This is a genomic window from Bhargavaea ullalensis, from assembly GCF_042432615.1.
GTDB classification, from domain to species: Bacteria; Bacillota; Bacilli; order Bacillales_A; family Planococcaceae; genus Bhargavaea; species Bhargavaea ullalensis.
On the sequence record NZ_JBHLWY010000037.1, the window covers coordinates 1 to 56,533 of the forward strand.

The 56,533-nt window shown below is 56.9% G+C and carries 61 protein-coding genes and 1 riboswitch (1 of these 62 cut by a window edge); of the genes, 58 read left to right on the top strand and 3 right to left on the bottom strand.

Annotated features, from left to right (window positions below):
- Nucleotides 1-190 precede the first annotated feature (190 nt).
- The 9 genes from ACFFIY_RS08500 to ACFFIY_RS08540 all read left to right on the top strand — a co-directional run bounded on the left by ACFFIY_RS08500 (nt 191) and on the right by ACFFIY_RS08540 (nt 9,841).
- A complete protein-coding gene (locus ACFFIY_RS08500; RefSeq protein WP_354195949.1) occupies nt 191-922 on the top strand; it encodes a pseudouridine synthase in 732 nt (243 codons plus the stop codon).
- A 118-nt stretch (nt 923-1,040) separates the two neighbouring features.
- Nucleotides 1,041-1,586 carry a thiol-disulfide oxidoreductase ResA gene (gene resA / locus ACFFIY_RS08505; RefSeq protein WP_354195951.1) on the top strand — a complete coding sequence of 182 codons (546 nt, stop codon included), beginning with the start codon at nt 1,041-1,043 and terminating at the stop codon, nt 1,584-1,586.
- A gap of 15 nt (nt 1,587-1,601) precedes the next feature.
- Nucleotides 1,602-3,260, top strand: a complete 1,659-nt coding sequence (gene resB, locus ACFFIY_RS08510) for a cytochrome c biogenesis protein ResB (RefSeq protein WP_354195953.1) — start codon at nt 1,602-1,604, stop codon at nt 3,258-3,260.
- Nucleotides 3,257-4,441, top strand: coding sequence for a c-type cytochrome biogenesis protein CcsB (gene ccsB, locus ACFFIY_RS08515; RefSeq protein ID WP_354195955.1), 1,185 nt, complete (start codon nt 3,257-3,259; stop codon nt 4,439-4,441). The genes resB and ccsB overlap by 4 nt, the downstream gene beginning before the upstream one ends.
- A 130-nt stretch (nt 4,442-4,571) precedes the next feature.
- On the top strand, nt 4,572-5,285 hold the full coding sequence (locus ACFFIY_RS08520; protein ID WP_354195957.1) for a response regulator transcription factor: 714 nt from the start codon (nt 4,572-4,574) through the stop codon (nt 5,283-5,285).
- On the top strand, nt 5,278-7,053 hold the full coding sequence (locus ACFFIY_RS08525; RefSeq protein WP_354195959.1) for an ATP-binding protein: 1,776 nt from the start codon (nt 5,278-5,280) through the stop codon (nt 7,051-7,053). The genes ACFFIY_RS08520 and ACFFIY_RS08525 overlap by 8 nt, the downstream gene beginning before the upstream one ends.
- A gap of 50 nt (nt 7,054-7,103) precedes the next feature.
- The gene (locus ACFFIY_RS08530; RefSeq protein ID WP_354195961.1) at nt 7,104-7,643 is read left to right on the top strand and encodes an RNA polymerase sigma factor SigX; all 540 of its coding nucleotides are present in this window, start codon (nt 7,104-7,106) and stop codon (nt 7,641-7,643) included.
- A complete protein-coding gene (locus ACFFIY_RS08535) occupies nt 7,633-8,841 on the top strand; it encodes a hypothetical protein (RefSeq protein ID WP_354195963.1) in 1,209 nt (402 codons plus the stop codon). The genes ACFFIY_RS08530 and ACFFIY_RS08535 overlap by 11 nt, the downstream gene beginning before the upstream one ends.
- A 143-nt stretch (nt 8,842-8,984) precedes the next feature.
- A riboswitch (FMN riboswitch) is annotated at nt 8,985-9,116 on the top strand.
- 143 nt (nt 9,117-9,259) lie between these two features.
- Entirely contained in the window at nt 9,260-9,841 is a 582-nt protein-coding gene (locus ACFFIY_RS08540) for an ECF transporter S component (RefSeq protein ID WP_354195965.1), read from the top strand.
- A gap of 365 nt (nt 9,842-10,206) precedes the next feature.
- On the opposite strand, the gene ACFFIY_RS08545 is transcribed toward ACFFIY_RS08540, so the two are convergent.
- Complete coding sequence (locus ACFFIY_RS08545; protein ID WP_354195967.1) at nt 10,207-10,455, bottom strand: ferredoxin; 249 nt, start codon at nt 10,453-10,455, stop codon at nt 10,207-10,209.
- Nucleotides 10,456-10,557: 102 nt separating this feature from the next.
- Between ACFFIY_RS08545 and ACFFIY_RS08550 the strand changes: the two genes are divergently transcribed.
- From ACFFIY_RS08550 to ACFFIY_RS08575, 6 genes are all read left to right on the top strand, one after another.
- A complete protein-coding gene (locus ACFFIY_RS08550) occupies nt 10,558-11,601 on the top strand; it encodes a YpbB family protein (RefSeq protein ID WP_354195969.1) in 1,044 nt (347 codons plus the stop codon).
- On the top strand, nt 11,588-13,069 hold the full coding sequence (locus ACFFIY_RS08555) for a RecQ family ATP-dependent DNA helicase (protein WP_354195971.1): 1,482 nt from the start codon (nt 11,588-11,590) through the stop codon (nt 13,067-13,069). The genes ACFFIY_RS08550 and ACFFIY_RS08555 overlap by 14 nt, the downstream gene beginning before the upstream one ends.
- A gap of 67 nt (nt 13,070-13,136) precedes the next feature.
- On the top strand, nt 13,137-13,973 hold the full coding sequence (locus tag ACFFIY_RS08560; RefSeq protein ID WP_354195973.1) for a LysM peptidoglycan-binding domain-containing protein: 837 nt from the start codon (nt 13,137-13,139) through the stop codon (nt 13,971-13,973).
- 83 nt (nt 13,974-14,056) lie between these two features.
- Nucleotides 14,057-14,686 carry a CBS domain-containing protein gene (locus ACFFIY_RS08565; protein WP_354195975.1) on the top strand — a complete coding sequence of 210 codons (630 nt, stop codon included), beginning with the start codon at nt 14,057-14,059 and terminating at the stop codon, nt 14,684-14,686.
- A 146-nt stretch (nt 14,687-14,832) separates the two neighbouring features.
- The gene (locus ACFFIY_RS08570) at nt 14,833-15,618 is read left to right on the top strand and encodes a metallophosphoesterase (RefSeq protein WP_354195977.1); all 786 of its coding nucleotides are present in this window, start codon (nt 14,833-14,835) and stop codon (nt 15,616-15,618) included.
- 9 nt (nt 15,619-15,627) lie between these two features.
- The gene (locus ACFFIY_RS08575; RefSeq protein ID WP_354196161.1) at nt 15,628-16,617 is read left to right on the top strand and encodes a YpdA family putative bacillithiol disulfide reductase; all 990 of its coding nucleotides are present in this window, start codon (nt 15,628-15,630) and stop codon (nt 16,615-16,617) included.
- A gap of 28 nt (nt 16,618-16,645) precedes the next feature.
- Here ACFFIY_RS08575 and ACFFIY_RS08580 read toward each other — a convergent pair whose 3' ends face one another.
- Entirely contained in the window at nt 16,646-17,620 is a 975-nt protein-coding gene (locus ACFFIY_RS08580; RefSeq protein ID WP_354195979.1) for an asparaginase, read from the bottom strand.
- 71 nt (nt 17,621-17,691) lie between these two features.
- Between ACFFIY_RS08580 and prsW the strand changes: the two genes are divergently transcribed.
- From prsW to ACFFIY_RS08740, 32 genes are all read left to right on the top strand, one after another.
- Nucleotides 17,692-18,375 carry a glutamic-type intramembrane protease PrsW gene (gene prsW / locus ACFFIY_RS08585; protein WP_354195981.1) on the top strand — a complete coding sequence of 228 codons (684 nt, stop codon included), beginning with the start codon at nt 17,692-17,694 and terminating at the stop codon, nt 18,373-18,375.
- Between the two features lie 137 nt (nt 18,376-18,512).
- Nucleotides 18,513-19,247, top strand: a complete 735-nt coding sequence (sleB, locus tag ACFFIY_RS08590; protein WP_354195983.1) for a spore cortex-lytic enzyme — start codon at nt 18,513-18,515, stop codon at nt 19,245-19,247.
- 9 nt (nt 19,248-19,256) lie between these two features.
- On the top strand, nt 19,257-20,546 hold the full coding sequence (locus tag ACFFIY_RS08595; protein WP_354195985.1) for a PepSY1/2 domain-containing protein: 1,290 nt from the start codon (nt 19,257-19,259) through the stop codon (nt 20,544-20,546).
- A 143-nt stretch (nt 20,547-20,689) separates the two neighbouring features.
- Nucleotides 20,690-21,364, top strand: a complete 675-nt coding sequence (gene cmk, locus ACFFIY_RS08600) for a (d)CMP kinase (RefSeq protein WP_354195987.1) — start codon at nt 20,690-20,692, stop codon at nt 21,362-21,364.
- The gene (locus ACFFIY_RS08605) at nt 21,364-21,963 is read left to right on the top strand and encodes a lysophospholipid acyltransferase family protein (RefSeq protein ID WP_354195989.1); all 600 of its coding nucleotides are present in this window, start codon (nt 21,364-21,366) and stop codon (nt 21,961-21,963) included. Before cmk ends, ACFFIY_RS08605 begins: the two co-directional genes overlap by 1 nt.
- 66 nt (nt 21,964-22,029) lie before the next feature.
- Nucleotides 22,030-23,211 carry a 30S ribosomal protein S1 gene (gene rpsA / locus ACFFIY_RS08610; protein WP_354195991.1) on the top strand — a complete coding sequence of 394 codons (1,182 nt, stop codon included), beginning with the start codon at nt 22,030-22,032 and terminating at the stop codon, nt 23,209-23,211.
- Between the two features lie 169 nt (nt 23,212-23,380).
- Nucleotides 23,381-24,691 (top strand): ribosome biogenesis GTPase Der, encoded by a 1,311-nt coding sequence (der, locus tag ACFFIY_RS08615; RefSeq protein WP_354195993.1) that lies wholly within the window; start codon nt 23,381-23,383, stop codon nt 24,689-24,691.
- Nucleotides 24,692-24,713: 22 nt separating this feature from the next.
- Entirely contained in the window at nt 24,714-25,736 is a 1,023-nt protein-coding gene (locus ACFFIY_RS08620) for an NAD(P)H-dependent glycerol-3-phosphate dehydrogenase (protein WP_354195995.1), read from the top strand.
- Between the two features lie 30 nt (nt 25,737-25,766).
- Entirely contained in the window at nt 25,767-25,970 is a 204-nt protein-coding gene (locus tag ACFFIY_RS08625) for a DUF2768 domain-containing protein (protein ID WP_354195997.1), read from the top strand.
- Nucleotides 25,967-26,683 (top strand): YphF family lipoprotein, encoded by a 717-nt coding sequence (locus ACFFIY_RS08630; RefSeq protein WP_354195998.1) that lies wholly within the window; start codon nt 25,967-25,969, stop codon nt 26,681-26,683. Before ACFFIY_RS08625 ends, ACFFIY_RS08630 begins: the two co-directional genes overlap by 4 nt.
- A gap of 113 nt (nt 26,684-26,796) precedes the next feature.
- Nucleotides 26,797-28,275: a stage IV sporulation protein A gene (gene spoIVA, locus ACFFIY_RS08635; protein ID WP_354196000.1), complete on the top strand. Its 1,479-nt coding sequence runs from the start codon at nt 26,797-26,799 to the stop codon at nt 28,273-28,275.
- Between the two features lie 309 nt (nt 28,276-28,584).
- Complete coding sequence (hbs, locus tag ACFFIY_RS08640; RefSeq protein WP_354196002.1) at nt 28,585-28,857, top strand: non-specific DNA-binding protein Hbs; 273 nt, start codon at nt 28,585-28,587, stop codon at nt 28,855-28,857.
- 197 nt (nt 28,858-29,054) lie between these two features.
- Nucleotides 29,055-29,624, top strand: a complete 570-nt coding sequence (gene folE / locus ACFFIY_RS08645; RefSeq protein WP_354196004.1) for a GTP cyclohydrolase I FolE — start codon at nt 29,055-29,057, stop codon at nt 29,622-29,624.
- Nucleotides 29,625-29,697: 73 nt separating this feature from the next.
- Nucleotides 29,698-29,919 carry a trp RNA-binding attenuation protein MtrB gene (gene mtrB / locus ACFFIY_RS08650; protein ID WP_354196006.1) on the top strand — a complete coding sequence of 74 codons (222 nt, stop codon included), beginning with the start codon at nt 29,698-29,700 and terminating at the stop codon, nt 29,917-29,919.
- Nucleotides 29,920-29,984: 65 nt separating this feature from the next.
- Nucleotides 29,985-30,776, top strand: a complete 792-nt coding sequence (locus tag ACFFIY_RS08655) for a heptaprenyl diphosphate synthase component 1 (protein WP_354196008.1) — start codon at nt 29,985-29,987, stop codon at nt 30,774-30,776.
- Nucleotides 30,777-30,781: 5 nt separating this feature from the next.
- Entirely contained in the window at nt 30,782-31,486 is a 705-nt protein-coding gene (locus tag ACFFIY_RS08660; protein ID WP_354196010.1) for a demethylmenaquinone methyltransferase, read from the top strand.
- Nucleotides 31,487-31,504: 18 nt separating this feature from the next.
- Nucleotides 31,505-32,479, top strand: coding sequence for a polyprenyl synthetase family protein (locus ACFFIY_RS08665; RefSeq protein ID WP_354196012.1), 975 nt, complete (start codon nt 31,505-31,507; stop codon nt 32,477-32,479).
- A gap of 102 nt (nt 32,480-32,581) precedes the next feature.
- Complete coding sequence (gene ndk / locus ACFFIY_RS08670) at nt 32,582-33,028, top strand: nucleoside-diphosphate kinase (RefSeq protein WP_354196014.1); 447 nt, start codon at nt 32,582-32,584, stop codon at nt 33,026-33,028.
- A 236-nt stretch (nt 33,029-33,264) separates the two neighbouring features.
- Nucleotides 33,265-34,446, top strand: a complete 1,182-nt coding sequence (gene aroC / locus ACFFIY_RS08675) for a chorismate synthase (RefSeq protein ID WP_354196016.1) — start codon at nt 33,265-33,267, stop codon at nt 34,444-34,446.
- A gap of 2 nt (nt 34,447-34,448) precedes the next feature.
- Nucleotides 34,449-35,540 carry a 3-dehydroquinate synthase gene (aroB, locus tag ACFFIY_RS08680; RefSeq protein WP_354196018.1) on the top strand — a complete coding sequence of 364 codons (1,092 nt, stop codon included), beginning with the start codon at nt 34,449-34,451 and terminating at the stop codon, nt 35,538-35,540.
- Nucleotides 35,540-35,929 carry a chorismate mutase gene (aroH, locus tag ACFFIY_RS08685; protein WP_354196163.1) on the top strand — a complete coding sequence of 130 codons (390 nt, stop codon included), beginning with the start codon at nt 35,540-35,542 and terminating at the stop codon, nt 35,927-35,929. The genes aroB and aroH overlap by 1 nt, the downstream gene beginning before the upstream one ends.
- On the top strand, nt 35,926-37,026 hold the full coding sequence (gene hisC / locus ACFFIY_RS08690; RefSeq protein ID WP_354196020.1) for a histidinol-phosphate transaminase: 1,101 nt from the start codon (nt 35,926-35,928) through the stop codon (nt 37,024-37,026). Before aroH ends, hisC begins: the two co-directional genes overlap by 4 nt.
- Nucleotides 37,027-37,059: 33 nt before the next feature.
- Nucleotides 37,060-38,163, top strand: a complete 1,104-nt coding sequence (locus tag ACFFIY_RS08695) for a prephenate dehydrogenase (protein WP_354196022.1) — start codon at nt 37,060-37,062, stop codon at nt 38,161-38,163.
- 21 nt (nt 38,164-38,184) lie between these two features.
- Nucleotides 38,185-39,474, top strand: a complete 1,290-nt coding sequence (gene aroA / locus ACFFIY_RS08700; RefSeq protein ID WP_354196024.1) for a 3-phosphoshikimate 1-carboxyvinyltransferase — start codon at nt 38,185-38,187, stop codon at nt 39,472-39,474.
- Between the two features lie 141 nt (nt 39,475-39,615).
- A complete protein-coding gene (locus tag ACFFIY_RS08705) occupies nt 39,616-40,869 on the top strand; it encodes a tetratricopeptide repeat protein (protein ID WP_354196026.1) in 1,254 nt (417 codons plus the stop codon).
- Nucleotides 40,870-40,882: 13 nt separating this feature from the next.
- Complete coding sequence (locus tag ACFFIY_RS08710; protein WP_354196028.1) at nt 40,883-41,437, top strand: ReoY family proteolytic degradation factor; 555 nt, start codon at nt 40,883-40,885, stop codon at nt 41,435-41,437.
- Between the two features lie 214 nt (nt 41,438-41,651).
- On the top strand, nt 41,652-42,113 hold the full coding sequence (locus ACFFIY_RS08715; RefSeq protein ID WP_354196030.1) for a YpiF family protein: 462 nt from the start codon (nt 41,652-41,654) through the stop codon (nt 42,111-42,113).
- 178 nt (nt 42,114-42,291) lie between these two features.
- Complete coding sequence (locus ACFFIY_RS08720; RefSeq protein WP_354196031.1) at nt 42,292-42,795, top strand: QcrA and Rieske domain-containing protein; 504 nt, start codon at nt 42,292-42,294, stop codon at nt 42,793-42,795.
- A 22-nt stretch (nt 42,796-42,817) separates the two neighbouring features.
- A complete protein-coding gene (qcrB, locus tag ACFFIY_RS08725; protein ID WP_354196032.1) occupies nt 42,818-43,492 on the top strand; it encodes a menaquinol-cytochrome c reductase cytochrome b subunit in 675 nt (224 codons plus the stop codon).
- Between the two features lie 40 nt (nt 43,493-43,532).
- Nucleotides 43,533-44,321 (top strand): menaquinol-cytochrome c reductase cytochrome b/c subunit, encoded by a 789-nt coding sequence (locus tag ACFFIY_RS08730; RefSeq protein ID WP_354196033.1) that lies wholly within the window; start codon nt 43,533-43,535, stop codon nt 44,319-44,321.
- A 48-nt stretch (nt 44,322-44,369) separates the two neighbouring features.
- Complete coding sequence (gene lhaT / locus ACFFIY_RS08735; RefSeq protein ID WP_354196034.1) at nt 44,370-44,984, top strand: lipoprotein heptaprenylglyceryl N-acetyltransferase LhaT; 615 nt, start codon at nt 44,370-44,372, stop codon at nt 44,982-44,984.
- A gap of 33 nt (nt 44,985-45,017) precedes the next feature.
- A complete protein-coding gene (locus ACFFIY_RS08740) occupies nt 45,018-45,686 on the top strand; it encodes a zinc metallopeptidase (protein ID WP_354196036.1) in 669 nt (222 codons plus the stop codon).
- Nucleotides 45,687-45,735: 49 nt separating this feature from the next.
- Here the strand turns inward: ACFFIY_RS08740 and ACFFIY_RS08745 are convergent, their stop codons facing one another.
- Entirely contained in the window at nt 45,736-46,605 is an 870-nt protein-coding gene (locus tag ACFFIY_RS08745) for a YitT family protein (protein WP_354196038.1), read from the bottom strand.
- A 358-nt stretch (nt 46,606-46,963) separates the two neighbouring features.
- On the opposite strand from ACFFIY_RS08745, the gene ACFFIY_RS08750 reads away from it, so the two are divergent.
- From ACFFIY_RS08750 to ACFFIY_RS08800, 11 genes are all read left to right on the top strand, one after another.
- On the top strand, nt 46,964-47,299 hold the full coding sequence (locus ACFFIY_RS08750; RefSeq protein ID WP_354196165.1) for a nucleotide pyrophosphohydrolase: 336 nt from the start codon (nt 46,964-46,966) through the stop codon (nt 47,297-47,299).
- Nucleotides 47,300-47,301: 2 nt separating this feature from the next.
- Complete coding sequence (gene dapB / locus ACFFIY_RS08755; RefSeq protein ID WP_354196040.1) at nt 47,302-48,063, top strand: 4-hydroxy-tetrahydrodipicolinate reductase; 762 nt, start codon at nt 47,302-47,304, stop codon at nt 48,061-48,063.
- A gap of 14 nt (nt 48,064-48,077) precedes the next feature.
- On the top strand, nt 48,078-48,494 hold the full coding sequence (gene mgsA, locus ACFFIY_RS08760) for a methylglyoxal synthase (RefSeq protein WP_354196042.1): 417 nt from the start codon (nt 48,078-48,080) through the stop codon (nt 48,492-48,494).
- Complete coding sequence (gene bshA / locus ACFFIY_RS08765) at nt 48,491-49,630, top strand: N-acetyl-alpha-D-glucosaminyl L-malate synthase BshA (protein WP_354196044.1); 1,140 nt, start codon at nt 48,491-48,493, stop codon at nt 49,628-49,630. The genes mgsA and bshA overlap by 4 nt, the downstream gene beginning before the upstream one ends.
- The gene (locus tag ACFFIY_RS08770) at nt 49,627-50,817 is read left to right on the top strand and encodes a CCA tRNA nucleotidyltransferase (protein ID WP_354196046.1); all 1,191 of its coding nucleotides are present in this window, start codon (nt 49,627-49,629) and stop codon (nt 50,815-50,817) included. Before bshA ends, ACFFIY_RS08770 begins: the two co-directional genes overlap by 4 nt.
- The gene (locus tag ACFFIY_RS08775) at nt 50,795-51,784 is read left to right on the top strand and encodes a biotin--[acetyl-CoA-carboxylase] ligase (protein WP_354196048.1); all 990 of its coding nucleotides are present in this window, start codon (nt 50,795-50,797) and stop codon (nt 51,782-51,784) included. Before ACFFIY_RS08770 ends, ACFFIY_RS08775 begins: the two co-directional genes overlap by 23 nt.
- Nucleotides 51,785-51,877: 93 nt before the next feature.
- A complete protein-coding gene (locus ACFFIY_RS08780; RefSeq protein ID WP_354196050.1) occupies nt 51,878-52,027 on the top strand; it encodes a hypothetical protein in 150 nt (49 codons plus the stop codon).
- On the top strand, nt 52,011-52,859 hold the full coding sequence (panB, locus tag ACFFIY_RS08785) for a 3-methyl-2-oxobutanoate hydroxymethyltransferase (protein ID WP_354196052.1): 849 nt from the start codon (nt 52,011-52,013) through the stop codon (nt 52,857-52,859). The genes ACFFIY_RS08780 and panB overlap by 17 nt, the downstream gene beginning before the upstream one ends.
- A complete protein-coding gene (panC, locus tag ACFFIY_RS08790; RefSeq protein WP_354196054.1) occupies nt 52,846-53,712 on the top strand; it encodes a pantoate--beta-alanine ligase in 867 nt (288 codons plus the stop codon). Before panB ends, panC begins: the two co-directional genes overlap by 14 nt.
- A complete protein-coding gene (gene panD / locus ACFFIY_RS08795; RefSeq protein WP_354196056.1) occupies nt 53,700-54,083 on the top strand; it encodes an aspartate 1-decarboxylase in 384 nt (127 codons plus the stop codon). Before panC ends, panD begins: the two co-directional genes overlap by 13 nt.
- 194 nt (nt 54,084-54,277) lie before the next feature.
- Nucleotides 54,278-56,533, top strand: partial view of an ATP-dependent DNA helicase DinG, 3'-5' exoribonuclease type gene (locus ACFFIY_RS08800; RefSeq protein WP_376837234.1) — the 5' portion only. 519 nt of this gene lie beyond the right edge of the window; the window shows 2,256 of its 2,775 coding nt (coding positions 1-2,256); the start codon lies at nt 54,278-54,280; the stop codon falls past the right edge of the window.

The window sequence follows — 56,533 nt, forward strand, 5'->3', positions numbered from 1 at the left end:
CCTCCCCCAGGGGTTTTATGGGCAAGAACATGCGAAATATCCATTAAAATGACAAAACGACCCCAAAAGATTTCTTTTGGGTCCGTTTTGTCTACAGTCTGTGACCGCATGAAAATGCGGTCTTCTTTTCATTTGCCATCAACTGTGCAATAATTTTGGGCAGTAAACAGCGACTTGATGAGGTGACGAAATGGATAGACTACAGAAAGTGATCGCGGCCGCAGGTTTGGCCTCCCGGCGAAAAGCCGAGGAAATGATCAAGGACGGGAAAGTGACCGTAAACGGAAAAACCGTGACGGAACTCGGAACGAAGGTGTCTCCGTCCGATGCGATCGAAGTGGAAGGCGTCCGGATCGAGCGCGAAGAGAAGGTTTATTATTTGCTGTACAAGCCCAGAAGCGTTCTGTCTGCAGTGACAGACGATAAGGGCAGGAAGACGGTAACGGACCTGTTCCCGGAAGTGGAGGAGAGGCTCTACCCGGTCGGACGGCTTGACTACGACACGACGGGCGTGCTCCTGCTGACAAACGACGGGGAATTCGCTTATCAAATGACGCATCCGAAATTCAACATTGAAAAAACCTATGTTGCCCGCACGAAGGGAATCCCGTCAAAAGAGCAGCTGAAGAAGCTGGAGCGCGGCGTCGTCCTCGAAGACGGCAAAACGGCCCCGGCTCGTGCGAAGATCCTGAGCGTCGACAAAAAGATGAACAGGGCGATTGTTTCCCTGACGATCCATGAAGGGAAAAATCGCCAGGTGAAGCGGATGTTTGAAGCGATCGGCTGCCCCGTACAGAAACTGAAGCGGGAATCATTCGGCTTCCTCGGACTGCATGGAATGAATGCGGGAGACCGCAGGGAACTGACGGCCCATGAGGTCAAGCAGCTCCGCGTTCTTGCGGAAACAGGGAAGATCGGCTGACAGAGCCGGCGAGAGTTCATAAACTCTTCATATGTAACGGATTTGGCTTGTCACCGCTTTGTTATAATTATTTTGGATGGTCGCGTGACAAGAGAACTGGAAGGTAGGTGACCTGCGGATGTCCCAGGAACGAGATCACAAGCGCAAAAAGAGGATGTTCGTGCGCACTGCCATTCTCGTGGTGCTCGCAGCCGCAATTATATACACCATTATCACCAATGTAACAGCGACCGGTGACATTGTGGAAGTGGGGGACACGGCCCCCGACTTTGTGTTGACCGACATGGACGGGAATGCCCATAAGCTTTCCGACTACCGGGGAGAAGGCGTGTTCCTGAACTTCTGGGGTACGTGGTGCGGTCCGTGCAAGCGGGAGATGCCGTACATGGAGGAAATGTACAAGGAATTTGAACAGAAAGGCGTCCATGTGCTCGCCGTGAATATCGCGGAGTCCGACTTCAAGGTGAAATCGTTTGCCGACACATACGGACTGACTTTCCCGATCGTCATCGACAAGACGAACAGTGTCCGGGATGCCTATAACATCCGGCCGCTTCCGACGACATTCCTCGTCGGCCCGGACGGAAAGGTCAAGAAGATCATCAAGCAGGAGATGACCGGGGATCAGATCAGAGAGCACATGGAAAGCATCATGCCAAGCTAAGGAGTCCTGGTATTTATGAGTTCGATCAAATGTGAATGCGGCCATGTGAATCCCGAAGGAACGGATATATGCCAGAACTGCGGGAGGCCGCTCTCAGCAGAAGAAAAAGAAAAACGGCTCGCGGACATGCGCTATGATGGTGCGGCCATCCGGTCCATGACACACAAGCGGTCCATTGTCGATAAGGTCTGGAACTTCTTCTCCAGTGTCAAGATCGGCGTCAGCATCATCATCGCCATCCTGGTCGCCGCCGCCATCGGAACCTTCCTGCCGCAGGTGTTTTACGTGCCGGCGGCAAACGAAGCGCAGGCGGCACAGTATTACGAAGAACATTACGGCACGTTCGGCAAGATCTACAATGCGCTTGGCCTGAGTGACCTGTACGGGTCCTGGTGGTTCATGGCGCTCGTCGGGCTGCTCGGCATTTCGCTCGTCGTCGTCAGCCTGGACCGGGGCATTCCGCTTTACAAGTCATTGAAAAACCAGCGGACTGCCCGCCATCCGAGCTTCATGAAGCGGCAGCGCCTGTTCGGCGAAGGGAAAGTCGCGGATCCCGATGCCGTCATGGCAAAAGCGAAAGAGAAGCTGAAGGAAGAGCGCTATCGCATCAAGGAAGAAGACGGAGCCATCCTGGCAGAAAAGGGGCGCTGGTCCCGCTGGGGCCCTTACGTCAACCACGCCGGCCTCATTATCTTCCTGCTCGGCGTCATGCTGCGTGCACTTCCGGGCTTCTACGTCGATGAGTCGATGTGGATCCGGGAAGGCGAAACGCTGGCGGTCAAGGGGGCACCGGGCCTATTCATCGAGAACAAGGGCTTTTCCTACGAAGTGTACAGCAAAGACAATGCGAAAGAGGTATTCGGAGAAGCGATCGACCGTGTCGGCACCGTCGCTTCCAAATACCAGACGGATGTCGCCCTTTACAAACAGCCGGAAAACGCACTGCCCGGCTCGACGGAAAAGGAATACGTGAAAGATTACTCGATCGTCGTGAACAAGCCGCTCAAGTATGAAGGCTACAGCATTTTCCAGATGGACTTCAAACTCGATGAGTTGAAGTCAATGACGTTTGCGCTCGAAAACAAGGAAACCGAAAAACCGGTCGGTGAATTGACGATCGACCTGGCCAATCCCGAAAAGGAATATGACCTCGGCAACGGCTCGAAAGTCCGCATCCTGGATTATTATCCGGATTTCAGCGGCTTTGAGGACGGCGAGCCGCAGTCGGCCACACCGATTCCGAACAATCCGGCGTTCCTGTTCAAGATGTTCACTCCGGAAAAGCCGGAAGGCGAAACCAGCTTTGTCGCCATCCGGCAGACGCTCGAGCCGCTCGGCGAAAACGAGTACAGGATGGCGTTCCAGAATGCGGACACCCGTAACGTATCCGGTCTGACAATCAGAAAAGACAAGACAATCCCGATCATTTCTCTCGGCGGATTGATCTTCCTGCTGGGTGTTGCCCAAAGTTCCTACTTCAACCATCGCCGGTTCTGGATCCGCAGAACGGAGGACGGCAAGCTGCTCGTCGCCGGACACACAAACAAAAACTGGGTCGCCCTCAAGCGGGAGCTCGATAAAGCAGCCGAATACGCCGGTCTGCCGAAGTACAGCGACCAGCGGGACCCTGAAGAAGCAATCGATGCAAACACGGAAGGAGATTCCAAAGCATGACACTCGTATCACTCAGCGGCTATCTCCTGTTCATTGCCTTCATCGCCTATCTCGTCGGCACGCTGTTGTTCGGCGGTGCGGTGAAAGGATCGAAGAATGAGGCGTCCGCTTCCAACAAACGATGGGGCAAAGCCGGCATTACGGTGACCATCATCGGCTTCATTGCCCATCTCGGCTACTTCATCACCCGGTGGATGGCTTCCGGCCATGCTCCGGTCAGCAACATGTTCGAATTCACGACCGCCTTCGGAATGATGCTCGTCGGTGCGTCGATTCTGTTCTATTTTCTTTACAAATCGTCGGCAATCGGCCTGTTCGCCCTGCCGATTGCGGTCATCATCCTCGGCTATGCAGCGATGTTCCCAAAAGACATCCAGCCGCTCATCCCGGCTCTGCAGAGCTACTGGCTGACAATTCACGTGATCACCGCTGCCATCGGTGAGTCAATCCTCGCCATCAGTGCCGTGGCTGGTTTAATCTATCTGTTGAAAAATGTGGATTTGACCAAACGGTCGAAGGGTCGTACTTGGCTTGAAGTAGTCATGTATACGCTCATCCTCGTCGTCGGCTTCATCGTCGTATCGGCCGGATTTGGTGCTTCGGGATATGAAGCGAAGTTTACTTATGTGGACAAAAACGACAAACCGGCCGAAATAGTCTACCACAATCCGCCGCTCTTCGGGATGAACCAATACGAACTGCAGACGGAAGGCGCCATGGAACCGTTGGCCGAAATGCCGCCGATCATCAACGCCAAGACGCTCACAACATTCGTCTGGTCAATCATCACCGGAACGATCATTTACCTCCTGATCCGGCTCATCACTCGAAAGCGCGTTGCGGCACTGCTTCAGCCGCTTGCGAAAAAAGCCAATCTGCAGCTCATGGACGAGATCGGGTACCGTTCTGTCCTGATCGGATTCCCGGTCTTCTCGCTCGGTGCCCTCGTATTTGCGATGATCTGGGCGCATGAGGCGTGGTCGCGCTTCTGGGGCTGGGACCCGAAGGAAGTATGGGCGCTCATCACTTGGCTGTTCTATGCCGCCTATCTCCACCTCCGGCTTTCAAGGGGCTGGGAGGGCCGGAAATCGGCATGGCTTGCGGTCATCGGATTTGCGATCATCATGTTTAACCTGGTCGCGGTCAACCTCGTCATTGCAGGTCTCCACTCGTACGCGTGATCATGTTAGTTGAAAAGGGGATGTCCGCTGTGCCTACGAGCCCGGCGGCCGTCCCCTTTTCTTTCATTTTGCAGGATTGGACGGTACAATAAAGTCAGAGAAGTGTAGGACGTGAAAGGGGAAATGGTCTGTGAGTGAACAAGTATCCATCCTCGTCGTCGACGACGAAGAACGCATCCGACGCCTGTTGAAGATGTACCTGGAGCGGGAAGGCTATGAAGTTGAAGAGGCGGTCGACGGTGACGAGGCGCTTGAGAAGGCCCTCGCAGGTGATTTTGACTGCATCCTGCTGGACATCATGATGCCGGGCAAAGATGGAGTGGAAGTATGCACACTGCTTCGCGAGGAAAAGATGACGCCGGTCATCATGCTCACGGCGAAGGGAGAAGAAGCCAACCGCGTCCAAGGCTTTGAGGCGGGCGCGGATGATTATATCGTCAAGCCGTTCAGTCCGCGGGAAGTCGTTCTCCGGGTAAAGGCGATCCTCCGCAGGTCAGCCGCCTATGCGTCGGTCGATCCGGGCGCGCCGAAGGACCTGGTCGTTTTCCCGCATCTGATGATTGACCATGACGCCCACCGTGTAACGGCAGAAGGCAAGGAAGTGAACTTGACGCCGAAGGAATATGAATTGCTTTATTTTCTTGCAAAGACCCCCGACAAGGTATTTGACCGGGAGCAGCTGCTGAAGGAAGTCTGGCATTATGAATTCTTCGGAGATTTGCGGACGGTCGACACGCATGTGAAGCGGCTCCGTGAAAAGCTTACACGGGTTTCCCCGAAGGCGGCGAAGATGATCGTCACCGTATGGGGCGTCGGCTACAAGTTCGAGGCAGGAAATGAATAGGATATGGAACAGTGTCGTCGGGAAGCTATGGGCAACCATATTGCTTCTCGTTTCATTTGTTCTGTTTATCGTCACGGTTCTGCTGCTGGAGTTTCTCGGTAATTTCCAGGGGATCCAGGCTGAAAACGCGTTGCGGCAACAAGCCGTGACAATTTCAAAAATCATTGATCAGCACGATACGCCGGCCATGTCCCGGCTGGTCATCGACGACATGCTCGATGAGGATACGAATGCACTCATCATCGACGGGGACGGTCAGGTCATCGAGAACTTCCATGAAGGAAAAAACCGGAAAGAGATCCGAAATATCCTCATGTCCGACAAAGACCTGGATAAAGTGTTCAGCATCGACGAACCGGTCATGAAAGAAATGAACCTGCCGTCCAAGACGGAAGCGGATAAACTCGAACCTTACTCCATCCTGGCCGCCCCGCTTCACTCGGCCGGCGAACTCAACGGTGCGGTGTTTGTCTATCAGAGCCTGGAGGCGGTCCACAACACTATCAAGCAGACCACCTATATCGTTCTGCTGTCGGCGTTCATCGCCTTTATTTTGACGACCGTGTTCGCCTTTTTCTTATCGTCCAGGATCACATCTCCGCTCAGAAAGCTGAAGCAGGCGGCACTGAACCTGGCGGAAGGCAGATATGACAAACAGGTTCCTGCGATGCAGCATGATGAAATCGGAGACCTCGCCGCGGCTTTCAACAAGATGGGGCGGCAGGTGAAACATAACCTGGAAGTCATCAGCCAGGAGAAAGAACAGCTTCAAAACATCCTCACCTCGATGACGGATGCAGTCATCACGTTCAATCAGGATATGTCGATCCTTTTGACGAACCCGCCCGCCGAGCATCTTCTCCAGAAGTGGCAGTTCAGCCACGGGGGGAACGGCGCGGTACCGGAGGAAGTGGGGCTCATGCTCAAGCATGCGATTTCATTTTCCCAGGAAGTGGAGGAGGAATTCTCGCTGGACGGGCAGTTCTTTGACATCACGATCAGCCCGCTGTACAGCGGCAGCAAAATCCGCGGGGCGGTGGCCGTCTTTCGCGACATGACCGAGCAACACCGGCTCGAGAAGCTGAGGACGGATTTCCTCGCGAACATCTCCCATGAATTGCGGACGCCGATTTCCATGCTTGTCGGCTATTCGGAGGCGCTTAGCGATGGGATCGTCGACACCGAGGAAGAGCGGGAAGAGATGATGAAGATCATCCGCGATGAAGCGATGCGGATGGGCCGCCTGGTCAACGACACGCTCGACCTCACACGTCTGGAGTCCGGACACATGCGTCTGTATAAGGAATGGGTGGAACTTCGCCCGATGATCGGACGGATTGCTTCCAAATTCCAGCAGAAAGCGAAGGATGCGGATGTCGCGCTCGTGCTGGATGCCGACATTCCGGAGGAACTCCGGGTGTTTCTGGATGAAGACCGGATTGAGCAAGTGCTCACCAATCTCATCGACAACGCTCTCCGGCACACACCGGCAGGCGGCCGAGTCAAGATCCGAGTCATGAATACCGGCGGCTGGGTGGAGTTTTCCGTAGCGGACACCGGTTCAGGAATTCCCGAAGAGGATCTCCAATACGTATTCGAACGCTTTTACAAGGCCGATAAGGCGAGGACAAGAGGCAAGGGCGGCACCGGCCTTGGCCTAGCCATCGCAAAAAATATCGTGGAATCACACGGAGGCATGATTTCGGCCGCAAGCCGGGTCGGCGAAGGAACGAATATGTCATTCAGGATCCCGGTCGGGGAAGAGTGAAACCTTTCGCTCGCCCGAACGACCAATCCCATTGAACGGGGGAGAAAAAGTTGGAGGACTCCGTATTTCACCGGATCTATGATGAATACCATCAGGACGTCTTCCGGTTCCTGATCTATATGACGAAAGACCGGGCGCTGTCGGAAGACCTGGTGCATGAGGTGTATGTGAGAGTCCTGAAATCCTACGGGAGCTTCGAGGGAAAAAGCAGCGAAAAGACATGGCTGTTTTCCATCGCCCGGAATGTGGCCATTGACCATTTTAGGAAGTCGTCGGTCCGCCGCCGCCGGATCGACGATTCTTACGATTGGGACACCCGGCAGCCGGAGTCAGCCGAACCGACGCCGGAAGAAAAGGCGGTCCGAGAGGATGAACTTGGCCGGGTGCTCGGCATGCTTGAGCATTGTACGGACGATCAACGGCTGGTGGTCATCGCCCGTTTTTTGCAGGAGTTGTCGGTTGCGGAAACGGCGGAAGTCCTCGGATGGACGCAAGCCAAGGTGAAGACCACACAGCACCGTGCGCTGAAGGCACTGCGCAGTCTGATGGCCGTTCCGGGAGAGAAGGAGGCAGAGGAAAATGGACGATGAGAGAGTTGAGGATAAGGAACTCGCCGAATGGCTCAGGTCCGTTCCAAAGCCCGAAGACGGGAGAAACCGGGAAGACGTGCTGGCGCGGCTGAAAAAAGATCCGAGGCTCAACAAGAAAAAAAGATTGGCGGGTAAATGGATCCCCGCAGGTGTCGCAGCGGCTGCGCTGCTCACATTTGGAGCGCTGTTCGCGTCCATGACCGGAGGATGGAACCATGCAAAGAATGATTCCGCAAAAGAAGACACCGCCGTCATGACCCGCGAGAGTACGGATGACGCCGCACCGGCCGATTTCAGCAGGGCAATGGATGCGGAAAATGGAGAAGATTCTCAGTCCCAGGACGCCGCTGAAACGGCGCAAATGTTCAGTGGAGCCGTTTATCCGCAAGATGCCGAAGGATACACGCCATTCACCATCGGTCTTTCCGACCAGGCTGCCGCAATTCCGGTGACGCTGCTGATTCCTGATGAGAAGGTGAAGGAAGACTTTGGCGGAGCCGTGCCCGGCAAGGTGGACCTGTATAACCGATACTCGGAAGAAATCGGCGAGCAGTCGCTCGGATTTGACGATTACCATCCGTACAAAGGGACAGTATCGCAGAAAGGCGGTGATCTCGTCATCAATCTTGCCCCTGGTCATCCTTACGACGGATCCGGCGGTGCAGTCAAATTGTTGCAGTCATCGCTGATCGAGACCTTTTCGGGGTTTGACCGCATCCTGCTGGAAGACGAAGAGGGGAACCCTGCAGACTTCGATCAGGTGGGGAAAACGGAACCGATCTTTCCGGAATCCCGAAAGGATGTGCCTTTCTACGCATTTGAGAAGACAGACGGGACGACCGTCCTTGCACCGGACCTGGAACAGGAGGCGGAAGATCCTGCGGAAGCAATGTTCCTCATGAAGAGCCGCTCAAACGACCTCTATTCGCCGGTCATTCCCGAAGACTCAGATTTTACGGTCGAACTGCCGGAACGCGGTGATACCCTCACAGTACGTTTCGATCGGCCGTTTGACTTCGCGACGATGAGTCCGGCGGAGGCGGCCCGGATGATCGACGGCATGGCGCTGACGGCGGCTGGTTCCGGACTGCGGATCCGGTTCGTCAATGCTGCGAACGCACCTGCCGGATATGACCTGTCCGGTCCGCTTCCGCTTCCGCTCGGTCCGAACGGTGTCACAGCGAATCTGCGCCCGTGAAGGACGCTGCCGGAAACCTTCCGGCAATGTTTTCTGACGGCTAATCCGGATGAATAACTGTTGAACGGACAGCCACCGGGCTGGAGTGTTTACATTCCGCCAAATTTCACGTATGATAAAGAGGAATAAAAACTAAAGATCTGATTCATCTTCGGGGCCGGGTGAAATTCCCGACCGGCGGTGATGGGGCAACGACCCCTAAGCCCGCGAGCCGCAAGGCAGGATTTGGTGAGATTCCAAAGCCGACAGTACAGTCTGGATGGGAGAAGGTGAAGGCACGGCTGTTTCCGCTTGCTGCGGTGACGCCTGTTTGGACTTGCCTTTCTCCCCTGAGCACTTTTGCTCGGGGGTTTTATATTGGCATGGCCGGCAGCCGTCCTTCCTTCGTTGGAGTGAATCGACTGAAGGAGAGAAAACCATGAAGAAGAACCGCCTGCGATCCATGATCGCCATTGCCATGCTCAGCAGTATCTCGTTTGTCCTCATGCTATTCAATTTCCCGCTGCCGCCGTTTCCGGCCTTCTTGAAGGTCGACTTCAGTGAAGTGCCCGCAATCATTGCGGCGATCACGATGGGGCCGGTGGCCGGAATCCTTGTGGAACTGTTCAAAAATATCCTCGACTGGCTCTTTGCCGGCAGTCCGACCGGCGTCCCGGTCGGCCACATGGCCAACTTCACGACCGGTGTCCTGTTCATCATGCCGGTCTGGTGGGTGTATCACCGCCTGTCCAACACGAAGGGCATGACGACCGGCCTCATCATCGGTACTCTGTCGATGGCAGTCGGCATGAGCCTGCTCAACTACGTCCTGTTCCTCCCGCTTTACACGAAGTTCATGAACTTCCCGGTCTTGTCCGGCGGGGAACTGTACTCCATGGTCGTCCTCGGCATTCTGCCGTTCAATATCCTGAAAGGAATCATCCTGGCCGCGATCGTCCTGCTCTTGTTCCGCAGCATGCAGACCTGGATCACCAAGCAGCGAGCCGCCCATCAGGCCTGATTCCGGAAAAAGCCGTCCGGCCGCAACCAACCCAAGTGTGCCGGGCCCAACTTGATAAAATGCAAAAGGAGCCGACACCGCCGTTACGGGGTGTCGGCTCCTTTCGTCTCTGCAGACGGTTCCGCAATCTTGTCCAAGAACGGAAAGGCAGGGCTATCCGCCAAGTGCCGGAATTCGCCGCAATACGTCAAAAAGCAAGGACCGGCGGGCGTCTTCTGCGGGAAGCCGGCCGGGACTCCGCACGGCTGCAGGCCGGAGGAGGCTTGGTCGCTGGCCCGCGGAAAGCAGCCAGAGTCCTTGCTTTTTGCATTTTCCGTGGAGGGAATTATCTTTTGAGACCGCCCGCCTTGGATGGAAAAGAGCGTTTATTCGTATTTGAGCGGATCCCCGTCGAACGGGCTGTCGGCCATCTTGATGGAATCGGTCGGGCAGCCGTCGCAGGCATCTTCCATGTCGTCCAGCAGCTCTTCTGGAACTTCGGCAGTCCCCGTGTTATCATCAAGGATAACAAAAGACAGGCCTTCGTCGTCATAATCATATATGTCAGGGGCAGCGGCTCCGCAGGCCCCGCATGCAATGCATGTGTCCTGATCAACTATCGTGAACTTCGGCATGTGTTTCTCTCCTTCTTTCTCTTCAATCCGAACATTCCTTCCTCATTCTAATGCTGTTTTGGACGCTTATCAACTAGTAGACTTGTGAACCGGGGGTGCGGGATGAGCTTTCAAGATATATTGCTTGCCATCATCAGCCGTCTGGACGGGGAGCGGTACAAGCACGCCGCCTTCCATCTCATGAAAGGGAAGCGGTCCGGCCAGACGCTGCAGGATACAGAATACTACAGGCTGCATCCGTTTTTCGGGATGTTGCCTTCTTTGGGCAACGACGATTTTGACGAGGCGTATGGCCGGCTGTCTGAAGAAGGCCTGATCATCGAATCCGCAGAAGGCATCGTGTCCCTGACGGATGCCGGCAGGAACAAGGCCCGGACGCTTCCCGCAACCCGGCTCAACGGCTGGGTGTACCGCGGCAGGGAACGCATATTTTTCTCGCGGCTCTCGCTCGCCGTTCAAACGGTGTCCAACCTGGCTGCCGGCAGGCGGGGCTTCTTGCCGGTGACGAACGATCCTGCAATCCAGGGGGATGTCCGGCGCCTGCTGTTGGCTTTCCGCGGAACCGGTTCGGCGGAAACGTTCCGGAGAGAAATTGTCGTCAGCCTGGAGGAAAGCGGCATGGAGCCGGGCCGGCTGTCAAGGCTTGCGGCAAGGCTGAGCGGTGCCGGGATCTCCGGCATGACCTGGGATCAGCTTTCGGAAGCCACCGGACTAAAGCCGATCGACCTGAAGACAGAACTGGTGGAGACTCTCCATATCTGGCTCTCCGTGATCGAGGGAGGCCGCTATGCATGGCTGTCCGCACTCGCGGAAGGAATCAGGCCGGACAGCTTGCTCACCGGATCCGCACGCAAGACCGAGGAGTTGTACCGGAGCGGTCTGCCGATGGGGGCGATTGCGGTGCAGCGTGGCTTGAAGATGAGCACGATCGAGGATCATTTCATCGAGATTGCGATCAATGATCCGGAATTTCCCCTTGATCATTTCGTATCCGATGCTGATGCGGAAGCGGTGGAGAGGGAGATAAACCGTCTTAAAACGAGAAAGCTGAGCGTGCTCAAGGAGAAGTTCCAGAACCTTTCCTATTTCCAGCTAAGACTGGTCATGGCACGCGCCGGAAAGGGGGAGCCGCATGGGGCCGTCTGAACAAACAGCCGTGCCGGCCGAATTGACGGAACTGCTAAAGCAAGTGACCGGCTTTGACGCTTTCCGGCCGGGCCAGGAAGAAGTCATCCGCTCTGTCCTGGCAGGCCGGGACACGATCGCCGTGCTGCCGACGGGGGCCGGCAAGTCGCTGTGCTATCAGCTGCCGGTCCATTTGACGGGCGGCACGGTGCTGATCGTTTCTCCGCTCCTGTCGCTCATGGAAGATCAGGTTGCCCGCATGAAAAGCGAGGGGGAAAAAAGCGTCGCGGCGCTGAACTCATTCCTGACGCCGCCTGAAAAGTCGGCCGTCCTTCGGAATCTTGGCGGCTACCGGTTCATTTTCACTTCGCCCGAGATGCTCATGCAGCGGCATGTCTCGGACCGGCTGAATGAGCTGGACATCGCCTACATCGTGGCGGATGAGGCGCACTGTATTTCGCAGTGGGGATTTGACTTCCGCCCGGACTACCTCCGGCTCCGCCAGTGGCTGGAAGGACTCCGCCGCCGCCCTCCCGTCCTTGCACTGACCGCGACGGCTTCGGAGGAGGCAATCCGGGATATCGAAGCTTACTTGTTGATGGACCGCCCGGTGAAGTTCATTTATCCGCCCGACCGGCCGAATATCGCCCTCCAGATCGTCCCGCTTGCGGGCAGGGAAGAGAAAACGGAATGGATCCTTCAGGAAATCCCGGTTACAACCGGCCCCGGCATCCTTTATGTGCAATCTAGAAAGCGGGCCGAAGAGCTTGCCGAAAGGCTGCGCGGCTGCCGCGTGGCCGCAGCCGCCTTCCATGCCGGGATGGAAAAGGAAGACCGGATGCTTGTCCAGCAGCAGTTCCTCAACGGGGAGCTGGAGTGGATCTGTGCGACGAATGCTTTTGGAATGGGCATCGACAAACCGGACGTCCGGCACGTGATCCATGATCAGCTCCCTTCTTCGGCAGCCCAGTACATCCAGGAGATCGGAAGGGCGGGCCGGGACGGCGGGCAATCGCTGGCAACGCTCCTGTATTCAGGGCAGGATGCGGAAACGGCGATGTTCATCGCACTCGACGAACTTCCCGACCCGGCCGTTGTCCGATTTCTTGCAGACTGTATCGCTTCGGGAGAAAATGCCCGGACCGCAGGCGAGCGGGCAGGCCTGTCCGAAACGGCAGTCCGTGTGGCCTCTTACTGGATCGGGGAGGAAGGTGCGGACGGAGCCGCGGCCAGGATGGAGGCGCTCGCCGCAGGCAAGCGCCGTGGTATTTCCGAAATGGTCCGTTTTGCAGAAGGAGAAGGATGCATCCGGGAACGGCTCCTTTCCCTGTTTGGAGCGACGCCCGCTCAGCAGACCGGGCAGTGCTGTTCCGGTTGCGGGCTCAGGATGGAGGAATTCCGGAACGGCCGGACGCCGGGCGGGGAAGCCCCTGCTTTGAGCGGCTGGAAAGAGCGGATCGGCCGTCTGTTCAACCTTTCGACTCTTTAATGGCGTTTACTTTTCCGACATCATTCGGCATAATATGAGTACGACCTTTTGATGGAGGGAGACGGCCATGGCGAACGACGATTACAGGCAGAAGTTTGAAGAGCACCGTCAGGAAATCACGGTCGGTGATAACAACGGGCAGCCGGACAAGCCGTTGACGCGTGCGGAGTTGCACGGCAAAAAATCGCCGTCTTCCGCTAAACGCAAAAGACCCGAGGATAAAAAGAAAAAACAGAAGAAAAGCCGAGGCGGCTGGCTGATCAACACGCTGTTGATCCTGTTCATGCTGATCCCGATTTCTCTGTTCGTCTATGTATATTATTTCTACGATCCGATCGACAGCGGAAACGCGGCTTCGATCGAGAACGGGCTGGAAGTGGACTCTTCGGTCTCCGGGGATGAACTGGAACCGCCGGAAGACGGAGAAACGGCTGCTGTTGCCGACCAGAAAGCCGAAGAAGAGCGAAAAAAAGCCGAACAGCAAAAGCTGGAAGAGCAAAAGCGCCAGGAAGAGCAGCAAAAGCTGGAGGAACAAAAACGCCTGGAGGAACAGCAGAAGCTGGAGGAACAGAAACGCCTGGAGGAACAGAAACGCCAGGAAGAGCAAAAGCGCCAGGAAGAGCAGCGGCTCGCCGAACAGAAAAAGCAGGAAGAACAGCGGCGTTTGGAGGAGCAGCGCAAGATTGAAGCCCAGAAAAAGGCCGAAGAGCAAAAGAAACAGCAAGAACAGCAGAACGAACAGCCTGCACAGGGAAGCCGCACGCATACCGTGAAGCCGGGCGAAACACTGTACCGGATTTCAGTTAATCTTTACGGTTCCGGTGACGGAGTCGACAAGATCAAGCGGGCAAACGGCCTCACTTCCAATGAAATCTCTGTCGGGCAGACGCTGATCATCCCGTAATTTCGGTTTTGATGAAGGAAATGGCGTCCTCTGCATCGAATCTCTGAAACAGGCAGGAAAAATTCAGGGAACGGGGTGCAGCCATGTTTGTCAGAAGCGTAATGATACCGAAAGAGAAATGCGTGACCGTACAGGTCGGAGAACCGCTGTCGAAAGTGCTGGAATTGCTCCGCCGGGAAGATATCGACGCGCTGCCGGTTCTGGAAGGCACGAAGTACCGCGGGATCATCAACCAGTATTTAACGTACGAAGCCTATTTCCATTCAGGCAAGGACAAGCAGTCCTATCTGGAAGAGACACCGCTTTCCGATATCGTCATCCGAAAAGACATCACACTTTCTCTTGAGGACGTGTTCGAGAAGTCCTTTCTTGAAATCAGCGACTTCCCGATCATTGCCGTCACGGAGGGTGAGGAATTCCTCGGCATCATCACTCGCCCGGATATCGTCAAACAGGTGAAAAGCGCATTCGGAATGGAACGGCGCGGCGTGAGGATCACCTTCACTTCTGTGGAAACCGAAGGCCAGATCGCGCGGCTCGGCGAATTGCTGAGAAAGTTCCACGAATCGGTCATCTCGCTCGTCACCTTCGATGAGACGGATAAACTGCTCCGCAGAATCGTACTGAAGATCGACAAAAGCGACAATCTGGATAAATTCCGTGAAAACCTCGAGAAATCAGGATTCCGTGTCCTGCATATCCATGAGGACTGAAAGGCGGAAAAGGCAGGGGCCAACAACCTTTGCCTTTTTTTGCTGCAAAGAATACGATAAGATGAACCGCCTATGAAAACGGGTATAGGAATTTGCGGCACATACCGGCGATGCGGCCGGCCTGAAACAGCCAGAGACAAGGAGAAGTGATTCAAACGTACAGGGAACTCTTATTGGGTGCGGCTGCTGCGTCTGCGGCGCTGCTCGGCTATATGGCGGCAAGCGCCAAACATGCTACCATCCGGCGTCATGACGCCGTCGTCAGCGGAAGCGGGGACGGCGAGGGGCCGGCATTATTTTTCATTTCGGATATCCACCGACGACGCGTGACCGATTCGCTCATCCGCGGGGCGGGCGGTCCGTTTGACGCAGTCATCATCGGCGGCGACCTCGCGGAAGGCGGTGTGCCGGCCGGCAGGATCCGGGACAATGTGAAGAAACTGGCCGGGCTGGGTCCGGTTTATTACGTCTGGGGCAACAATGACCGCGAAGCCGGCGAAGAGGTGATCCGCGACAGCATCCTTGCGGCCGGGGGAAAGATTTTGGACAATGAATCGGTCAGACTGGCAGGAAAGGGCCAGCGATGGATGCTCGTCGGCACGGACGACACTTCTTCGTACAACGTGGACATTGCGAAGGCGTTTGACGGCATCCGGGCAGACGATGCCGTTATTTTCGTCAGCCACTCTCCAACCGTTTTCGACATGCTCGGGGACGGATACGATCCCGCCGTCCGGATCGCCGGGCACACACACGGCGGGCAGATCCGGCTCGGCCGGTTCGGGATGCTTGAAAAAGGATCATTTCAATCCGATAATGGAAAAGTGAAGCTTGTGAGCAACGGATACGGAACGTCTCTTCTGCCATTGCGCCTCGGTGCGCCGGCGGAAGTACATGTAATCCGGCTCCGGGCAGAAAAGGAACGGAATTAGGTGAAGAACATGATAAAGGAACAAGCAATAGTCATCGGCGGAGGCCCATGCGGAATTGCGGCTGCCATTGCGCTGCAGGATGCGGGCGTCCGTCCGCTGATCATTGAAAAGGGAAATATCGTCAATGCCATTTACAATTATCCGACCCACCAGACGTTTTTCAGTTCCAGCGATAAGCTGTCTGTCGGCGATGTGCCGTTCATCACGGAACATTTGAAGCCGAGGCGGAACGAAGCCCTCGTCTATTACCGGGAAGTCGTGAAACGCAAAGCGCTCCGTGTCAACCGGTTCGAAAAAGTGCTCGCCGTCACGAAGGAAGACGGTCTTTTCCGGATTGCGACCGACAAGGGAGAGTACGTGACGCCGGTCACGGTGGTCGCCACCGGCTATTATGACCATCCGAACTTCATGGGGATCCCCGGAGAAGATCTCCCGAAAGTCGGTCATTATTTCAAGGAAGCCCATCCTTATTTCGGGATGGACGTGCTCGTCGTCGGCGGAAAAAACTCCGCGGTGGATGCTGCCATCGAACTGCACAAAGCGGGAGCGCGCGTGACCGTCGCTTACCGGGGCAGCGAGTATTCCAAGAGCGTGAAGCCCTGGGTGCTGCCCGAGTTCGATGCACTCGTGAGAAACGGGGAAGTTGACATGCACTTCAACACCCGGCTCATCGAAGTGACCGATGCAGAGGCGGTGCTGGAAAGTCCGGACGGCCGTTATTCGATCCCGAATGATTTTGTCTTGGCAATGACCGGCTATCATCCGGACCATTCGTTCCTGAAAGCGATGGGAATCGGCATTGACGAGGAGTCCGGACGGCCGCTGTTCGATCCGGAGACGATGGAAACCGCGGTTCCGGGCCTGTTCATTGCAGGGGTCATCGCGGCCGGCAACAACGCAAATGAAATATTCATAGAGAACGGCCGCTTTCACGGGGGCCTCATCGCCAGAAAAGCTGCAGATTATATCGGATACAAAAAAACGGATATCCGGCCATGATGCCGGGCATCCGTTTTTTTCGTGAGTATCAGTGTCCGCTGAACGACGCGGTGACTTCATCCATGCAAAGACCCGCAGACAGGGCGATGAGCAGCTGAATCCTCGCTTTTTGCCCGCTCAGGCCGTGAGCAAATATGACCCCTTCGTCATAGAGCATCCGTCCTCCGCCTTCATAGCCGTACACCGGCTGGGCAATCCCGTTGAAACAGCGTGACACGAGCACGACCGGTATGTTTTCGCCGAGCAGTTTCCGGATGCCGGGCATGACCGACGGCGGCACGTTGCCCTGGCCGAGCCCTTCCAGTACAACACCGGCGTACCCGGCGGCGGCCGCGTGGATGAGGAATTCGGAATCCATCCCGGCATACACTTTCAAAAGAGCGACCGGCCCGCCGAGCTCGGAAATCTCAAAATGGGTGCGCGACAGCGGAGCGTGGTGGAAATGAACATGGCTTTTCGTCACGAGCCCGATCGGCCCATACTGGGGGCTCTGGAAAGTCGAAACGTTGGAAGTATGGGTTTTCGTCACGTTCTGTGCCGTATGGATCTCGTCATTGAGAACGACGAGGACCCCCTTGCCTCGAGAATCCTCGTCCGATGCGACCCGGACCGCCGACAGGACGTTGTGAAGGCCGTCGGAGCCGACTTCATCCGCGCTTCTCATCGCACCCGTCAGCACGACGGGGATCCGGCCGTCCAGCGTCAGATCAAGGAAGAACGCCGTTTCTTCAAGTGTATCCGTGCCGTGTGTGATGACGACCCCGTCGATCTCCTGTTCGGCCGCGGTTTTGTCGATGATCCGCTTCAGTTCGAGCATATGCCCGGGTGTAATATGCGGGGAAGGCAGGTTGAAGGCTTCGATTTCAATAATGTCATCGAGCACATTCAGACTGGCGATTTCGCCCATGAGCGGATTGTTCAGTGCGGGGGAAACCGAGCCCGACTCGTCGGTCGTCATCGAGATCGTCCCGCCCGTATGGATGAGCAATAAGGTTTTCTTCATCAATCTATCCCTCCAGGTGCGGCGGCCCCGTGTTATACTGGCTGTGATGCCTGTTGAAAGGGGGGCGCTCCATGTTCATGCTGCTGACGGTGGCGATCGCCCCCGGGCTGGCGTTGTTCAGTTACTTTTATTTGCGGAAACAGATTCAGAAAGAGCCTTCCAAGAGTCTCTTTCATTCGTATATCTACGGCATGTTGCTGACATTCCCGATCCTCTTCATCCAGTACGTGTTCAAGGAGGAAGAGGTATTCCATTCCGAGTTTTTCCGGGAGACGATTTTCACAAGCGGACTTGAGGAGTTTTTCAAGTGGCTCGTGCTCTTCATCGTCGTCTACCGGCATGTCGGATTCCAGGATCCCTATGACGGGATCCTGTACGGGGCCTCCGTGTCGCTCGGATTTGCCACCGTCGAGAACATCCTCTATCTTCTCACATTCGGCGTGGATCAGGCACTCCTGAGGGCACTCCTGCCCGTTTCCAGCCATGCACTGTTCGGCGTCGTGATGGGCTATTATCTCGGCCAGGCGAAATTCGTGCCGGAAGCCTCCACCAGGCCGATGCTCCTCCTGTCTCTCCTCAGTTCTTTCGGACTTCATGTGATCTATAATGCCATCCTCCAGGCCGGCGGAGACTATAATCTTTACCTGCTGGTCCCCTTCATGCTGTTCCTTTGGTGGTTTGCCCTGACGAAAGTGAAGCGGGCACATCTTCTGACGATCGATAAATATATCGAAGACCGGCGGGCAGCCCGCTAAAATCCGGCATCCGCCGGATTTTTTTGTTCATATTCGGGCAGATTGAGGACAACCTACCGGAGAAAGGAGGAAGTGCCTTGATTTTCAACCGGTCAAATCGGAAGACAAAATTATTTTTAGCCATGCTTCTCACTTTCATGCTCGTGATCCCACCCGGGGGGAAGCAGGCGTTCACCGACCAGGACATCTCACGCGGCGCATTCGGCGACAATGTCATCGAACTGCAGGCGAGGCTGCAGTGGATCGGGCAGTACAAAGGGAAGATCGACGGAAAGTTCGGCTACGGCACATACTGGGCGCTCCGGAACTTCCAGCAAGCATACGGACTCCCGATAGACGGGGTGGCAGGCGGGGCGACCAAGTCCAAACTGACATCAGTATCAAAATATCATAAACAATTTGTGATGGACAACATCGCGGCCGGCAATGCATTCACCCATTACGGCGGAACGCCGCTGGAAGCGCAAGTGAAGAAGGGCGGGGGAGGCGGCGGCCAAACCAACCTCCCAGCCGGATACAGCGACCGTGACATTCAACTGCTCGCGAACGCGGTATACGGGGAGGCCCGAGGCGAACCGTATGAGGGTCAGGTGGCCGTCGCCGCCGTCATCCTGAACCGGGTCGAACATGCGGATTTCCCGAACACGGTCAGCGGTGTCATCTTCCAGCCACTTGCCTTCACGGCGGTTGCCGACGGGCAGATCTGGCTGACGCCCAACGAGCGTGCGAAAGAAGCGGTGGTCGATGCGATCAACGGCTGGGATCCAACGGAAAATGCCATCTACTACTTCAACCCGGTTACCGCGACGAGCAAATGGATCTGGTCACGTCCACAGATCAAGAAAATCGGCAAACACATCTTCTGCATGTGAGGGATCAACATGAAAAAACTGCTATTCCTGTTCTGCTATGCGACGGTTGCGCTCTCGGTATTTGCCTGGAGCACGTCCGCGAAAAACGAGCAGTTGACGCTGCTGCTCAACGGCCAGTACACCGACAAGCTGTCCGAGGCGTCCGAACAGCTGACCGAACTGGAAAGCGAGGTCCGCAAAGTCCTGCTGTACCGGGACACGTCCTCCGCCTCCGAGCCGCTCGGTAACGTGTGGAGACTGTCATCCGAAATGAGGAACAACCTGTCCTCTCTGCCGCTCGATCATCAGTTCTCCTCTGAATGGATGAACTACCTCACCCGTCTGGGCGATTACGCGGATCTGGCGTCCCGCGGAGCGATCCCCCAGGAAAAATGGGAAAAAGCGCTCGGCAATGCCGCTGCCAACCTTGGGGAGTTCACGGATGAATGGTCGGTCGCCACAAAGGATATGTTCATCGGCGGCACGGGACCGGATGAATGGTTCGCCCGCATGCAAGGAGACGTTCCCGACAAACGCTGGGCCGATCTGGGACATGCGGTGAAAACCTACGCTGAAAGTGACTTTCCGCTGACCTCGAGCGAGCACGATGAACAGAAGAAAAAGGATCTCAAACATATTCCGGAAAAACCGGTCAGCCGGGAAGCCGTGATCCGGGAATTCAAGGACCTGTTCCCTGACTACGCAAATGCTTCTGTTCATGTGAGCGAAAGTGCCAAGGATGCCCCGTATCCGTTTTATCATATCCGTTTCCAGGACGGGGTCCGGATCGGTTATGCCGACTTCACGGAAAAGGGCGGCCATCTGCTTTCCCTGCTCGTGGAACGCCCGGCCGGCGAGGGGACGATGTCCGAAGCGCAGATCCGGGAGCGGGCGGGCCGGTTCTTGGAGGATGCCGGCTACGCAGATGTCGTGTTTGAGGAATCGAGGGAGAACACGAATTTCTGGCACCTTTCTTTCGTCCGGGTCGATCCCGGGACCGGGGCCAAAGTATTTGCTGACGGCATCCAGGTGAAGGCAGCCAAAGACAACGGAGAAATCCTCGGGGTGAACTCCATGGAATATATCCAAAAGGAAAACGTCAAGCCCCAGCCGGTCAAGCCGTTCGATCCGGCGGAATTCTTCACGGAAGGAACGAAAGTCCACTCGACCGAGCTGGCCTATACGGCAAACCGGGAACTTGTCCAGCGCCTTTGCCATCTCATCATCGCCACGAAAGAAGTCGGGGGCAAACGGGACACTTACCGGCTGATGATTGACACGGAAACGGGCGAGGTTCTGAAAAACGAAATTCTGCACTGATGTCGCCGTCGCGTGCGACGGAAAAAACGGGGCGTCCGCACGGGACCGCCCCGTTTTTTCCTTTCATCCGGCCGGCTTCCGAAGCGCCCTTTCCCTTTTTGTTGTGGTACAATGAGGTCGAATTGACTATAGGAGAGTTGAAGATGGACAAGAAGATTCGGATTGCGATTGACGGACCTGCCGCCGCAGGGAAAAGCACCATTGCAAAGCTTGTTGCCGGCAGGCTTGGGTATACATATATCGACACCGGCGCGATGTACCGGGCGTTGACTCATAAAGCGATCGGGGCGGGCGTAGATTTGGAGGAGGCCGGGGAAGTGGAAGCATTGCTGCCCGGCACGCAGATTATTCTTGAGCCGGGAGCAGAAGGCCAGACCGTCCTTCTCGACGGCGAGGACGTCACCGGCGTGATCCGGACTTCTGCCGTCACGAACGGAGTGTCCGCCGTTTCCGCCCATGCCGGCGTCCGAGCCTACATGGTCGCCGAGCAGCGGCGGATGGCACGGGAAGGGGGCGTGGTGATGGACGGCCGCGATATCGGGACGGCAGTTCTTCCGGATGCGGAACTAAAGGTGTTCATGACGGCGACCGTCGAGGAGCGGGCACGGCGCCGGCATCTTGAGAATCTGGCCAGGGGATTTGACTCGGATCTCGGGGAACTTGCCCGGGAGATCGCGATACGAGACAAAAAGGACAGTGAGCGGCCGGTGTCGCCGCTCGTGCGTGCCCGGGATGCGGTCCTGCTGGATACGACCGACATGACGATCGAAGACGCGGCGGATGCAATCATCCGGCTGGCAGGGGAGAAGGTGGACTGATGGACTTTTACCATTTCGCCAAATCCGTCGTGTGGGGTCTGCTGAAGCCGCTTTACAGGCTGGACGTGAAAGGGACCGAACACTTCCCGGAAACGGGCGGCGTTTTGCTGTGCACGAACCATATCAGCCTGCTTGACCCGCCGACCGTCGGCATTACGGCGCCGCGGCCGGTCAACTTCATGGCAAAGGCGGAGCTGTTTGAAGCGCCAGTCCTTAAAAGTCTGCTTCCCGGGCTGCATGTGTTTCCCGTGAAGCGGGGCCTGAGCGACCGGACCGCGGTGAGGACGGCGCTCGGATTTCTGAAGGAGGGACAGGTCGTCGGAATGTTTCCCGAAGGCACGAGAAGCAAGGACGGAACCCTCGGCAAACCGATGTCCGGTGCCGGGTTCTTTGCGCTCAAGGGAGGCGACGCGGTCGTCGTGCCGTGTGCGGTCATCGGCGAGTACAAGCCCTTCCGCAAATTGAAGGTGCGGTACGGCAAGCCGATTGACATGGCGCCTTACCGGGAGCGACGGGCCTCTGCCGATGAGGTGGCGGAAGTGATCATGGAACACATCGCCAAACTCATCGAAGAAGAAAATCGGCCCAAAAAAGCATAATTTTTTGTTTTTATAGACGGTTTCGCATAAAATGGACTCAGGAACCTTTATGGAGGAGGACTAGGCATGAGTGAAGAGATGAACAATATGGAGCAAAATATGGAAAATCAAGAAATCCTTGAATTCAAACAGGGAGACCGCATCAAAGGCACGGTCGACAAAATTGAAGATAAATCCGTTACGGTGACAATCCCGGGGGCGCCGTTCGATGGAGTCATCCCGATCAGCGAATTGTCGAGCCTCCATATCGAAAAGGCATCCGATGCAGTCCAGGTCGGCGACGAACTGGAGCTCATCATCATCAAAGTGGAAAACGACAATGAAAACTTTGTTCTTTCAAAGCGCAAAGTGGATGCGGAGTCTGCGTGGGACGACCTGAAAGAGAAGTTCGAATCCGGCGAAACGATCACCGCCGAAGTCAAGGACGTCGTCAAGGGCGGACTTGTCGTGGATCTTGGTGTGCGCGGCTTCGTTCCGGCTTCCCTCGTGGAAGACCACTACGTCGAGTCGTTCGATGACTACAAAGGACGCGAAATGACATTCAAGATTGTCGAGATGGACAAGGAGAAGAACCGCCTCATCCTTTCCCACCGCGCCGTCATCGAGGAAGAAAAAGAAGCGATGAAAGGTGAAGTGCTGGACCGCATCCAGGAAGGCGACGTCATTGAAGGAACGGTCCAGCGGATTGCTTCCTTCGGCGCGTTCGTCGACATCGGCGGCGTCGACGGGCTCGTCCACATCTCCCAGGTGGCGCACGGCCATGTCGACCAGGTGAGCGATGTCCTGAAGGAAGGCGACAAAGTGAACGTCAAGGTCCTTTCCGTCGATCGCGACAACGAGCGCATCTCCCTCTCGATCAAGGACACCCTGCCGGGCCCTTGGGAAGACATCGAGGAAAAGGCGCCGAAAGGCTCCGTCCACACCGGCACGGTGAAGCGCATCGTCTCCTACGGTGCATTCGTCGAAGTGTTCCCGGGTGTTGAAGGGCTCGTCCACATTTCACAGATGGCCCACCACCACATCGGCACGCCACACGAAGTGATCGAAGAAGGACAGGAAGTCCAGGTGAAGGTGCTCGACGTCAACAAGGCGGACAAGCGGCTTTCCCTCTCGATCAAGGAAATGCTGCCACGCGAGGACGGCGGCCGCCGCGAAGTCCGGCGTGACGAGTATGAGATGCCTGAGGAGAACACGGGCTTCTCGATCAGCGATGTAATCGGAGACAAGCTCAAAGGCTTCTCCGAGTGACAAAAAAGTGAACATGAGGACGGTGATGGCGGAGAACGTGCGCCATCACCGTTTTGTTGTGTATAATGACAGAAGATGAAACGGAATCATTCATGGAAGACCGGCGGTTCAACTCCAAGGGAAAGAGCCGCCGGCTGAAGATCAACTTGATTCCTGAAGGGTGGTACCAATGACCAAACCGACAGTAGCGATCGTCGGCCGGCCGAACGTCGGCAAGTCGACGATTTTCAACCGCATCGTCGGCGAACGGATTTCGATCGTCGAGGATATCCCCGGCGTCACGAGGGACCGGATTTACAGTTCTGCAGACTGGCTGAACCACGAATTCAACCTGATTGACACCGGTGGGATCGATATCGGGGACGAGCCGTTCCTCGAACAGATCCGCCAGCAGGCGGAGATCGCCATCGATGAGGCGGACGTCATCATTTTCCTGACGAACGGGCGGGAAGGCGTGACGGCCGCAGATGAGCAGGTCGCCAAAATCTTGTACAAAACGAAAAAACCGGTTGTCCTGGCAGTGAACAAAATCGACAACCCGGACATGAAGGACATGATCTATGACTTTTATTCCCTCGGATTCGGCGAACCATTCCCGATCTCGGGTTCCCACGGACTGGGACTGGGCGACCTGCTTGACGAGGCGGCCCGGAACTTCCCGGACCCGCATGAAGAGCAGGTGGAAGACGATGTCATCCGGTTCTCGCTCATCGGGCGGCCGAATGTCGGGAAATCATCGCTCGTGAACGTGTTCCTCGGGGAAGAGCGGGTCATCGTCAGCGACGTGGCCGGAACGACACGCGATGCGATCGACAGCGACTTCGTTCATGACGGCCAAAAGTACAAAGTGATCGACACGGCCGGCATGAGGAAAAAAGGGAAAGTCTACGAGTCTACGGAAAAGTACTCTGTTCTCCGTGCACTGCGTGCGATCGAGCGCTCCGATGTCGTCCTCGTCGTGCTGAACGGGGAAGAAGGCATCCGGGAGCAGGACAAGCGGATTGCGGGCTATGCGCATGAAGCAGGCAAGGGCGTCATCATCATCGTCAACAAATGGGATGCCGTTGAAAAAGACGAAAAGACGATGAACCGGATGACCGAAAAGATCCGCGACAACTTCCAGTTCCTTGACTACGCACCGATCGTATTCGTCTCGGCAAAAACGCGGCAGCGGGTCTTCCAGATCCTTGACACCGTAAACATGGTGAGCGAAAACCATGCGCTCCGCATCCAGTCGAGCATCCTGAACGAAGTGATCGAAGATGCGGTAGCCATGAACCCGGCTCCGTCCGACAAGGGACGCAAGCTTCGCATCTATTATATGACGCAGGTTCAGGTGAAGCCGCCGACTTTCGTCGTCTTCGTCAACGACCCGGAAATTATGCACTTCTCCTACGAGCGCTTCCTCCAGAACAAATTGCGGGAGTCATTCGGATTTGAGGGGACGCCGATCCGGCTCCTCACCCGGAAGCGAAGCTGATCATTGAAAGGATTTGAATGAAATGACCAAGGTGACGGTGCTCGGGGCCGGCAGCTGGGGAACGGCCCTGGCGTCGGTCCTTGCCGACAACGGCCATGATTGCACAATCTGGGCCCGGCGACCCGAACAGGCGGAAGAAATCATGGTCCGGCATACGAATGAACGCTATTTGCCGGGCGCCCCGCTTCCGGAGAACCTGAAGGGGGAAAGTGACCTGAAACGCGCGACGGAAGGCTCGGCAGTCATCATCGTCGCCGTGCCGACCGCCGGGATCCGGGAGATTTCCCGCAGCTTGAATGGCGTGCTGGAAGGGCCGGTGCTGTTTGCGCATGTGTCCAAAGGCATCGAGCCGGATTCCCTCAAGCGCATCAGTGAAATGATGGAAGAAGAAATCGACGAACAGTTCCGTACCGGGATCGTCGTCCTTTCCGGGCCGAGCCATGCGGAAGAAGTGATCCTGAGGCATCCGACGACCGTGACCGCCGCCTGCTCGGACCCAGAACTCGCAGCCCGCATCCAGGATCTGTTCATGAACCGGGTGTTCAGGGTGTATACGAACGATGATGTCCTCGGCGTCGAAATCGGCGGTGCGCTCAAAAATATCATCGCGCTTGCCGCGGGCGTCTCGGACGGACTCGGATACGGGGACAACGCCAAGGCGGCGCTCATCACGCGCGGCCTGGCGGAAATCTCCCGTCTCGGTGTCGCAATGGGCGCGAATCCGATGACCTTTTCCGGACTTTCCGGGCTCGGCGACCTCATCGTCACCTGCACGAGTGTCCACTCGCGCAACTGGCGCGCCGGCAACATGCTCGGCAAGGGAATGAGCCTGGATGAAGTACTCGGTCAAATGGGCATGGTGGTCGAGGGCGTCCGGACCACAAAGGCGGCAAAGCAGCTTGCGGAAAGCCGTGATGTCCCGATGCCGATCACACAGGCGCTGTATTCCGTCCTTTTTGAAGGGGAAGAACCGCGCCGGGCGGTCGACAGCCTGATGGGACGTCTCAAGAAGCATGAAATTGAAGATCTGTTCGGAATGTCGTGATGGCATCCGGAACTGAAAGGTGGATCCGCATTGTCATCGCTGGATAAAATGTGGCTGTCGTTCTACGCGATGGGGGCCATGTTCGTTTGCATGTTCCTCATCAGCTTCAGCCGCAACAAACTGGAAAATAAGATTCTGAAGTTCGTTTTCTCCCTGGTGGCCTGGCTGCTCCTCATCTTTGCCTTCTTCGGCATGGTCTACGTGGTCTTCAGCGGACCGACGGGGGGAGCGTGAGAAAGTTGAAAAAAACGTTTTTGATCCTCATCGCATCCTGCATCGTCCTGCTCGGCGGCTGCATGATGCCGGACAAGGAAAAAGGCGCGGGCGTCATCCCGTATGAGCAACAGCTCGAGGCGGTGCAGGGAGCCGTCGGCCAGTTCCAGGAAAAGACCGGCGGCCTCCTGCCCATCAAGACACGGGACCAGGACGTCGATCCGTTCATCAAGTACCCGGTCGAGTTTTCAAAGATCGTGCCCGCCTACATGGAGAAAATTCCGTCCAACGCCTATGAAACCGGCGGCATCTATCAATATGTATTGATCGACGTGGAAGACAATCCGACCGTCAAGCTCGTCGATCTCCACGGGCCGGAACGGATCCGGGAGCTGAACCTCCGCAAAGGCGTAAGCGGCCATCTTCCGATCGAGGAGATGATCACGAGTGACGTCTTCAAGCCGAACTTCTCTGCGATGGGCCTGAAGGAAGCGCCGACCGTGAAAAGCCCGTATACGTCCAATGAACTTCCGTTTGTCCTTTCTTCGGACGGCAATTTTTATATCGACTATACGGCAGACCTCCATCAGAAGCTGCTGGAGGAAGACATCCAAGTGGAGCCCGGCGAGGACATCCGCCATATCCTCTATGATGATTCGCCGATCCTTCCGGCCTACAGTCTCCCGTACACCGTCGATGAAGACGGCAATCCGGTGTTCCTGGACAAGAAGTGAGCGGGCTTCCGGCCGATCCAAAAGAATAGCTGTTCGAGAAGCGCTTCGTGCCTGCCGCATGAAGCGCTTCTGTCGTGCATACAATGAATTGCGCAGAAAAGGAGGGCGAAAGGTTGAGCGAAGCATTGTATGAAGAATTGGCGAAACGCACTGACGGGGATATCTACATCGGCGTTGTCGGGCCGGTACGCGTCGGAAAATCGACATTCGTAAAACGGGTCATGGAAGAAGTCGTCATCCCGAACATGGTTGAAGAAGCGGACAGGACGAGAGCGCAGGACGAGTTGCCGCAAAGCTCGCCGGGTCCCGTGATCATGACGGCGGAACCGAAATTCGTTCCGGCAAGGGGGACAGGCATCTCTGTCGGGGACGGCGGCCTGACGTTCCAGATCCGGCTGGCGGACTGTGTCGGTTATGTCATTGACGGGGTGAAGGGCCATATGGACGATGACGGGCCGAAATTCGTCCATACGCCTTGGCACAACGAGCCGGTGCCGTTTGAGGAAGCGGCCAGGATCGGGACGGACAAAGTGATCCGGGACCATTCCACGATCGGCGTGGTCATGACGACGGACGGGTCGGTGAACAACATTCCACGCGCAGCGGCCCTGAAGGCGGAAGAAGAGATTGTCGGCAAACTGAAGGAAATCGGCAAGCCGTTCGTCATCGTCCTGAACAGCCGGATGCCTGCCCACACGGAGACGGTCGCGCTCCGGGAAGAACTTTCCGGAAAATACGGTGTCCCGGTCATCGCGATCAGCGCCGATCAGCTGAATGCATCCGAGATTCAGCTGATTCTGAAGGAAGCCCTGTTCGAGTTTCCGATCTCTGAGATCGAACTGCTCAAGCCCGAGTGGATGGATGTGCTGGATGATGACCATACACTCAACGCGTCGATCCGGCACCGGCTGGATGAAGGACTTTCATCGATCTCAAAGATCCGGGATGTCCAGGCGCTTGCAGCTTCCCTTCAGGAAGAGGACTTCATCAAGCGTGCCGAAGTGACGGACGTCGATGCGGGGCAGGGGAAGGCGAGCATCCGTCTGGAAACGGAGGATGACGTGTATCATTCGGTGTGTGACGAGATGATGGGCGAGCCGATCCGGACGAAAAAAGACTGGCTGCTGTTCATCAAGGACTCGGTCAAATCACGCGAAGCGTTCACCCGCTATGAAGATGCCATCGAATCCGCCAAGACGACCGGCTACGGCGTGACGCTTCCGGGGATCAACGACTTTGAGCCGACCGCGCCGGAACTCATCAAACAAAACAACTTCTTCGGCGTGAGGATGAAGGCAAAAGCCCCGTCCCTTCATATTATGCGGATTGACATGGAGGCTGAATTCTCTCCGCTGATCGGTTCCGAGTTCCACAGCCTTCAGCTGCTGAAAGATCTGAAGGAAGCCTATTTGAACGACCGCGAAGCACTCTGGTCCACGCAGCTGTTCGGAACGCCGCTCCATGAAGTGATGAAAGAGAGCATCCGTTTCAAGACGACCGCTGTTCCCGAGCGGGCTAGAAACCGGATCCGGGAAACGATGGAGCAGATGGTGAATGACGGGAACAAAGGCATGGTGACCTTCATACTGTAATCATTACGGGCATCCGCGTTCGGCGGTATGTCCTTTTCTTTTTGCGTCGGCCGGCCGTGAATCGCTGTTTTCCCCGCTTTATTTCCAAAGACGGAAAGATTGAGGACGGCTCTTTGGCAGATTTCTTCGGCCGATCGATCTTTCAATCGGATTTGCAATTTTTTGTTTACGGGGCAGCGGGTTGGGGAAGTCTTGAAAACAGCGCCGCAATGCGCCCAAAGCCCGTGAAACCGGTTGCGGTGCGGGTTTTGATGTGTTACTCTTTGTACATGCTTAAGCAAACTTTCTCTTCGGGAGGAGGTGAATGGTGTGAACAAGACAGATTTGGTGAACTCCGTTGCAGAAGCGACCGGCCTTTCCCGCAAAGATGCGACCAACGCAGTCGAGTCCGTATTCAACTCGATCAGCGACGCTCTGGCACAAGGCGACAAGGTCCAACTGATCGGTTTCGGAAACTTTGAAGTACGCGAACGTGCAGCCCGCAAAGGCCGCAACCCGCAATCCGGCGAAGAGATCGAAATCGCAGCGAGCAAAGTTCCTGCGTTCAAACCGGGTAAAGCTCTGAAAGATGCGGTCAAGTAATAGCTGATTACATAGGACGGTCCCATGTACCCGCACGCGGGCACGGGCCGTCCTTTTGAAATGCCGGAAATACCCTGCACGCCCGGAATCCCTCATTGTACGCGGGACGGCGTTTGTGCTAACATTTAAGGGTGTGGCGGCAGACGGCCAGTTCCTGTGCAATCAGGGGACCTCAGCCGCCGATGGAGGGACGTATAATGGCAAATGTGGACCACTCGAAGATCCGGGAAGCAGTCGCGATGATCCTGGAAGCCATCGGGGAGGACCCTTCCCGGGAAGGGCTCGTCGACACGCCGAAGCGCGTGGCGAAAATGTACGAGGAAGTATTCTCTGGCATCGACCAGGATCCGAAGGAATACTTCAAGACTGTTTTTCACGAGGAACACGATGAACTCGTCATCGTCAAAGATATTCATTTCCAATCCATGTGCGAGCACCACTTGCTGCCGTTCTACGGCAAGGCGCATGTCGCCTATATTCCGAAAGACGGAGCCATCGCCGGACTGAGCAAACTCGCCCGTGCGGTGGAATCGGTTTCCCGGCGGCCGCAGCTCCAGGAACGGATCACAGCGACCGTCGCCGATGCACTCGTCGAGATGCTCCATCCGATCGGCGTTTATGTCATGGTCGAGGCGGAGCATATGTGCATGACGATGCGCGGCATCCGGAAGCCCGGTTCGAAGACGGTGACGTCGGTGGCGCGCGGAATTTTTGAGGAAGACGCGGCAAAGCGCTCAGAAATCATCTCGCTTATCAAGATGTCCTGACAGCGTGCATTTTTGCCGGGTCCGAAAGAACTATGCTATGATGATTGAGACTAACGGACGGGGGCCAAATCCTATGGGACAAACCGAATATATCGCCATCAAGGCATATGAAGACGGAGTCCAGGTGATCGGACTCACGCGCGGTGCCGACACGAAATTCGGCCATGCGGAGAAGCTGGACGCAGGCGAAGTGCTCATCGCGCAATTCACTGAACACATTTCAGCGGTAAAAGTACGGGGCAAAGCGGAAATCCATACTGCCCACGGAGTACTGCAAAGCGGGTCCGCCGAATAACGGCAGACTTATTCACGCGCCGCTGCAAAACGGCGGCGCCGGCGTGCAGGATTGGAGCGCGGAACATGAACGCATCACCGATACATATTGAAGTTGAACAACTGAAGACGGACATCCAAAGACGGCTTGCCGACCGCATGCTTCTCGAGCACACGGGCGAGCCGGCCGTCGGATCGCCCGTGCTGTTTGCCCTTGTTCTGCCCGGAATCAATGGCGAAGAGTGGCGAGATGAAGACCGGCTTGCAGCCACAGCCGTTGGCGCCCTGCATGCGGCTTTCCATGCGCACGATTCGATCGAGGACAGGGGCACCCCGTCACGCCGGCAGCAGCTCACCGTGCTGGCCGGTGATTATTATAGCGGCGTCCATTACCGCATCCTCACCGGCATTCCGGACGTCGGGCTGCTCCGTGATCTTGCGCTCGCCGTCATCCGGATGAGCGAATGCAAGGCGGCCCTGTATGAGCATGAACAGGCAAGGACCGCAGGTGAGGTGGCCGGGATGCTCCCGGACATCGAAGCCGCCGCGCTGTCGGCGTTCTTCAGGAACCGCGGGCTTTCCCTATACGGGGAAACGGTGCGGAACGCACTCACGGCGAAACGGCTCGAATGCGAAATCGAACATCTGGACTCCGGGCGGATCACGCCGTTCTGCACGGCCATCCTCGAGTCGGCAGACATACAGGGTGACAATGTGTCTGCGAGACGGTTCATGGAGTCCGCCCGTCTTGAAGCCGCGGCACGGGGAATGAACGCGGCCGTGGAACTGAGCCGTGCGGGCCGGTTGCCGGCAATTGAGATTTCATGCCGTCTGGGGCTCGGCGAACCGGCTCCCACACAATCGGGAAAGAAGGTCTGACCAGCATGGATACCCAAAAAGAACAACGCGTCCATGAGGTGTTTCAGAACATTTCTGGAAACTACGATAAAATGAATTCGGTCATCAGCTTTCAGCAGCATAAACTGTGGCGCCGTGAAATGATGAACAAAATGGCGGTGCGGCCCGGTTCGGTTGTCCTGGATGTCTGTTGCGGCACCGGCGACTGGACACTTGCACTCTCCGATGCCGTCGGCGGGACAGGATCTGTCACCGGACTGGATTTTTCGGCGAACATGCTGTCGGTCGCCGAAAAAAAGACCTCGGGCCGCGACAATATCCGGCTGATCGAGGGGAACGCGATGGCTCTCCCGTTTGAAGACGGGACATTTGAATGCGTCACGGTCGGCTTCGGGCTGAGAAACGTGCCGGATCTCAGAAAGGCATTGTCCGAAATGCACCGCGTGCTCAAGCCGGGCGGCATGATCGCCTGCCTGGAGACGTCCCAGCCGAAGATACCCGTCTACCGGCAGGTGTTCAAGTTTTACTTCCGGTATATCATGCCGGTGTTCGGCAGGCTTTTTGCCAAGAAGTTCAAAGAGTACCAGTGGCTCCAGGAATCGGCGGACACCTTCCCGGACAAAGAGCAGCTCGCACGCATCTTTGCCGAGGCAGGGTTCACCCGCGTGTCCTATAAACCGTTCAGCGGCGGAGCCGCTGCGGGGCATATCGGGTTCAAACGAGAACAATAGCGGGGGAAGGTTTTTCCTTTGGAGAAGATGAAGCTTAAATCGATCTACTCGGAGTTCCGGGCAGATCTGGACTATATAGAAAGAGAGCTGGAGCGGGCCGTCCGCTCTTCATCACCTCTTGTCGAAGAGGCGTCCCTCGATCTTCTGAAATCGGGCGGAAAGCGGATCCGGCCGGTCTTCACTCTGCTCTCATCGAAATTCGGCGAGTGCAATCGGACCGATACGGCACGTGTTGCCGTGCCTCTTGAACTGATCCATATGGCTTCTCTCGTCCATGATGATGTCATCGATGATGCCGATCTCCGGAGGGGAACCCCGACCGCAAAATCCCAGTGGGGCAATCGCGTCGCCATGTATGTGGGAGACTTTCTCTTCGGGCGGGCGCTCGCCACGATTGCCGAACTGGATGACCCCGGGATCCACCGCGTGCTGTCCAGGACGATGATCGAGATTTGCGTGGGCGAAATCATCCAGATCGAAGACAAATTTGCCGAAGAGCAGAGCCTGCGGGACTACCTCCGGCGCATCAAGCGAAAGACCGCACTTTTGATCGCATCCAGCTGCGAGCTCGGCGGTCTGGTGTCGGGTGCCGAACCGAAGATCGTCCGGCATCTGGAGCGGTTCGGATACTATATCGGCATGGCCTTCCAGATCACCGATGATCTCCTTGACTTCACGGCAACGGAAAAGGAGCTCGGGAAGCCTGCAGGCAGCGACTTGATCGACGGCAATATCACCCTGCCGGTCATTTACGCCCTGCAGGACACTGAACTGCGTCCGCTTGTGCAGGCGGCGCTTGCCGCGGGAGATGACCGGGAGCCGGTCGACCGGCTCATCCGCAGGATGCGCGGCTCCGAGGCCATCACAGAAAGCCGGCGGGTGAGCAACCTATACCTGGACAAGGCACTGCGTGAGGCAAGTGCTTTGCCTGCCACGGCGGACCGGGATTCACTTATCCGGATTGCAAAGTTTATCGGCAAACGAAAATATTGACAGAAGACCGCATCTTTTGTTGAAACCGGAACCGCTAAAATGGTACGATTCTGAAGGCGGCGGACTTTCCGCCAACCTCGTGCACAAGGAGTGTTCATTCAAATGGAAAAAACGTTTTTGATGGTCAAGCCGGACGGCGTCCAGCGCAATCTCATCGGTGAAATCGTAAGCCGCTTCGAAAAGAAAGGCTTCCAGCTCGTCGGTGCAAAATTGATGCAGATTCCTCAAGAGCTTGCAGAAGAGCACTACGGTGAGCACAAAGAGCGTCCGTTCTTCGGCGAACTCACAGATTTCATCACATCCGGACCCGTGTTCGCAATGGTATGGGAAGGCGAAAACGTCATCTCGACCGCGCGTCTCATGATGGGCGCGACGAATCCGAAAGAATCGGCTCCCGGAACGGTCCGCGGCGACTTTGCGGTCACTGTCGGCAAGAACATCATCCACGGCTCTGATTCCCCTGAGAGCGCAGAGCGCGAAATCGGCCTGTTCTTCAAGGAAGAAGAGATCGTTTCCTACGACAAGCAAATCAACAACTGGGTCAACTGACCCTGAGAAAAACCCGGCGGCCGCCGGGTTTTTCTTTTTCCCGAATATCTTCCCGATCTTCGAAAACAAGCCTCCAAAGCGAAAATCATCCTCACATCCCCGTGACTTAAAAAGGCCGGACTTTTCTCCTGAATAGTAAGCGCTATCATTTAAAAGCGCCTTAAAATCCGCATGAATACTAAGAATAGTTGTGTTATAGTGGAAAGAAAATGTTTGGAGAGCCTGGGGGGAACATGATGAGATATTTGACAGCAGGAGAATCTCACGGTCCGCAGCTGACCGCGATTATAGAAGGGTTGCCGTCCAATCTGGAGCTGACCGCGGAATCGGTCAACAAAGATCTTGCCAGAAGGCAGGGCGGCTACGGGCGGGGACGCCGCATGCAGATCGAAAAAGACACGGTGGACATCACGGCCGGCGTCCGGCACGGCAAGACGATCGGTGCGCCGGTCGCCCTGACCGTCACGAATGACGACTGGAAGCACTGGACGAAGATCATGGGCATCGAGCCGCTGCCCGAAGGCGCTGATCCCGAAGAGATCAAGCGGCGGGTGACGCGTCCCCGGCCGGGCCATGCAGACCTCGTCGGCGGCATGAAATACGGACACCGCGATCTGAGGAACGTCCTGGAACGGTCATCCGCTCGCGAAACGACGATGCGCGTCGCCGCAGGGTCAGTCGCAAAAAGTCTCCTTCGCGCACTCGGCATCGAAGTGACGGCTCACGTGACGGAAATCGGCGGGATCAAAGCGGACACGACGATCCGTGACGGCAAGACAGTCGCCGAAATCCGGGAAATTGCAGCCGCGGATGAAGTGTACTGCATCGATCCGGAGGCTTCAGAAAAGATGAAACAGGCGATCGATGAAGCGAAGGCGGCAGGCAACTCGATCGGTGGCACCGTCGAAGTGGTCGTTGAAGGGTGCCCGCCGGGTGTCGGGAGCTACGTCCAGTATGACCGGAAGCTGGATTCCCGCATTGCAGGCGCCATCGTGTCGATCAATGCGTTCAAAGGCGTGGAATTCGGACTCGGATTTGAAATGGCCCGCCGTCCCGGCAGCGAAGTCCATGATGAAATCGAGTGGAACGAAGAAGCCGGCTACATCCGGCGGACAAACAACCTCGGCGGGTTTGAAGGCGGCATGACGACGGGCATGCCGATCGTCGTACGGGGAGTCATGAAGCCGATTCCGACACTTTACAAGCCGCTGGAAAGCGTCGACATTGACACGAAAGAGCCGTTCAAGGCGTCCATCGAGCGGTCGGACAGCTGTGCGGTGCCGGCTGCCTCCGTCGTTGCCGAACATGTTGTCGCCTGGGAAGTGGCCGCGGCGATTACGGATACATTCCACAGTGACACGATTGAAGGCCTCCGCCGCAACATCAATGACTTCATCGCCCGATCACGGGAGTTTTGATGATGGAAACAATCCGCGTCGACTTATCGGAACGGGAGTATGACGTCCTGGTCGGGACGGGGACGCTCGGCAGAATCGGCAGTTTTCTGGAAAAGGCCGACCGCATTGCCGTCATTGCAGATGAGCGGGTCGCCGGAATCCACGGGGAAAAGCTGGAGCGGGCGCTCGCCGGAGCGGGTCGGAGAAAAACGGCTTGGCTCAACGTTCCCGCCGGAGAAGCGTGCAAGACGTTGGAATGGTTCGGGCGGACGCAGCAGTTCCTTTTGGAAGCCGGCTGCACGAGGCAATCGCTCGTGATCGCCTTCGGGGGCGGAGCGTGCGGGGACCTGGCGGGCTTTGCCGCGGCCTGCTATATGCGGGGAATCGATTTCATTCAATGTCCGACGACCATCCTCGCGCACGATTCCTCGGTCGGCGGCAAGACGGGTATCAACCTGCCGGGCGGAAAGAACATGACCGGCGCATTTCATCAGCCGGCGGCGGTCCTGTACGACACGGACCTTCTGAAAACCTTACCGGCTGAAGAGATCCGGTCCGGAATGGCCGAAGCCGTCAAGCACCAGCTCATTTCGCCTTCCGGAAACGCCGGTGAAATGCTCAGTGAATTGAATTACGGGGACATGGACGAACAGACTTTATTGCAATATATCGTACGTGGAATACAAGTGAAAGCCGAAATCGTCTCGCAGGACGAGCGGGAAGGATCCGTACGGAAATACCTGAACTTCGGCCATACCTACGGGCACGCGGTGGAAGCCGCCGCAGGCTACGGCGGACTGACGCACGGGGAGTCGGTGATGATCGGGATGCTTTACGCGCTCATCCTGAGCGAGCGGCTGGCCGGGGCGGACAGGTCGGTGACGGATGCCCTTCAGCATTTCGCGGAGCGGAACGGATATCCGCTCAAGGCGGCCGCCGATTTTCCGTTCAGCGAACTATTCGCCTATATGAAGAAGGACAAAAAGGCTTCTTTCGGAGAGTTGCAATTCGTCCTGCTTCCCGAAACCGGCAGACCGGAGATCGGGAAAGCGGAGGAAGAGGACTGCCGGGAAGCCGATGAAGAACTGAGAAAACGACTGGGGGTGCAGCCATGATGGTCCGGGGTGTGCGCGGTGCGACGAGCATCTGCGAAGACGGGCAGCAGCATGTGCTTGAGGAAACATCGGAGCTGGTGAAGGAAATGGCGGAGAGAAACGGCCTCGATCCCGAGGACATCGTTTCGGTCCTCATCTCGACGACAACGGACATTTCGTCGGCGTTCCCGGCCAAGTCGGTCAGGTCCATGCCGGGATGGGAATACGTGCCGGTCATGTGTACGCACGAGATGGATGTACCGGGCGCGCTGCCGCTTTGCATCCGGGTGCTTCTACATGCCAATACGGAGAAATCCCAAAAGGAAATCCAGCATATTTACCGGAATGAGGCAGTGCGGCTGCGGCCGGATCTTGCAAGCAGAAACCTGAAAGGAGAGGGAGCAAAATGAGGTGGAATGCACGGCTTGAGGGCATGCGGGCATATGAGCCCGGAAAAACGATTGCAGAGGTCCAGCGGGAATACGGCCTGGAGCGGATCGTCAAGCTCGCATCAAATGAAAACCCGTTCGGCTGTCCGCCGGCTGCAGCCGATTTCCTGAGGGAAACGGAAACCGAGACGGAGCTGTACCCGGATGGCTATGCGACCGCACTGCGCACCGGGCTCGCCGAAAAGCTCGGAGTCACCCCCCGGCAGCTCCTGTTCGGCGGCGGGTCCGACGAAATCATTGTCATCCTAGCCCGTGCGCTCCTGTCCGAAAGGGACAACACGGTCGCGCCCTGGCCGAGCTTTCCGCAGTACAGGCACAATGCCCGCATTGAAGGCGCGGAAATGCGCGAAATCCCGCTGGCGGGACACAGCCACGATCTGGACGCGATGCTTCGGGCCATCGATGACGAAACATCGATCGTCTGGCTTTGCACGCCGAACAATCCGACAGGCGGCATCATTCCGGATAACGAACTCCGTGCGTTCATCTCCAAGGTTCCGGAACATGTCCTCGTCGTCGTCGACAACGCCTATCACGAATATGTGACATCGCCGGAGTACCGGGATCCGATTTCGCTCATCGATGACTTCCCGAACGTCATCGTGCTGAGGACATTCTCGAAAGCTTACGGGCTTGCGGCATGCCGGGTCGGCTATGCGGTCGGACCCGAAGAAATCATTTCCAAGCTGGAACCGGTCCGGCCTCCGTTCAACACGACGGTTGCCGGGCAGGGCGCCGCACTCGCTGCACTCGGCGATGCCGGATTCATAGAGCAGTGCCGGGAGCAAAATGAAAAAGGGAAAGCCCGGTACGAGCGGTTTGCCGAACAGCATGGCTTGGAGTGCCCGCGCTCGGAAGCGAACTTTGTCCTCATGGAGGTGAAGGGTTCCGCCGATGAAGTGACCGGGGAGCTGCTGAAGAAGGGCTTCATCGTCCGCAGCGGCGACAAACTCGGAACGCCGGGCTTTATCCGGATCACCGTCGGCAATGAAAAAGACAATGAAGCGCTGCTTGGTGCGCTTGCAGAAGTACTGTCACTCGGCGTGCCGGGCGCCTGAACCGGCAGCCGTCAAAAGGAAGTGTTGGGAAGCATGGAAACGAAAGTGGCCATTATCGGACTCGGCCTGATCGGCGGCTCAATGGCGCTAGCCCTGCAACGGCACGAGCACGTCTTCGTCACCGGGTTTGACGCGGATGAACGCACTCTTTGTGAGGCTCTGCATCTGGGAATCATCCACGGCAAGGCGGATACGGCCCGCCGGGCGGCTGAGTCCGCTGATTACATATTTTTTGCAACACCGGTGAACGAGACGATCCGTCTGATGAAACAGGCGTCGGAGGAGTGGAGCCTCAAGCCGGGTGCTGTCCTGACTGACACAGGCAGCACAAAGACCAACATCATGGAGCATGCGGACCTGTTCGAGGGGACGGACACCGTATTCGTCGGCGGACACCCGATGGCCGGCTCCCATAAAAGCGGCGTACGCGCGGCGAGGGAACACCTGTTTGAAAACGCCTATTATCTCCTGACTCCGGCCGGTCGAAAAGATGCGGCGGCAGCACGCCGGCTCGAGGAGTTCCTCGGCGTGACAAAGGCGAAACTGGCAGTCGTCTCGGCAGCGGAACACGACGCGATGACCGCGGTCGTCAGCCATTTCCCCCATCTTGTGGCTGCTTCGCTCGTCAGGCGCCTTGAAGACGAGGCGGAAGACCGTCCCTTTGCAAGAGAACTTGCAGCGGGGGGCTTTCGGGACCTGACCCGGATCGCTTCGTCGAATCCGGATATGTGGCGGGACATCACCATCCAGAATCGCGATGAGCTGCTGGACCAGTTTGATCTGTGGCAGCAGGAGATGGAGGCGGTCCGGGGCATCGTCGAACGTGGAAACCCGGATGAGATCCGGCGTTTCTACGACGGAGCCCGCGCCTACCGGGATGCCCTGCCGCTCAAGGCTCAGGGAGCTCTGTTCGCTTCGTTCGACCTCAATGTCGACATCCCGGACAATCCGGGTGCAATTTCGGAGATCACCGGGATTCTGGCGGAAGCGGGAATTTCGATCACGAACGTCCGCATCGTCGAATCAAGGGCCGATGTCTTCGGGATCCTTGTCGTTTCCTTCCAGACGGCCGATGACCGGGAAAAGGGCCGGCTCTGCCTGATGGAAAAGACGGGTTATGAAATTAATATCACCTGACCGGATTGGAGGAGAAGTCATATGGAACGGATGAAACTTGAATACGGCACTGGTTCCCTGCGCGGCGCAATCACTGTGCCCGGTGACAAATCCATCTCGCACCGGGCGGTGATGTTCGGCAGCATCGCCGAAGGGAGGACGACGATCTCCGGTTTTCTGGCGGGAGAAGACTGCCTGAGAACCATTGACTGCTTCCGGTCGCTCGGCGTGGATATCGTTAGAAACGGCACCGACCTCACGATCAGCAGCCCGGGCATCGACGGCTGGGCGGAGCCTTCCGATATTTTGTACACCGGCAATTCCGGAACGACGACGCGGCTCATCCTCGGCGTCCTGGCCGGTTCCCGGGTGCATTCGGTGGTGAGCGGCGACAGTTCGATCGCCAGGCGCCCGATGAAGCGCGTCACCGGACCGCTCGCACTGATGGGGGCGGATATCCGCGGACGGGATTCGGCCCGGTACACGCCGCTTGCCGTCCAGGGGGGACCGCTTTCCGCGATCGAATACGATATGCCGGTGGCGAGCGCGCAGGTCAAGTCGGCGATCCTGTTCGCTGCCATGCGGGCGGAGGGCGAATCGGTCATCCGCGAAAAGGACGTCTCACGTGACCATACCGAACGCATGATGCGCAACTTCGGCATCTCGGTCGAGAGCGGCGGCGGGGAGATCCGTCTGCGAGGCGGACAGAAGCCGTCTGCCGTGCATGTGGAAGTGCCGGGCGATATTTCCTCTGCCGCCTTCTTCCTCGCTGCCGGCGCGGCCGTGCAAGGGAGCGAAGTCGAGCTTGAAAACGTCGGGCTTAATCCGACCAGGACCGGAATGCTCGATGTCCTGGAAGCAATGGGTGCAGATGTCTCGGTCAGGGAAAGTGTCACCGGGGACTCCGAGAAGCGCGGAACGCTCACCGTCCGGCATTCGGATCTTCGCGGGACGGAAATTTCCGGTTCGCTCATTCCCCGGCTCATCGACGAAATCCCCGTGATTGCACTTCTTGCCACGCAGGCGGAAGGCGTGACCGTCATACGGGATGCGGAAGAGCTGCGTGTGAAAGAAACCGACCGGATAGCCGCTGTGGCCGAGGAGCTCGGCAAGCTCGGTGCGGACATCGAGCCGACCCCCGACGGCATGGTCATCAGAGGGCCCGTCCGGCTTCACGGCGGCGTTCTCCATTCCCGCGGAGACCACCGGATCGGCATGATGGCCGCCGTTGCGGCACTCATTGCGGACGGTCCTGTGGAGCTGGAAGATCCCGGCTGCATCGCGATCTCCTATCCGGCATTTTTCGACGATCTGAAATCGCTTTTGAGATGAACAAGTCAGGCCGGCCGGCTGTTTTTTCGCCGGCCGGCCGTTGACCGAAAAGCCTCTTTATGCCGGAGGCTTTTTTTCTTGTGAAGAAACGGGGCATCTTGTAGCATGAAGTATGAAAAACGACGGGACGGGTGAATACTGATGGAGACAATCGAACTTTTACAGCAATATATCCTTGACGGCGAACTGGCAAAGGCAGAATCGCTTGTATTGGAGATCCAGGCCTCTCCTGATGCGGAAACCCGCTACATGGCCGCAGAGCTCATGAGTGAATACGGCTTCCTCCAGGAGGCGGATCTCCTTTACGGCGGATTGCTCGAGCTGATGCCGGAAGAGGCCCAGCTCAAGATCGACCGGGCACGCGTGCTGATGGAGCTTGGAGAGGAAGACGATGCGCTTCTTCTGCTCACGTCTGTCCGTCCGGATGAGGAGGAGTATGTCCAGGCGCTGCTTGTCCTCGCCGACTATTATCAGATGTCCGGCATGGCGGAATCCGCACTCCGGAAAGTCGAGGAGGCTGAAGCATTCCTGCCAGACGAGCCCGCAATCCTGTTCGCGAAGGCAGAGCTGCTGCTCGACGGGGGCCGCTATGCCGAAGCGGCGCGGCTGTATGCGGAGATTCGCAAATCTGCCGAGGAGATCGCCGGTGTCCGGCTGACGGACAGGATCGCGGAGTCCTACGCGGCCGGCGCGGCCTATGAAGAGGCACTGCCTTACTACAAGGAGTCCCTTGAACACGCCCGGACGCCGGACAGCCTGTTCGGTTTTGCCTATGCCGCCTATCAGAGCGGGCTGTATAAAGACGCCGTCCGCGCGCTTGCCGAACTGAAAGACATTGACCCCGACTACTTCTCCGCCTATGCACTCCTTGCCCAGGCGCTCATCATGGAAGGTGAGGACGAAGCTGCATACCGCACGCTCTCCGAAGGACTGTCGCGCGACAAGTACGACAAGGAACTGTATCTCGCATCCGGCAAATTGGCGCTGAAGACCGGCCGGACGGAAGAAGCGGAGGCGCATCTCCGGGAGGCGATTGCGCTTGATCCCGAATACATGGAGGCCATCCATGCGCTTGTCTCGCTGTTTGACCAACAGGAGCGGGACGCGGAGATCATCGAGATGGTTTCCGGTTTGCGCAGGGAAGGGTTGGACTGGTCCGGCCTTTATCCGTTTGCCGCATATGCGAACGAACGAGAAGAGCACTTTGAAGACGCATATGAATTTTACCGCCTCGCATATCATGAGTTTAAGGAAGACCCGCAGTTCCTGGAAAAGTTCGCCCTTTTCTTGCTGGATGAAGGAAAACGGGAGGAAGCCATAGAAGTGATACAAAGACTCGCCGTTCTGGTTCCTGATGATCCCCGGTGGTCATCGTTCCTTGAGAATGACTTGTGAAAGGAGGGGTTTTGTGGAAGCATCAGTCCCGGTCGCGGAAAAGAAGGAGTTTGTCCGGTGGTTTCTGAAAACCCACCAGTTGAAGAGGCGGGAGTGCGTCTGGATCCTGAATTACCTCCTCAGCCATGACCAGCTGCTTCAGAACGTGCGCTTCGTGGATGAAGCGCATTACTGCCCGCGCGCGATGGTAATGTCGACGACCGACTCGGACGGGATCCCGTTCCGTTTCTACAAAGGGAACCTGATGACTGCGGATGCGGAAAAATCATTCCATGACCTGCGGCTCCATCCTGAAGAGAACATGTTCCTTCAGCTCAACTTCCCGGGCAGGCATTCCTGCCCCGAGTACGCCGCGGTCCTGGAGGACAATCCGTATGTGCCCGAATACATCCGGATCAGCGAGAAGGACAGGAAGGAAGCGGAAAGGCTCTTGGAGGACAGTGTGCTGGCTTTCCGTGAAGAGCAGCTGCTCAGGGAAATCGACGAAGCACTTGACGATAACGACAAAGAGAAGTTTTTCACTTTGTCCAAAACGCTGCAATCCATCAAAGAAGTGGGAAATCCATGACTTCATCCGGGAGATGAGGTCTTTTTTTGTTTTTGGGTAATTCCGCTCCGGAATTTGCATTTGAGCCTGTAAAATGCCAAAGTTAAAGGGCAGCGCAAAAAGTTGCGCAAAGACTTATATAGGAAATGACAGTTGGGGACACTGGGCATGCCTGATGCGGGAGGGTTCGTGCACCCCCGCAGCCGGGCGTCCAGGTCTCCCGGGAGGGACTCAGATGAACTGGACAGCAAAAGACATGGATCTATATCTGCAGCAAAGCGAGTACATCGACACCGCAATCATTCCGCTTGTGGGGCTCGGAAGCTCGGGGGCGGATATGAAACAGAGCGCATCGGCAACGGAATTCCTGCTGAATCTCACCGCCTTTCTCGAACATCAGTTCAAGGGCAGGGTGATGCTCCTGCCCCCGTTCACTTATTTGGACAAAAGCGACAAGGCGCGCCTCGCCGCCGAGTGGAAAGAGTCGCTCGGGGACATGCCGTTCCGCCATGTGTTTTATCTGACGACGGATCCGTCCTGGTCGAGGGATGAAATAGTGGAGGGCGCAATCTGGATCCCGTCGGTTCCGCTCGAACATATGGACAAAAAACTCAAACAATCGGTACTGGAGGATCAGGTCCGCCAGATCATACCGGTGCTTACAGCAAAATGGACGGGAGCCGACGCCGCCCGCTGAACCGCTCTGCCGGCAAGCTCGAAAAGTGCGTCATAAAAAGTTCACAAACTTTTCGGCAGGCCAAATGCTTTGTTGAATTTCGTTTTTGATTGAGCTATCATAGATATGTCCTAGCTATGCTATTCAGTAGTAAAAGTTTGTCCGTTGGACTGACCTTTTAGTAAGAGGGGGGAACATGATGAGCAAATCACGAGTTTCACGACGTCAATTCCTTAACTATACGTTGATGGGCGTCGGCGGATTCATGGCTTCCGGCATGCTCATGCCGATGATCCGCTTTGCAGTGGACCCTGTCCTCGAAGCCGGTGCTGCGGGAGATTTCATCCCGACAAGCCAAAAGGTGAGCGAGCTGACAGATGAGCCGGTCCGCGTGGACTTCACGTATGACCAAGTGGACGGCTGGTACGAGTCCGAAGTGACGGGTACCGCATGGGTTTACAAGGAAGGCGACAAGGTCGTCGCACTTTCACCGGTGTGCAAACACCTCGGCTGCACCGTGAACTGGGCATCCGACAAGGATCACCCGCACCAGTTCTACTGCCCTTGCCACGGCGGTCGCTATGAAAAGAACGGGAAAAACGTGCCGGGGACTCCTCCGACAGGCCCGCTCGACGAGTTTGACACACAGGAACAAGACGGCCTGCTTTATATCGGTGCCGCCAAACCGAACACACTAGTCTAATTAGTTAGGGGGTCAGAAAACCGTGCTGAACAGAATCTACGATTGGGTGGATGAGCGGCTCGACATCACGCCGATCTGGCGCGACATCGCCGACCACGAAGTACCTGAGCACGTAAACCCTGCGCATCATTTTTCCGCATTCATCTACTGCTTCGGCGGTCTGACATTCTTCGTCACCGTCATCCAGATCCTGTCCGGGATGTTCCTCACGATGTATTACACACCGGACATCGAAAATGCTTGGAGATCCGTTTACTATCTTCAAAACGAAGTGGCATTCGGTGAGATTGTGCGCGGTATGCACCACTGGGGGGCATCTCTTGTCATCGTCATGATGTTCCTACATACTTTGCGGGTATTCTTCACAGGTTCTTACAAGAAGCCGCGTGAACTGAACTGGATCGTCGGAGTTCTCATCTTCGTCGTCATGCTCGGTCTCGGGTTCACGGGCTACCTTCTCCCTTGGGACATGAAAGCCCTCTTTGCAACGAAGGTCGGTATTGAAATCGCAGCATCCGTTCCGTTCATCGGGGAGTGGATCAAGGTCCTCCTTGCAGGGGATTCCGTCATCCTCGGAGCTCAGACGCTTACTCGCTTCTTCGCGATTCATGTGTTCTTCCTGCCGGCTGCATTGCTTGCACTGCTTGCGGCTCACTTCATCATGATCCGGAGACAAGGTATTTCCGGTCCGTTGTAAGATTGACGGACACTAACGTCCAAAAAGAGGAGGGGACACTATGCATCGCGGAAAAGGGATGAAATTCGTCGGTGATTCCCGTATTCGTTCATACGAGAAAAACCGGATCCCGAAAGACTATTCGGAGTACCCAGGCAAAACGGAAGCATTCTGGCCAAACTTCCTTTTGAAGGAATGGATGATCGGTGCAATCTTCCTCGTCGGATACCTGATCCTCACGGTCGCCCACCCGTCTCCGCTGGAGCGCCAGGCCGACCCGACCGACACAGGATATATTCCGCTGCCTGACTGGTACTTCCTGTTCATGTACCAGCTGCTGAAATATGAATTTGCATCCGGGCCATTCAACGTGGTCGGTGCCATCGTCATCCCGGGCCTTGCCATCGGCGCCCTCATGCTCGTGCCGTTCATGGACACGACAAAGGAACGCCGCCCAATCAAGCGTCCGCTCCCGACGGCATTCATGCTGCTTGCGCTTTGCTCGATGATTTATCTCACTTGGGAATCCGTCGTCAACCACGACTGGGAAGCTGCAAAAGCCCAAGGTGAAATCGTCGAAGAAGCAGATTTCGATACGTCCGACCCGGGCTATGAAATCTACATGAACCAATCCTGCGTGACTTGCCACGGCGAGAACTTCGAAGGATCTCCGGCCGGAGCTCCGCTCGTCGGCTCGGGACACACAGCTGAAGAAGTCAAGGACATCGCAGTGAACGGAATCGCGAAAGACGGCCAGCAACTCATGCCGCCTAACGCTTTCCAAGGTTCTGACGAAGAACTTGATCAGCTTGCCGAGTTCATCTCGGGCATCACAAATCAGGAAAAATGATTAAAAGAGCCAGGAAACTGGCTCTTTTTTCATACCCGGAGGTTTCACATGTATCCACTCATCAGTTTGATCAAAGCCATCCTGAACAGCCGGAAATTTCTCATCGTGTTGTTTCTCGTCAACCTTGCCGGAACCATCTACGGCTATGTTTGGTACGGGGGCCAGCTGAAGAATACCGAGACCGTCTTCCTGCCGTTTGTTCCCGACAGCCCGACGGCGAGCCTCTTTTTCACGCTCGCGGTGCTTGGCTGGATCCTCGGCAGGCATTGGAAGCTGATCGAGGCGATCGCCCTCATCACGCTCGTCAAATACGGCCTGTGGGCGGTCGTGATGAACATCTGGACACAGATCGAGAGCGGACCGATCGGCCCTCTCGGCTGGATGCTCGTCGTTTCCCACTTTGCCATGGCGCTTGAAGCGGTGCTTTACATGGACCATTACCGGTTTGGCCTCGGGCATATTGCCGTTGCTTCGGTCTGGACTTTGCATGATGTCATCATCGACTATGTGTTCGGCCAGATGCCGGTTTACGGCGATCTGATGCAGCATATGGACATCATCGGATACTTCACGTTCTGGCTGTCCGTTGCCTGCATCGCACTCGCTGTTTATTCGTGGCGCCGCCGGTCCGTTTTATTGGCGGAAGGGACGCCGAGCCGGTAAAATATAAGTAGATAGAAAAAGGGAGGATATAGAATGTTCCTGATCTACCTGCTGATCATCATCGCATTGCCGATTTATGCGCAGTCGAAAGTGAAAAGCGCCTACAGCAAATATTCGCGGGTCCGCTCGACCTCCGGGATGACGGGTGCAGAAGTCGCACGTCTTATCCTTGATAAGAACGGACTCCAGGACGTCAAAGTCGTTGAAACGCCGGGCGTCCTTTCCGACCACTACAACCCGATCACGAAAACCGTCGCCCTGTCTACGGACAACTACCGGAATCCGTCTGTCGCAGGCACCGCCGTCGCTGCCCATGAAGTCGGCCACGCCATCCAGGATGCCCATGACTATGCATTCCTGCGTTTCCGCCACCGGCTTGCACCGGTTGCGAACATCACGTCAAACGCCTCTTGGATCTTCATCATGGCCGGCTTGTTCTTCTCGAGCATGAACAACCTGCTCGGCATCGGCATCGCCCTCATGGCAGTCGGCGTCCTGTTCCAGGTCGTCACACTTCCGGTTGAGTTCAATGCATCCAGCCGTGCGATGAACCAGATAGTCGAACTTGGCATCATCCGCAACGAGGAAGAGCCGGCAGCCCGGAAAGTGCTCAGTGCCGCGGCACTCACATACGTAGCAGCCGCTGCGGTCGCCGTGCTTGAACTGGTCCGCCTGCTGCTCATCTTCAACAACCGCGACTGACGGTATGAAAACCCCCTCCGAATGTATGTATTCGGAGGGGGTTTTGCCTTTATTCAAGCGGACGCTTTTCTTCATCAAGCGTAAATCCTTCCCCCATGACATCCTTCACGTCGGTGACGGAGACGAATGCATGCGGATCCACAGAATTAATGATGTTCTTCAAGCGCACGATCTCGTTTTTTCCGACCACGCAGTAAATCACTTCACGCGGCGATTTGGTGAAATGCCCGTAGCCTCTCAGGACGGTGACGCCGCGTTCCATCTCTTCCGTAATCTTTTCGGCGATTTCATCCTGCCATTCGGAAATGATCCATGCCCCACGTCCCGAGTACGCCCCTTCCTGGACAAAATCGATGACCCGGGCGCCGAGGAAGACGGCCACAAGTGTGTACATCATTCGGGGCGTCGTCAGGTAGGTTGCCCATGACAGCAGGATGACGAATGCATCGAACATGAACATCGTCCGCCCCATGCTCCAACCCGCGTACTTGTTGGCGAGCCGCGCAATGATGTCGACACCGCCGGTCGTTCCACCGTAGCGGAAGATGATCCCGAGACCGATGCCGATAAAGACGCCGGCGAACAGCGCCACGAGGAACATGTCGTTTTCCAGGCCGACTTCAAATTGGTAAATCGTGAAGACCTTCAGGAAAACCGAAACCGCCACCGTTCCGATGACCGTATAGATGAACGGCTTCCTCCCGAGCAGCTTCCAGCCGATGAAGAACATGGGCACATTCAGCACAAGGTTCATGAGCGCGGGGTCAAGATTGAAGACGAACAGCAGTATCAGTGTCAGACCGGTGAATCCGCCTTCCGCAAGCTCGTTCTGTATGTTGAAGTGGACGAGACCAAAGCTCATAATGGCGGCCCCGAACAGGATCATGATGATATTTTTCACTTTTATCCCCTGGAACATCCGCAACATCCCTTCTGATTCTAATACCTGTCGGAGGCCCGGCGACGCCGGGTCAGTCAGCCGAAATTGGCTGACTTCCCAAACACGGCCCCCTCCGCTTTTCTTTGTCCAGCTGCGGGGGCCAGACCCTCGGGTCATAAGCCATCCGGCTCTGCAAAGCAGGCTTTGCGCTGCCGGCTGTCTTATGCCTGTCGGAGGCCCGGCAACGCCGGGTCAGTCAGCCTTTGCCGCAAAGCGGCGCAGTTAGGCTGACTTCCATTGAACAGCCGCCCTCCGCTTTTCTTAGTATCCTTGATTCGATTAGTTTTGACAATAGGATGGCGGTTTATATACGATGAAGGGAGGAGTTGAACGAATGATGGAAAAAGCGCGTACGATGAAGGACATGCAACAAGAAGTGGATCGTTACATATCCCAGTTTAAAGAGGGGTATTTTCCGCCGATGGAACTGCTGGCCCGTCTCACGGAGGAGCTGGGCGAACTGGCAAGGGAAGTACAGAATGTCCATGGGATGAAGAAGAAAAAGCCGACGGAAGCGGAGAAGTCGATGGAAGAGGAATTGGGCGATCTGTTTTTCGTGCTGATCTGCTTTGCCAATTCCAGCGGCATTGACATGGACCGGGCGCTGGCCACGGTGATGGAGAAGTTCAGCACCCGGGACCGGGACAGGTGGACTAAAATCGGGGAGGAATAAACATGATCCGAGTGGCGGTGGCCGGACCGCGCGGCCGAATGGGCGCATTGGCGGTGGAAACGCTCGTGACGCAGCGAGACATGCTGCTGGTCGGCGTGCTGGACAGGAAGATGGCCGAACAGTCGGCCACGATTGCCGGAGCCGTGCCGATTTATACAGACATGGCGACTCTTGCGGAAGAGTCAAAACCGGATGTGCTCGTTGAGCTGACCACCCACGAAACCGTGTTTTCACATGCAAAGGAAGCGATCAAAGAAGGAATACGGCCGGTCGTCGGGACGAGCGGGCTGTCCGCAGAGCAGATTGACCGGCTTGCAGAACTCAGCCGCGAGCGGGGCCTCGGGTGTCTCATTGTACCGAACTTTTCAATCGGAGCGGCCTTGATGATGAAGTTTGCGGCGGTTGCAGCCAAGTTGATGCCGGAAGCGGAAATCATCGAACTGCATCATAGCGGCAAAAAAGATGCCCCTTCCGGAACGGCGGAACTGACGGCCCGGATGATGGCCGCATCCATCGCAAAGAGCAAGAACCTGAACGACGATCCGGACAAAGAAGACGGAACGGCCGTCATTCCGATCCATAGCGTACGGCTTCCCGGCCTGCTTTCCCATCAGGAAGTCCTGTTCGGCGGAGAGGGGCAGCTGCTCACGATCCGCCATGATTCATTCAGCAGGGAATCCTACATGTCCGGCATTAAACTGTCGGTCCGGGAAGTGATGAAACGAGAAGGGCTCGTCTATGGGCTCGACAAACTAATCGGCTGAAACGGAGGGCCCCCATGAATATTGCATTGATTGCGCATGATCGAAAAAAAGACGATCTCATTGAATTTGTGATCGCTTACCTGCCCATTTTCTCAAAACACCGCTTGTACGCGACGGGGACGACGGGCAGGAGAGTATCGGAAGCGACCGGACTGGATGTTCACTGCTATCAGTCCGGCCCGCTCGGAGGAGACCAGCAGATCGGGGCCATGGTGGCGCAGAACCTCATGGACCTCATTATCTTCTTCAGGGATCCGCTGACCGCACAGCCGCATGAGCCGGATGTTTCGGCGCTGCTGCGGCTGTCAGACGTGTACAAGGTCCCGCTTGCCACGAATATGGGTACGGCGGAGGTCCTGCTGCGCGGATTGTCCGAACATCATCTGGACTGGCGGCTGGAAGAAAAGCGCGAAGGGAGGAACGGGCGATGAGAAAGCTGAAAATCGGCATCACCTGCTATCCATCACTTGGCGGCTCGGGCGTCGTCGCGACGGAACTCGGCATTTTGCTTGCAGAACGCGGGCACGAAGTTCATTTCATCACATCCGGCCGTCCGTTCCGCCTTTACATGGACCAGCCGAACATCACCGTCCACGAAGTGGAAGTCGGCCATTATGCAGTGTTCAAGTTCACGCCGTATGACATCGCGCTGGCCAATAAAATTTCGGAAGTGATCATCGACGAAGGCCTCGACATCCTGCATGCCCACTACGCCGTGCCGCATGCCGTTTGTGCCGCGCTTGCAAAGGACATGGCAGGGTCGGACCTCGCCGTTGTCACGACACTGCACGGAACCGACGTGACGGTGCTCGGCCACGACCCGACGCTGCGCGGCACCGTGAAGTACGGGATCAACAAATCCGACCTGACGACAGCCGTTTCCGATTCACTGAAGCAGGACACTTACGAACTGATCAAGCCATCAAAGGAAATACGCACGATCTATAACTTCATTGACGGGCGGCAATACCGCCCGGTCGACTCAAGCCATATGAAGGAAGCGCTCGGCATTCCCGAGTCGGACAAGGTCGTCATCCACGTGTCGAATTTCCGGAAGGTGAAGCGCATCGAAGATGTCATCCGGAGCTTCAGGCTCATCAACGAAGAAATTCCGTCGAAGCTTCTGCTCGTCGGCGAAGGTCCGGAAATGTCGGACATGCATGCACTTGCCACGGACATCGGCGTCGGGACGGAGGTGCTGTTCCTCGGGAAGCGGGACGATCTGCCGGATCTGTTCTCAATCAGCGACCTGAACATGCTGTTGTCTGAAAAGGAAGCGTTCGGGCTCGTCCTCATCGAAGCGATGGCGTGCGGCGTTCCTTGCATCGGCTCGGACATCGGGGGCATTCCGGAAGTGATCACCGACGGGGAAAACGGGTTCATCCGTCCGCTCGGTGACGTGGAAGCTTTTGCAGAGGCGGCGCTGCGGATCCTGAAAGAACCGGAACTCGCGGAAAAATTTTCGGACGACGCCATCCGCAGCGTCGCCGAGCGCTTCAGCGCCGAGGAAATCGTCCGGCAGTATGAAGAAGTGTACTACGAAGCGCTCGGGGAGCAGAGGGATTGACGGAGAACATCTGGGCGGCAGCGTTTGACATCGTCCGGTCTCTCCGGGAAGCAGGATATGAGGCAGTCATCGTCGGCGGAGCGGTCAGGGACCGGATCATGGGACTGACTGCGGATGACGTGGACGTCGCCACATCCGCACTGCCGGAGCAGGTGAAGAACGTATTCACGAAAACGGCGGATGTCGGAATCGCTCACGGCACCGTGCTCGTCATTCATCCGCTTGCGCCTGTGGAAGTGACGACATTCCGGACCGAGGGGACTTATTCGGACCACCGCCGTCCGGACAGTGTCAAGTATGTGACGTCGCTGAAGGAAGACCTGAGGCGCCGTGACTTCACAATGAATGCGATCGCCCTTCGTGAAGACGGTTCGCTCTACGATCCGTTCGGCGGCAGGGAAGATATCAGGAGCGGCATCATCCGTGCCGTCGGCGATCCGGACGGACGATTCGGCGAGGATGCATTGCGGATGATCAGGGCGGTCCGTTTTGCCGCAAAAACCGGCTTTCGGATCGAATCAGCCACGATGGGCGCGATCGGCCGCCATGCAGAGAGCATCCGGAAGGTTTCCGTCGAGCGGATCAAAATGGAACTCGACAAGGTATGGAAAAGCGGCCGTGCGGGCCTCGCCATGGAGCTGTTTCACCAAACGGGGCTGGCTGCACGGCTTCCGCTCATGGATTCTTCGCGTTCTGCATCCGATTTGCCCGTCTGGAGGAAATTCGGCGAGCCTGATGAATCTGTCGAAGGGTGGGCACTGCTTTCATTGCTGGCAGGCAGCCCGGAAGGCAACCCCTACAAGCTGTCCAATGCAGAAAAACGGACCGTCCGCCAGATTCGCGAGGCATTCGATATCCGCATCAGCCGCCCATACGATGAAATGGATCTGTACCGCCTGCCTGCACATGCGCTTAAGACGGGATGGAAGTTTGCCTGGCTGACAGGAAAGACGGGACTGCCTGAACCGGAAGAAATCGACCGCCGCAAAGCACAACTTCCGGTCCGCTCCATGCGCGAACTGGACGTGACGGGCAATGAGCTGATCGCCTGGACAGGGGAAAAGGGCGGCCCCTGGGTGAAGAAATGGCTCGGTAAAATTGAGGAAGCCGTCGTCATGGGCCGGATTCCGAATCAAAGCGACGACATCAAAGGATGGTTCATAAATGGATTCAACAGTGAAAGATAAAGAAAGCCTGCTCGCCCGCCTGCTTGAAGCGGGCGGTGAGCCGCTTTCGGGACAGGCGATCGCGGACGAGGCCGGTGTTTCCCGCACCGCCGTCTGGAAATGGATCAAGGAACTCGAGGAAGAAGGCTACAGAATCCGCTCGGTCCGAAAAAAAGGATATGTGCTGGAAGGCGTGCCGGACATCCTTACGCCGGAACTGATAAGAAAGGAACTGGGCGGGGACGAATTTGTCGGCCGGATCCTGCATTTTGACAGTGTGGAGTCCACCATGCCGATTGCCCACCGGGAAGCTCAGGAAGGCGCAGCCGACGGCACAGTGATCATTGCGGAGGAGCAGACATCCGGCAAAGGACGGCTCGCCCGCCCGTGGACGTCCGCAGCCGGCAAAGGAATCTGGATGAGCGTGATTCTAACGCCGGACATTCCTCCTCATAAAGCTCCTCAGTTCACCCTCATCGCTGCGGTGTCCGTCTGCCGGGCAATCCGTGAAACAGCGGGTGTCGAGGCGCGAATCAAATGGCCGAATGACCTCCTCGCCGGCGGCAGGAAAGTCACGGGCATCCTGACGGAACTCCAGGCGGATCCGGACCGGGTGAAGGCGATCATCATCGGAATCGGCATCAACGTCAATCAGGACCCCGGAGACTTCCCGGAATCTTTGCAGCCGATCGCCACGTCGTTGAAGATACAAAGCGGCCAAAAGGTCGACCGCGCCAAGCTTGCGGCGGGCGTACTGCGCCGCCTCGGCGAATGCTCACGGCTTTACCTGGAAAAAGGGTTTCCTCCGATCAAGAAAATGTGGGAAGAAGACGCCATCACGATCGGCCGTCGGGTGAAGGCCGTGACAGTCCGGGAAACGCTGACCGGCACGGCAGTCGGCATCACCGAAGAAGGGGTGCTCGAACTTCGGCTGGACGACGGCACGATCCGGGGAATCTACTCGGCCGACATCGAATTGCAGGATTGAACATTGCGCCTCGCCGCGCTTGTCTGCTATATTGGAAGCGGAGAAGGGCGGTATCGTAACTGAACTGCACCTGAAACAGCTGATCACCGGTATTTGAATGAAAAACTGATCCGCCTTGATCCAACAACGACAGGGACGGAGAAGACCGGAATGAACGATTCAGCCCTTCTGCCTTTTTCAGGCAGGAGGGCTTTTGTTTGGTTTTCTCCCCGGAAGGAGAAGGAAAATGAAATCGACGGCTGATTTCCTGAAGATGAAAGGTTCCGGCGATAAGATTGTCATGATGACGGCCTACGACTTTCCGACCGCCAACATGGCCGAGGAAGCGGGCGTGGACATCATCCTCGTCGGGGACTCGCTCGGCATGGTCGTGCTCGGCTACGACTCAACGGTGCCTGTGACCGAGGAAGATATGATCCATCACGGCAAGGCGGTCCGCCGCGGCGCAAAAAACACATTTTTGACCGTGGACATGCCGTTTGCCTCCTATCACGGCAGCACCGACCGGACGCTTGAGACCGGTGCGCGGATCTTCCGCGAAACGGGCGCAGACGCACTCAAGCTCGAAGGGGCGGGAGTCGTGTCGGACGCCATCCGGACACTGGTGGCCGCGGGGATGCCGGTAGTGGCTCATCTCGGCCTCCTGCCCCAGTCTGCCGGCGTGCTCGGCGGCTATAAAGTACAGGGCAAATCTGCTGAGGCGGCCAACCGCCTGCTGGAGGAAGCGAAGGAAGTCGAAGCTGCCGGAGCCTGCATGCTCGTCCTTGAATGCATTCCGCACCAGTTGGCACAGCGTGTTTCTGAAATGGTCGCAATCCCGGTCATCGGCATCGGGGCGGGTGCCGGGACGGACGGGCAGGTGCTTGTCTTCCATGACCTCGCCGGGTACGGTTCCCACCGGGTACCGAAGTTTGTCCGGCAGTTTGCGGATGCCGGCACGGAGGCGCAGCGAGGCATCCAAGGCTATGCGAGGGCGGTGCGCAACGGGGAATTCCCCTCGCAGGAGCACCAGTTTACGATGAAAGAGGAAGAAGCGGGAAAACTGTACGGGGGTGACCGGGTTGAAGCGCATTGAAACTGTTGAAGAAATGACCCGGATCACCCGGCATCTGCAGCGGAGCGGAAAGACGGTCGGCCTCGTTCCGACGATGGGCTTTCTCCATGAAGGCCATCTCGCGCTCGCCGCGGCAGCTCGCAGTGAAAACGATGTCGTCATCATGAGTCTTTTCGTCAATCCTGCCCAGTTCGGCCCCGGCGAAGACTACGAGTCTTACCCGAGAGATCTGGAACGCGATGCGGCGCTCGCAGAAGGGGCCGGCGTCGATTACCTGTTCCATCCCGCCGCGGAGGACATGTACCCCCAGGACGGCGGCATCCGGATTTTGCCGGGCCCGCAGGCGGATGTCCTTTGCGGGGCAAGCCGGCCGGGCCATTTTGACGGTGTGCTGAAAGTGATCTGCAAGCTGTTCAACCTCACGCAACCGGACCGGGCATATTTCGGAGAAAAAGATGCCCAGCAGCTCGCCATCATCGAAACGTTCGTCCGCGACTTCAATTTTCCGATTGAGATCCGCCGCGTGCCGATCGTCCGGGACGAAGACGGACTCGCCAAAAGTTCACGCAACGTCCGCCTCACGAACGAACAGCGGGAAGCGGCGCCGGCCATCCGGAGGGCGCTGGAGGACGGGGAAACGGCATTCCGTGAAACCGGCAATCCTGAAGCGGCCCTCTCGGCAGTACGCAGGCAGCTTTCCAAAATTCCGGGTGCGGAGACCGACTATGCCGAACTGCTCGAATACCCGTCGCTTGCGGCTGCCGGCGAAAAGACGGAGGAAGTCATCATCGCGGCGGCCGTCCGGTTCGGCGGAGTCCGCCTCATCGACAACGTGCTCATTCCGGTGAAGGAGGCGGCAGCATGTTCAAAGTGATGATGAACGGTAAAATTCACCGGGCCACGGTCACGCAGGCGGACTTGAACTATGTCGGCAGCATCACGATCGACGGCGATCTTTTGGATGCAGTCGGCATGGTTGCCAATGAAAAAGTCCAGATCGTCAACAACAACAACGGTGCCCGCTTTGAAACCTACATCATCGAAGGCGAACGCGGAAGCGGCGTCATCTGCGTGAACGGGGCCGCTGCCCGTCTTGTCCAGCCCGGCGATGTCGTCATCATCCTCAGCTACGTCTGGATCGATGCAAAGGAAGCCGGACAGCACCGGCCGACCGTCGCCATCATGGGCGAAGGCAACCGCATCACCTCGATTTTGCGCAGCGAGCAGGAAGCGACGGTCCTGTGAAACCCTGAAACGGCCGGAAAGATGGGCTACGCCCCCGTCTTTCCGGTTTTTTAGATTGGCCGGAAATATCGCGGGCCGGGCATCGCTTTCGATCGCCTTTACACAGAATCTGACTCCGAAGCAACGGCCGGGGGACGGTCCCATTCCCGTTGTGGTACAATTTCGGTAAGACAAGACGACAGTGAGTGATGGATATGCTAGGGAAGAGATATGCCGTCGTAGATCTTGAATCGACCGGCAATTCGCCTAAAAACGGCGACCGCATCATTGAAATCGGAATCGTCATCGTGGAAGACGGCAACATTGCCCGGACTTACTCGACGTTCCTCAACCCGGAAAAACGGATTCCCGCGTTCATCAGCAGCCTGACGGGCATTTCGGACCGGGACGTGTCGGGCGCCCCCAAGTTTGAGGAGCGTGCGGCCGAAATCCGCCGGCTGCTGGACGGCTGCATCTTCGTTGCGCACAACGTATCGTTTGATCTGCCTTTTCTCCAGCAGGAATTCCGCCGCGCAGGACAGCCGAAATGGACGGGCCAGACAATCGATACGGTCGAGCTGGCCAAAATCGTCAGCCCTTCCGCCGCCAGCTTCAAACTGCAGGATATCGCCGCCGATTTTGGGGTGACGCTCCACAACGCACACCGGGCGGTGGAGGATGCCACGGCGACCGCCCGCCTTCTGCTTCACCTGTTCGAACGCCTTGACGGGCTGCCTGAAGAAACGCTGTCGGCACTCCATAAACGCTCATTCCGCCTCAAGACAGACTTGAGTCCGGTTTTCTTCGATGCGCTCAAGAAGCGGCGCTCTGCCGCTTCTTCGGCGGGCCATTCCACTTGGCGCGGCATCGCTCTGAGGGAGCCGTCTTCAGCGGCCGCCATCCCGGCGGAGGCAAACTATCCGGAATCCGCAGAAGAAAAGAACAGTCTGCTCCGCAATGTTTTTCCTGACTATGAGCAACGGCCGGCACAGCTGGCGATGATGGATGAAGTTCACTTCGCCCTGGAAAACGGCGGCGAAGTGGCAATCGAGGCGGCGACCGGCATCGGCAAGACATTCGCTTATCTCCTGCCGGCCGCCGTGCGGGCCATCGAAGCCGGAAGGCCGGCCGTCATCAGCACCTACACGAACCACCTCACCGAGCAGATTCTTGAGCGCGAGGCGGGAAAGGTGTCCGGTGCGCTTCAAACACCGGTTCGTGCCGTGCTGCTCAAAGGATTGAACCACTACATCGACCTGGAGCGCTTCGCCGGCATCCTTGAAACGGAAGACGAGTCTTACGATGAAACGCTGGCCGTGCTGCAGGTGCTCGTCTGGCTCGCGGAAACGGAAACGGGGGATCTGGAGGAACTGAACGTTTCGGGCGGTGGCAGCTTGTTCATCGACAAGATCAGAAAATACCGGGCCTCGACGCAGCAAGCGGACGCTGGCCACTATGATTTCTTTCTCCGTTCCGTGCGGGCGGCCGCGCAGGCCTCGCTCATCGTGACGAACCATGCGATGCTGCTGTCGGATGCCGACCGGCTTGAGCCGCTGCTCGGGAACATTTCGGGCCTGGTCATCGATGAAGCGCATCAGTTCCTGCCGGCCGCCCGGACAAGGGCGGAAATCATCTTTTCCTATACGGACTGGAAGTATACGGTCGGCCAGATCGGCCGTCCAGGCGACGGACTGCTCCATGACCGGTTTTCGCAGCTTGCCGGGCAGGTCGGCAAGCCGGGAGAGCGCGAAATCGTCCGGATGGGGCAGGCATACGAAGTCATCATGAATTCTTTTGACCGGGCATTTGCCGCCATTCAATCGTATATCCAGTCGGTGGATGAAAAATCTCATGAACAAAAAAAGATTTTTGCGCTCAACGACATGGCCCCGCTTCTGCCGGTCTGCGCCGGTGCGGGGGAGAGCCTGTACGCATGGCTCGACATTGCAGGTGACTGCACCCGTCTGCTGGAGCAGGCGCCGGACGCCGGAGAGCAAGAAAGCATGCGGTTCCTGGCGGAGTGGAAGCACTGGCTCCGTGAAATTACACTGCAGGCCGCCGGTTGGATGGAATTGTTCGATGACTGGGACGGCAACGAAGCCGCCTGGGCGGAAGCCGACATGAGAAGTCTTCCCGGCAGCCTGAAGATTGTCCGCCAGCCCGCCGTCGTCTCGGGGCTCATCCGCCGTTCGATGGACCGGTTCCGCGAAACGGGCGTCGTCTGGACATCCGGGACGATGACACTTCCGGGTAAAGAACGGTTTATCGCGGATTCGCTCGGCCTCCCGCAAGAAGTGCCGGTAAAAAAATTCGAAGCGCCGCCCGATTTCTATAAGGGTGCGAAGCTTTACGTCGTCAACGACATGCCCGACATCCTGAACGTGTCACAGCTTGACTACATCGAGGCCGTGGCGGATGCGGTCGTGCAGACCGTCATCGCGACGGGCGGGCGCTGTTTTGTCCTGTTCACC

Excerpts from the sequence above, each read along its gene's own strand:
- dapB (WP_354196040.1), top strand. The coding sequence starts at position 47,302 with ATGATCCGAGTGGCGGTGGCCGGACCGCGCGGCCGAATGGGCGCATTG.
- lhaT (WP_354196034.1), top strand. The coding sequence starts at position 44,370 with ATGTATCCACTCATCAGTTTGATCAAAGCCATCCTGAACAGCCGGAAA.
- ACFFIY_RS08525 (WP_354195959.1), top strand. The coding sequence starts at position 5,278 with ATGAATAGGATATGGAACAGTGTCGTCGGGAAGCTATGGGCAACCATA.
- ACFFIY_RS08535 (WP_354195963.1), top strand. The coding sequence starts at position 7,633 with ATGGACGATGAGAGAGTTGAGGATAAGGAACTCGCCGAATGGCTCAGG.
- ACFFIY_RS08540 (WP_354195965.1), top strand. The coding sequence starts at position 9,260 with ATGAAGAAGAACCGCCTGCGATCCATGATCGCCATTGCCATGCTCAGC.
- ACFFIY_RS08740 (WP_354196036.1), top strand. The coding sequence starts at position 45,018 with ATGTTCCTGATCTACCTGCTGATCATCATCGCATTGCCGATTTATGCG.
- aroB (WP_354196018.1), top strand. The coding sequence starts at position 34,449 with ATGGAAACAATCCGCGTCGACTTATCGGAACGGGAGTATGACGTCCTG.
- ACFFIY_RS08660 (WP_354196010.1), top strand. The coding sequence starts at position 30,782 with ATGGATACCCAAAAAGAACAACGCGTCCATGAGGTGTTTCAGAACATT.
- ACFFIY_RS08580 (WP_354195979.1), bottom strand. The coding sequence starts at position 17,620 with ATGAAGAAAACCTTATTGCTCATCCATACGGGCGGGACGATCTCGATG.
- resB (WP_354195953.1), top strand. The coding sequence starts at position 1,602 with ATGAGTTCGATCAAATGTGAATGCGGCCATGTGAATCCCGAAGGAACG.
- folE (WP_354196004.1), top strand. The coding sequence starts at position 29,055 with ATGGCAAATGTGGACCACTCGAAGATCCGGGAAGCAGTCGCGATGATC.
- bshA (WP_354196044.1), top strand. The coding sequence starts at position 48,491 with ATGAGAAAGCTGAAAATCGGCATCACCTGCTATCCATCACTTGGCGGC.
- ACFFIY_RS08500 (WP_354195949.1), top strand. The coding sequence starts at position 191 with ATGGATAGACTACAGAAAGTGATCGCGGCCGCAGGTTTGGCCTCCCGG.
- ACFFIY_RS08775 (WP_354196048.1), top strand. The coding sequence starts at position 50,795 with ATGGATTCAACAGTGAAAGATAAAGAAAGCCTGCTCGCCCGCCTGCTT.
- der (WP_354195993.1), top strand. The coding sequence starts at position 23,381 with ATGACCAAACCGACAGTAGCGATCGTCGGCCGGCCGAACGTCGGCAAG.
- ACFFIY_RS08730 (WP_354196033.1), top strand. The coding sequence starts at position 43,533 with ATGCATCGCGGAAAAGGGATGAAATTCGTCGGTGATTCCCGTATTCGT.
- ACFFIY_RS08575 (WP_354196161.1), top strand. The coding sequence starts at position 15,628 with ATGATAAAGGAACAAGCAATAGTCATCGGCGGAGGCCCATGCGGAATT.
- resA (WP_354195951.1), top strand. The coding sequence starts at position 1,041 with ATGTCCCAGGAACGAGATCACAAGCGCAAAAAGAGGATGTTCGTGCGC.
- ACFFIY_RS08605 (WP_354195989.1), top strand. The coding sequence starts at position 21,364 with ATGGACTTTTACCATTTCGCCAAATCCGTCGTGTGGGGTCTGCTGAAG.
- panD (WP_354196056.1), top strand. The coding sequence starts at position 53,700 with ATGTTCAAAGTGATGATGAACGGTAAAATTCACCGGGCCACGGTCACG.
- mtrB (WP_354196006.1), top strand. The coding sequence starts at position 29,698 with ATGGGACAAACCGAATATATCGCCATCAAGGCATATGAAGACGGAGTC.
- ACFFIY_RS08555 (WP_354195971.1), top strand. The coding sequence starts at position 11,588 with ATGGGGCCGTCTGAACAAACAGCCGTGCCGGCCGAATTGACGGAACTG.
- aroA (WP_354196024.1), top strand. The coding sequence starts at position 38,185 with ATGGAACGGATGAAACTTGAATACGGCACTGGTTCCCTGCGCGGCGCA.
- ACFFIY_RS08550 (WP_354195969.1), top strand. The coding sequence starts at position 10,558 with ATGAGCTTTCAAGATATATTGCTTGCCATCATCAGCCGTCTGGACGGG.
- cmk (WP_354195987.1), top strand. The coding sequence starts at position 20,690 with ATGGACAAGAAGATTCGGATTGCGATTGACGGACCTGCCGCCGCAGGG.
- ACFFIY_RS08720 (WP_354196031.1), top strand. The coding sequence starts at position 42,292 with ATGAGCAAATCACGAGTTTCACGACGTCAATTCCTTAACTATACGTTG.
- ACFFIY_RS08565 (WP_354195975.1), top strand. The coding sequence starts at position 14,057 with ATGTTTGTCAGAAGCGTAATGATACCGAAAGAGAAATGCGTGACCGTA.
- ACFFIY_RS08745 (WP_354196038.1), bottom strand. The coding sequence starts at position 46,605 with ATGTTCCAGGGGATAAAAGTGAAAAATATCATCATGATCCTGTTCGGG.
- sleB (WP_354195983.1), top strand. The coding sequence starts at position 18,513 with ATGCTCGTGATCCCACCCGGGGGGAAGCAGGCGTTCACCGACCAGGAC.
- aroH (WP_354196163.1), top strand. The coding sequence starts at position 35,540 with ATGGTCCGGGGTGTGCGCGGTGCGACGAGCATCTGCGAAGACGGGCAG.
- hisC (WP_354196020.1), top strand. The coding sequence starts at position 35,926 with ATGAGGTGGAATGCACGGCTTGAGGGCATGCGGGCATATGAGCCCGGA.
- ACFFIY_RS08695 (WP_354196022.1), top strand. The coding sequence starts at position 37,060 with ATGGAAACGAAAGTGGCCATTATCGGACTCGGCCTGATCGGCGGCTCA.
- prsW (WP_354195981.1), top strand. The coding sequence starts at position 17,692 with ATGTTCATGCTGCTGACGGTGGCGATCGCCCCCGGGCTGGCGTTGTTC.
- ACFFIY_RS08715 (WP_354196030.1), top strand. The coding sequence starts at position 41,652 with ATGAACTGGACAGCAAAAGACATGGATCTATATCTGCAGCAAAGCGAG.
- ACFFIY_RS08595 (WP_354195985.1), top strand. The coding sequence starts at position 19,257 with ATGAAAAAACTGCTATTCCTGTTCTGCTATGCGACGGTTGCGCTCTCG.
- ndk (WP_354196014.1), top strand. The coding sequence starts at position 32,582 with ATGGAAAAAACGTTTTTGATGGTCAAGCCGGACGGCGTCCAGCGCAAT.
- ACFFIY_RS08545 (WP_354195967.1), bottom strand. The coding sequence starts at position 10,455 with ATGCCGAAGTTCACGATAGTTGATCAGGACACATGCATTGCATGCGGG.
- ACFFIY_RS08655 (WP_354196008.1), top strand. The coding sequence starts at position 29,985 with ATGAACGCATCACCGATACATATTGAAGTTGAACAACTGAAGACGGAC.
- ccsB (WP_354195955.1), top strand. The coding sequence starts at position 3,257 with ATGACACTCGTATCACTCAGCGGCTATCTCCTGTTCATTGCCTTCATC.
- ACFFIY_RS08750 (WP_354196165.1), top strand. The coding sequence starts at position 46,964 with ATGGAAAAAGCGCGTACGATGAAGGACATGCAACAAGAAGTGGATCGT.
- mgsA (WP_354196042.1), top strand. The coding sequence starts at position 48,078 with ATGAATATTGCATTGATTGCGCATGATCGAAAAAAAGACGATCTCATT.
- ACFFIY_RS08620 (WP_354195995.1), top strand. The coding sequence starts at position 24,714 with ATGACCAAGGTGACGGTGCTCGGGGCCGGCAGCTGGGGAACGGCCCTG.
- ACFFIY_RS08705 (WP_354196026.1), top strand. The coding sequence starts at position 39,616 with ATGGAGACAATCGAACTTTTACAGCAATATATCCTTGACGGCGAACTG.
- ACFFIY_RS08560 (WP_354195973.1), top strand. The coding sequence starts at position 13,137 with ATGGCGAACGACGATTACAGGCAGAAGTTTGAAGAGCACCGTCAGGAA.
- panB (WP_354196052.1), top strand. The coding sequence starts at position 52,011 with ATGAAATCGACGGCTGATTTCCTGAAGATGAAAGGTTCCGGCGATAAG.
- rpsA (WP_354195991.1), top strand. The coding sequence starts at position 22,030 with ATGAGTGAAGAGATGAACAATATGGAGCAAAATATGGAAAATCAAGAA.
- aroC (WP_354196016.1), top strand. The coding sequence starts at position 33,265 with ATGAGATATTTGACAGCAGGAGAATCTCACGGTCCGCAGCTGACCGCG.